The following is a 57,671-nucleotide window of genomic DNA, read 5'->3' as shown; positions in this document are numbered from 1 at the left end:
TTTACAATGATCAGAGTTTAATAGCATTAGATTAATTGTTTTACCTTGGTATTTCTACAGCTTCTATAATCTGCTTTATAATTTGTTTGCTTGTTACACCTTCCATTTCGCGTTCTGGCGTCACAATAACACGATGTTGTAACACTGGTATTGCTGCTTGTTTAATGTCTTCTGGAGTTACAAAATCGCGTCCATTCATTGCAGCAAAAGCTTTACTAGATTTTAGAATAGCTATAGATGCTCTTGGTGATGCGCCTAAATATAAAAATGGATTGTTACGTGTGTTTACTATAATATCTGCGATGTATTTTATTAAATGACTTTCGATAATAATCTGATTGACTAAACCTTGAAATTCTTTAATTTTTTCTTGACTTAAATAAGTCGTGATTTGATTAATTTTTTTATTTCCTTTTAAGTCGTGTTCACGATTTAAGATTTCTATTTCTTCTTCTAAATTAGGGTAATCAATATCTATTTTGAAAAGAAAACGGTCTAATTGTGCTTCTGGTAAACGATACGTCCCTTCTTGCTCTACAGGGTTTTGAGTAGCTAAAACAATAAAAGGTAAACTCATTTGATATTTATTACCGTCTATAGTAATTTGGCGTTCTTCCATTACTTCAAACAAAGCAGCTTGTGTTTTTGCTGGTGCACGGTTAATCTCGTCAATTAAAACCATGTTAGAAAAAATAGGACCTTTTTTAAACTCAAATTCAGATTTTTTCATGTCAAAAACCGAAGTTCCTAAAATATCACTCGGCATTAAATCGGGCGTAAATTGAATACGACTAAAATCAATTGCTAAAGATTTGGCTAATAAACGTGCCGATATTGTTTTAGCAACACCAGGAACACCTTCTATTAAAGCATGACCGTTGGCTAAAATAGCTGCAATTAACATATCAATCATTCCTTTTTGACCAACAATTACTTTACTAATTTCTGACTTTATTTGTGCAACACCTTGTTGCAGTTCGGTTAAGTCAATACGGTTAGTAAAGTTTACATTATCGTCACTTGCTTCTGGTGTAACATTATCTGAAATAACATCATTTGTTGGTGCCGAATTTTCTGTGTTTTCAGCATCTGACGGAATGTGAGTTTTTTTGTCTTCGTTATTAAATTCTTCCATAATTTATGCGGTGTAAAAATCTTCTATTTGCTTATTTAAATGGATTAAATCTGCTTCTGTACATTGTGGTTTTGCTTTTAAATGTACTATAGATTTAACTAACTGTTGTATTTGTTCTTTGTCTTTTCCTGATTTCTGGATCAGTAGCTTAGTAAAACGTTCGTCTAAAACTTGTGTGTCTAAAAAGTAAACACGTCTTAAATATTCTAAAAAGTAAGTTATTTTCTTTTCAACTAAATTATTATGATCTTTAGTTTCGTAATATAAATTACCAATGGTTTTAGTAAATGCTACGGTAGTATTTTCGTGCGGTTTAATTTCTTTAACAATGCGTTGTCTTCGTTTTGCGTTAAAAATTAAGAACAAAAACAAACTAATTAATCCTAAATACCAAGCATAACGTAGAGCATCTTGACTTAATATAAACCTAAGTTTAGAACCGCTAACGTTAGTGTTAGCTTTATTTAATGAGTTGTAATAAATATTGTCTTCTGGCAGATATCCTAAAACAGCTTCGGTATATTTTTTATTGTTTTTCTTTAATAAACTATAATTTGTGAATGCTATAGGTTGTAAATGAAGTAAAAACTGTCCATCATAATGTTTTACTTTTATAAAGTTAGGAAACGCAATACTGTCAAACGTTTGATGTCCTAAAACAGTTGTAAGATCTTTATCAAGTTTTGAAAAATGAAAGTTGTTAATACCTCTATCTATGGTGATGCTATCTGTTTTAAACCTTGGATTGGTTAATGTAAAATAGCTATTACCTTTTAAATCATATTCATTAGTAGTATTAAATCCTAAAGAGTCTTTTAATCGTTTAGGAAAGTAATTGCTAGACATTAAAACTGTATTACCGTAGGATACAAAATCTAGAAGTTCTTGTGCAGAAATGTCGTCCATTTCTGAGTATTGGGCAATGTGTATAAAATTACCTGTAATGGTGTATTCATCTTCTTCCCAATTGTAATACTCGTCAAAAAACTCGTAAGGTGTTTTTCTTACGTCTGTAAATTCTTTATCAGAAAAAACGTTTTCTAATTCTTCATGAAAAATATAAGTTCCAAAAGGTATTTTATGTCTTTCATTATAAGTTGGTTTCCAATTTATAGGTCGTTCTTTAGTAAGCTCAATAAAAGCAATTAAGCCTAAAAAAAGGATTAGTAATCCTACATAAATTTTTATAGTTCTGTTCATGCTTTTACTGAGTTTAAAAAGTTAGTAAAAGCACGTTTTGCTTTGTCAAACTGAGGTTGATCTACGTTAAACTCTCCATACCAAATGTAATTATATAGGTAAGATGTATAGGCAAATTGTTCTGAGATTTCTGGTGTTTTTATTTCGTATTGATAGTCGCTGTTTGTTTTTTCTGGATCGTAGTCTATAATTTCTTTTTCTGATAAGCCTTTTAAAAGCCACAAATAGTAATATCTAATGGCTAGCCTGTAATTGTTATTACTTTCGGCTTCGCTTATTAAAGCTTTAAAATTTGTTTGATGAATATTGTTTTCTAGATCTGCTACAGGAATAATTTTTTTATCTGAAGATTTGCCAAAAACCCATGCACCTTCTTTGTTAACAATAGCTTTAAAGATAAAATAGATAACTAACAAGAAAATAATTACACCTGCAATTTTTAAAGCTATGTCTGTAGCTCTAGAAGCTTGACCAGCGTTTTGAATATTAAATAGACTTTTTAGAAAATCTGAAACCGCTTTTTTAAATCGTGTCCACCAACCAGAACTAGCTTTACTGCGTTGGTAAATAAAATCATCTTCGGTATATTTTTCAGATAAGTTATCAAATTGTTTCGGTAGGACGTTTGCATTATCTGTTGCAACAGAATCTATTGCTTCTAAATACTCATAGTCTTCATAGACTTCTTGCGAGTGTTTTTGAAGCGCATTAGCAGTACCAAAAGCTAATAAAAAAAGGATAATATGTAGTTTAAGTAATTTACTCACCAGATCCTATTTCGTCAATAACACTTTTAGTATTTACGTTTTCGCTGGTTTCTTTTAAACCGTAATACACAATACTTTGGTTAACTTGTATAATGGTTTGTAAAGTTGTACTAATAATAAATGCAATTACAGAAATAACTATAGCTAAAATTAAACTACCAACAGGCATCTCATCTATAGTTACAGGTTCTTGTATAACAGTTATACTTTGTACACCTTGTACAATACCCTGAATTAGACCAACACCCATCTGTACAACGTAAGCCATTAAGTAAAAAATACCAATGCAACCTACAGCATGCCAAAATTTACTTCTAATTAATTGCCATGCATAACCAAAGCTGTCCCAAAAATTACGTTTATTGTCTAATTGCTCTAAAAGTGTCATATGATAAAGACTACTAAAAATACCTATTAAAAACGGTAGCGCAAGTATACCAACAATAGTTATTGCTAGTATAAAACCGACGATACCAAAGATAATAGCCAAAGGTATAGCTAAAATAAAGCCTAAAATTACAAACATGATAAGTTTACCAGCATTGGCTTTGTAGCTATCTTTAATTTCTTTCATACCAAAATTGGGACCATTATGTTTTTCAAAAAGTTTAAAGTAAATAGGAGTGAAGGCATACACAATTATCCAAAATAATATAGATAAAATTACAACACCTATAATGGTAAGCACAAAAACACCAAAGTTTTTGTTAGCAAATTGGTCTATTGACGCAGATGGGTTACCAGAAGTAGAAAAACTATACATAAAAGACTCTGTATAAGTTTTAGTTACATAATAACTTACAATAGCTAATAGAATAATAAGTGCACCACTAACAGTAAAAAAGAAAGTAAAGAAGTGTTTACCGTGTTCTTTTAAAAAAGTAAATGTGTCTTGAAAAAACGAGTTAAAGTCTCTATTTTGATAAAGCTTCATAGTTTAGTTTTGTTTTTCGGTTAACAATAAACGGATATATTAAATAGTAAAATGAAATTATGCTTAGCGTAGTAAGTATGATACCAATAGATAGCCAATTTGGCATTATGTTAGAATATCTAGTAACATAACCTTCTAAAAATCCAGCAGCAATAGTAAAAGGAAATGTGCTTATTAAAATTTTAACTCCAACTTTTACACCTCTTTTAAAAGATGTCATCCTAGAGAAAGTTTTAGGAAATAAAATACTAGCGCCTAAAATAAAACCAGCAGCACCTTCTATAACAATTGCAAAAATCTCCATAGCGCCATGTATCCAGATACCTCTAACGCTTTCCCAAAACACATCTTCTTTTACAAACATATATTGAAAAGAGCCTAGCATAATGCCATTTTCCATTAAAATATAACCTGTGCCTAAACCTCCAAAAATACCAAAGACAAAAGAGGTTATACCAACATAAAGATTGTTTAATGTAATACCAAAAGCGCTTCCCCAATTACTACCACTTTTGTAAATAGCAACAGGATCTCCTTTTTCAATATTTTCTAAGGTTAAATTTACGTAATGATCACCAAGAACAAGTCTAATAAAAGCATCATCAAACTCTGCAGATAGAGCACCAATAGCTACAAAACTTAAAAAAACTAAAAAAGCGTAAGCCACGTAACGTCTGTATTCATACATTATTAATGGGACTTCAGTCTTCCAAAAATATACAAATCTATTAGTGTCTTGTCGTTTAGTTTTATAGATTTTTTGGAACGCTTTTGCTGCTAAATTATTAAGATATAAAACTGTTTTACTTTTTGGGTAATACGTTTGTGCATATGACAAGTCATTAACCAATTGTGTGTAAAGTGAGGCTAATTCGTCTGGGTTTTTTAGTTGTTTTCCAAAAATAGCTTGTTCAAATTCTAGCCATTTTTCTTTGTTGGTTTTGATAAAAGCGACTTCTCTCATAAAGCAACCAAATCTACATATTTTTTATATTAAAACCACTTTTATGCGTTAAAAAAATGCTTACATTTGACCTTAGCTTATGGTCAATATATCAATAAATACCACACAAAACGTAAATATAAATTTTGTCGCAGCTAGTGTTGGCGAACGTTTGCTCGCATATCTTATAGATTGGATTATAAAAATAGCTTATGTTATTGTTGTTTATCAATTAATGTTTAAAGCTTTTAATTTTGAAGATTGGGCTAAAGATATGGACCAATGGTCTGTAGGTGCAGTTGTTGTGTTTTTTTATTTGCCAGCTATATTTTATTCTCTGATTTTTGAATCGCTTTTAGATGGACAAACACCAGGAAAACGTATAATTAAAATAAAAGTGGTTAAAATAGATGGCTATCAAGCTTCTTTTCCAGATTTTATTGTAAGATGGTTTTTTAGAATAGTAGATTTGAATTTGTTTTCTGGTATTATAGGTTTAATAGCAGTAGTTACAAGTAATAAAAACCAAAGAATAGGAGATATGACAGCAGGAACAGGTGTTATAGCTTTAAAAAATAAAGTCAATATTAGTCATACTATTTTAGAAGAACTTAAAGAAGATTACACACCAACTTATCCATCAGTAATAAAGTTGTCAGATAATGATGTACGTATTATTAAAGAAACATATTTGGCTGCTAAAAAATCTAAAGATTACGCTACATTAATTAAGTTAAGAGTTAAAGTAATTGAGGTAATGGAAATTAGACACCAAGTTGAAAGTAATGATATGGAATTTATTTCTACAGTTATAAAAGATTACAACTATTACACACAAAACATGTAAGCAGACAACCACTTTTTTTATAAAAAAAAAGTGTGTGAATCGCTTATACTGAGCGCAGTCGAAGTATCTTTTACTATTAAATTTTAAAAACAATTTCAATCCAATGTTTTACATCATAGATATTTTAGGAACTATTGCTTTTGCAATTTCTGGTGTACTTGTAGCACTTAACAAACGTATGGACGCATTTGGTATTTTAATTATTGCGTTTGTAACAGCAGTTGGTGGCGGAACATTAAGAGATGTTTTGATTGGCGAAACACCTGTAAGTTGGATGAAAGACATGAACTATGCTTACTTTATTTTTGGAGCAACTGTTTTTGCTGTTGTCTTCAGAAATAAAATAGATTACTTACGTAAGTCACTGTTTTTATTCGATACTATCGGTATTGGATTATACACTGTCATTGGAATTGAAAAAGGAATTTCAGCAGATTTACATCCCGTAATTTGTGTTTTTTTAGGAACAATGAGTGCGTGTTTTGGCGGCGTTATTAGAGATATTTTATGTAACGAAATACCCGTAATTTTCAGAAAAGAAGTCTATGCAACAGCTTGTATTTTAGGTGGCGTCACATACTTTGCGGTTAGCCAATTACCAATTGTTACTAATTTTGTGTTTGTAATTTCTGGAGCAGTAGTTATTATTGTAAGGTTAATCGCTGTAAAATTTAAAGTAAGTTTACCAAGTCTTTACAAAGATTAGTATCATTGTTTATTCTAAAACTTCAACAGTTTTAATATATACATTAACAAAAGGCCAATCAGACTCGTCTGTTTTTACAGCGTTTATTTTATCAACAACATCCATTCCTTTAACAACTTTTCCAAAAATAGTGTAATCACCATCTAAATGAAAGGCGTCTTGCTGCGTAATAAAAAACTCATAAGGCGATGCTAATTTATGAGGGTTTTCAATATCACTACTTGGCATAGAAATTACACCTCGATGATGTGTAAAACCACGTTTTGTATCTGTAGGTAATAAGTAATGACCTATTTTATGTCGTTTTCTGGCTACTCTAATATCATCTGTGTTTCCACCTTGAATAATAAAGTTTTTAACCACACGATGAAACTGAGTATTATCAAAAGCTCCAATTTTTGCTAAATAAATAAAGTTAGCACGATGAAACTTGGTTTCATTAAACAATAAAATATCAATATCTCCCATGCTTGTTTTAATGCGTACTTTATTCTCTAAGTTGTCTTTTTCATATTCTAAGAAAAAGTCCATAACATTTTCTTCAGTTAAATAAGGATATTCCTTTTTCTTAATCGAATCTTTTTTAACCGTTTTAGTATCTGTTTTAACAGTGTCTGCAGCTTGTTTGGCGTTGTTATAGTTAGTTTTAGTCTTAGATTGCTTATCTTCACAGTTAAATAAAATAAGACAAAGACTAAAAAAAAGAAATAGGCGCATTTTTTAAATGAATTTTAAGGATTTTACCATAGCATTGTCAAAAATAAAAAATATACCACTACCAGCCGAAACATCTCAGTTTAAAATGGCTCCACCATATCGTGAAGCACTTTTGCAGCAGCAAAAAGATAAGATGAAACATGCTAGGCAAAGTGCAGTAATGGCATTGTTTTATCCAGATTTAGAGTTACAAACTAAACTTATTTTAATTTTAAGAAAAACTTACAAAGGTGTACACTCGGCACAAGTTGGTTTTCCTGGTGGAAAAGTAGAACATTCTGACCAAAATTTGATGCAAACCGCTTTAAGAGAAACTCACGAAGAAGTAGGTGTAAAACCAGATTATATTAAGGTTTACAAAGAAATGACGCAAGTTTATATTCCGCCAAGTAACTTTGTAGTTCAGCCTTATTTAGGAATTGCAGAGCAAACTCCAAAATTTATCAAACAAGAAACAGAAGTAGAAGATTTAATAGAAGTTTACTTAAAAGATTTGTTAAGTGATAGTAATTTAACCCATAAAACAGTAAAAACCAGTTATGGTGTTGATGTTGAGGTGCCTGCCTTTAATTTAAGTAATTATTTGGTTTGGGGCGCAACAGCAATGATGCTTAGCGAAGTTAAAGACTTATTAAAACAGGTTTTATAAGTGCTTTGATTTGTTATATTTGTAGCTCCTTAAAACTTAAACACACTATGGGATTATTTAAAAAAAATCCTTTCGGACATATACTTTTTGTAAAAAAATGGTTAATCAGAATCTTAGGTCTTTTAACACACAGACGCTATAGAGGCTTTAATGAGTTACAAATTGAAGGTTCTGAAATTATAAGACAATTACCAGATACAAACGTTTTATTTATATCTAATCACCAAACGTATTTTGCAGATGTTATTGCTATGTTTCATGTATTTAATGCAGCATTATCAAACCGACAAGATAATATTAAAAATGTAGGTTATTTATGGAATCCTAAGCTAAACATGTATTATGTAGCTGCAAAAGAAACTATGAAATCTGGTTTAATACCAAAGATTTTTGCTTATACAGGATCTATAAGTATAGAGCGTACTTGGCGTAGTCAAGGAAAAGACGTTAATCGTCAAGTAAAAATGAGTGATATTTCTGCAATAAAACGCGCTTTAGATGATGGTTGGGTTGTTACATTTCCGCAAGGAACTACAACACCTTTTAAGCCTATTAGAAAAGGAACAGCTCATATTATAAAACACTACAAACCTGTGGTTGTACCTATTGTAATTGATGGTTTTAGAAGAAGTTTTGACAAAAAAGGACTAAGAATTAAAAAGAAAAACGTCTATCAAACTTTTGAAATTAAAGAACCTTTAAAAATTGATTACGAGAATGAAAGTATTCAAGATATTGTTGAAAAAATAGAATACGCTATAGAGCAACATCCTTCATTTTTAAAAGTAATCCCAGAAAAAGAATTACTTGCACAAGAAGAGCTTAATAAGCAACGAGAATTTTTAAATGAATAATATATATAGTATTTATTATTCAATGTTGATTAAACTTCCATTTTCTTTAGTTCTTTATAATTTCTATTTAATCGTCTAAGGATAATACCATAGATTAGATTATAGATAAACCAAACAACACCAGCAAATAAGAGCGTAAAAAGAAAAATACCTCCAATAAGTTTTAAAATTTGAAAGTTTGTCAAATGTTCTAAATCTATCTCACTAGAGTTTGTTTTGATGGCTTTATACATAAAGTAAGGGACTAAAACAACAATGAAAGTTAGATTATATAAAACATAGTATTTTACTATTTTTCTTGTTCTTAAAATACTTTTCATTAATTTTTTTGTGTCATCAACGACTGTAATAGATTTATAAGATCTAAAGAGTAAAATAACAAAAAGAATTATTACTACGTATGATAGAACTTCAATGCTTTGATTAAGAAGGCTATCATTATATACTTTATTAAAATGCTGTCTGTAACTTTTTGAAAAAACAAAAGGTAATACATTAACACTAATCAAGAAAATTAACTCAGCAATGCTTATGTAAAATAGTTTTTTTACAAGACTTGACGACTTTTTATGTAACATGGCATATAAATCACTACTTGATTTTTTTTCAAAAGTGTTATTGTTTTTTTGCCAATCTTTCTTTAATAATTCTAATTCATCCATGTTTTACGGATTTAAAATGGTTTTTAGCTTTTTTTTCACTCTGTTCATTTTCACTCTGGCATTAACTTCGCTAATTCCCAAGGTCTCACTAATTTCTCGGTAATCTTTATCCTCTAGATATAAAAATACTAGAGCTTTTTCAATGTCATTTAATTGGTGTACAGCTTGATACATTAATTTTAATTGTTCTTCTTCTGTGCTGTCATATTCTTCTGCACTAATTTTAAATTGTATAGCATCAAATTCTTGCGTTTTTATACGACGTTTAGATTTACGATACAATGTAATTGCTGTATTTAAACCAACTCTATACATCCAAGTTGTAAATTTACTATCACCTCTAAACTTCGGGAAGGCTTTCCATAGTTGTATGGTAATCTCCTGAAATAAGTCGTTGTGTGCATCATAATTATTGGTGTAAAGTCTACAGACTTTGTGCACAATATTTTGATGCTTTTCTAGTAATTCTACAAAATTATGTTCTGATGGTTTATCCAATATCTTTTAGTTAGTTGTACTTATTTGTAGCTTAAATAAAGAAGATGTTACACAAAATTAGAATTATTTTTTGCGTAGCTACAATTCGTCATAAAAAAATAACAGTTCGGTATTTCAATTTTTAAAAACCTAAACTCTTAATAGATATTTGCCTTGTAATTAAAACACAAACCATGTTTAAACTCGTATTAATAATTGTAATGGCTGTAACAGGACAAGTAAAAGGTCTAGACAAATCTTTAGTAGCAAAAGCAGATAAAACACCTATTTTTACTACCTTTAATCCATATCAAAACACTAATTTGTATAGCAAAAATAAGTGTTTATTAACTTTAGAAACTAACAAAAAATAGGATGATTAAATTTTTAAAAGAAACCGCTAAAGCCTTTTCAATTGGTGTTCTAGTCTTTTTAATTAGAGGCATATTTATATTGGCTAATGGTAACACATTAGATTTTAACCAAGATTTAGCTTTAGATTTTTTTTATAATCAATTATTTGCAGTGTCATTATACTTAGCCAACGCCTATTTTGTAACGTACATGATGAATAAGTATAAGCAAGACTTATTTAAACTTAATCGTCTTTTAGTTGCTTTAATGTCTTCAGTATTTATATCATTAGCAACCATTTTTATACTTAGATTTTTAATAATAGTTTATGGGTATAACCAAGACGCTACATCGTTTTTACAAAATGAGAAAGTAGTTTTTTATTGGATGTCTTTAACTATATCTGTAGTCATAACAGCTATATTTTATACGGTTTACTATATAAAATCTAAACAAGAAACTAAGGTAAAAGAGCAAAAAGTAATTGCAGGAACAGCTAGTGCTAAGTTTGATGCTTTAAAAAACCAATTAGATCCACATTTTTTATTTAATAGCTTAAATGTATTAACCAGTTTAATTGAAGAGAATCCAGACAAAGCACAGCAATTTACAACTAGTTTATCAAAAGTATATAGATATGTATTAGAGCAGAAAAATAAAGAATTAGTGACAGTAGACGAAGAGCTAAAGTTTGCAAAAACCTACATGTCTTTATTAAAAAACAGATTTGAAGATAGTATAATTTTTGAAATACCAGAACAAGCACAAAATCCAGAAAGTAAAGTTGTACCACTTTCATTACAATTATTATTAGAAAATGCTGTAAAGCATAACGTAGTAACAAGTAGCAAACCGTTACAAATTAAAATATTTGAAAGCAACGGAAATTTAGTTGTAAAAAATAATCTACAACCCAAAAAAATATTAAAAAAGAGTAGTGGTGTTGGATTAGCAAACATTAGACAACGCTACCAATTATTAACAAATAAAAAAGTAATCATCAATCAAGAAGCAAACAGTTTTGCAGTTGCATTACCAATGCTTACAAAACAAGTATCAGTTATGAGACAACAACAATTATCACAATCAAAAATGCTTGACAGTTATGCAAGAGCAAGACAACACGTAGAAGAATTAAAAGGGTTTTATTTTAGCCTAGCAGCTTACTGTATCGTTATACCAAGTTTATATTTTATTTGGTACAAATTTACACCATTTACAATTCAATGGTTTTGGTTTCCTATGATAGGTTGGGGATTTGGACTAACAGCACAAGCCTTTAGAGTATTTGTAAATAATGGCAAATTTGGACGCAGCTGGGAACAAAGAAAAATAGACCAATTTATGAGAGAAGAAGAACAAGAAAAACGTTGGAATTAATAACAAAAAAACATTAAAAATCATGAGAAATACAGATATACAACCTTACGAAGATAATTTTTCTAGAAAAGAATTTTTAAAAGAAGAAGCCTACCAAAGAGCTAAAGAAAAAGTAAAGAAAATAGTAGGATTTTATTGGCATTTAGCGGTATACATCGTAGTAAACATATTTATTATTTTAGCAATTGTATTAAATGGCGGATCCTTATGGCATTTTGGTACGTTATCAACACCATTATTTTGGGGAATAGGTTTATTTTTTCATTTCCTAGGAGTTTTTGGACCTAGAGTATTTTTTGGAAAAGATTGGGAACAAAGAAAAATTAAAGAGTTTATGGATAAAGAAGAGTCTATGTGGGAATAGTTCTTTTTCAGTAAGCAGTAAGCAGTAAGCAGTTTATTACTTCTGTTGCCAATAATCAACCACTCATAAAAAAAATAAAAATGAAAGTTATAATTATAGAAGACGAAAAACCATCAGCAAGACGATTGCAACGTATGCTAACCAACCTAAATGTAGAAGCTACAACGCTTTTACATTCTGTAGAAGAGTCTATTAACTGGTTTAAAAACAATACACATCCAGATTTGATATTCTTAGACATACAATTAAGTGATGGTTTATCGTTTGAAATTTTTGAAACCATAGAGATCAATTCTGCTATAATATTCACAACTGCTTATGATGAGTACGCATTACAAGCCTTCAAGCTTAACAGTATTGACTATTTACTTAAACCAATTGACGCAGAAGATTTAGAACAAGCAGTACAAAAATATAAGTCAAGATTACCACAAAAAACTAATATGTCTTTAGATTTTGAAGACATAAAAAAACTATTAGTCAATCCAATTGACAGAGTATATAAAAAACGTTTTTCTATAAAAGTAGGACAACACATAAAGCTTGTAAATACAGATGAAATAGAATGTTTTTATAGCGAAAATAAAGGCACATACTTGCATACTACAGATAATAGAAACTATTTGCTAGAAAACACTTTAGAAGCTTTAGAAGAAGAGATTGATCCAACACAGTTTTTTAGAGTAAATCGTAAATTTTATGTAAACATAGAAGCTATTAAAGACATTATAAGTTATACCAACTCCAGGTTACAAATTAAGTTAAACTCTTATAATGAAAATGATGTAATTGTAGCTAGAGAACGTGTTAAAGATTTTAAGGAATGGTTAGATTAACTATTCCTTTTTTTCTTCTTCAATACGGTTATCATCAAAAGCACTTGGTAATAATTTAGGTATAAACTTAACCACAATTGGTAGTAATAACGCGCCGCCAGGCAATAAAAAGATAGCAAGACTTGGTATAGATTTAAAAATATCTAATAACTGGTCTTGTACTTTTTTTTGTTCTTCTTTAGAAAGGTCTCTTATAGTAGATTGAGATAATAATAGCAGTAACTCTTTACTCTCTTTAAGTTCTTTAGTTAGACGTTTTCCGTTTCTTTTAATTAATTTTAAAACAAAACTTGTAGAGTTATCGTAAAATGTTTTTACTATGTTTTTTGATCCTAAAAGCGGTACTTCTTCTTTAAATTTTTTATAAAAACTTGCTATGCTACTAGATGCTTGGTGTACATGCAGGTTGCTTAAATTTAACTGTTTACCTAAATCAGATAAAAAAAGTTCTTCATTACTATCAATTTTAGCATCTGTCCAAGTTGCCATAGCTGCCATATCTAAACAATATTTTGCAAAAATTTCGGTTTCTACTTTAGCTATTGCTAGGTCGTAGTCTAATACTTTTTCATGTTCGTATCTTGCAGATTGCTCAAAAAGGTCAATTAAATTTTCATCATAATCAGACTTGTGCTTCTTTGCATTAAGTGTATTAATAACAATACTTTCTATAATAATTTCATGATCTCTTAAAAAATCATCACTAATATTTTTGTCTTGTAAGTAAACTCTAAAAGCAATAATATCTATAAAAAGTAAGGCATTGGTTACAAAGTAGTTAAAGCTTTTATCTATTAGGTTGTCATCAATTTGTATACGCTTATTAATAATCCTTTCAACACTATCCTCTTTATCTTTATTGCCAATAAATATATTTAAAAACGAAGATCTTTTTTTGTTTAAAGCATTGTAAAATGCATCAACATCTGTATAAAAATCATTTTTACTTTCACTATTAATATGAATGATAAGTAACGCAATTACTAAGTTAATTTTGCAAAGTTCTTCACTTTCGTAATCATTATTTTTGATAAGGTTAGCAACAATATCTACGTTGCTTCCATAGATAAATCCGCAATGTCTAAACGCTTCGTAATAGTTTTCAAGACTCGTATTTTTTAAGACTATATTAGGGTTTAAGTCTCTTATTAATTTTTTTATCCAACCTGTAGCCGATGGGTTCATGCCTTAAAATAAATAGATGGTAAAGATATATTTTTAATCTGATTTTATCACTTCAAATTTTCTTTAACAAAATTTTAATAAAACCTTAAGTTAAATAATTGCGTAGGTAGTGTTGAGAACCAAAAATAATAATTAACAAAATCTCAGACATTATGAAAAATTTAAAACTAGTATTAGGAGTTAGCATTTTTGCAATTGCAGGCTACTTCTTTTTATCTGCAGACCATATTGATGCGCCTGCAGTATCAGGTGGTACAAGTGATATCACAGATTTTTATGCCTTTCAGGGAGAAGATACAGACAACTTAGTATTTGCTGCAAATGTGCAAGGGTTACTTAGTCCATCAGCATCAGCAAGCGCTGCTTTTGATGAAAACGTTATGATAGAATTTAATATTGACAATACAGGAGACAATGTTGAAGACTTAGTAATACAAGCAGTACCAAGAGACGGAAAAATGTACTTTTTTGGACCATTTGCACCGTCTTCAACTGGGTTAAACAGTATGATTAATACTTCTGCAGATGTAACAGTTGTAGATATTACTTCTTACGGAAGCAATGCAATTGTCGAAACTAACGGAAACATTAAAGCTTTTGCAGGACCAAGAGACGATCCTTTCTTTATGGATTTTGCGCAATACGGAGAAATTATTGCAGGAAATGCTTCAGGTTTTAACGATCCAGGTACAGATACTTTTGCAGGAACAAATGTAATGTCTGTTGTTATTGAAGTACCAAAATCTTCTATTGGCGGTACAGGAACTATCAATACTTGGGTAGAAACTAAAACTAAACAATAATTAAACTTTTAAATTAAAAATTATGAAATCTATATATAAAATATTTAGCATCGCAGTATTTGCATTAGCTGCTGTTAGTTGTTCTAACGACGATGACTTTACTCAAATACCAACGCAACAAGAACCAGATTTTTCAGGGACGTATGCTCAAAACGATCAAATGGGTAGACCTGCAGTAAATACAGTATTTGTATCATCATCTTCAAAAGATATGTTTAATACAACTATTCCTACAGATCAAAATGCAGCGTTTCAATCTATGTTCGAAACTAACTTAACAGGTTTAAGTCCAGCATATGCGAACCCTGGAGACCAAAATGCATTAGGCTTAGATGCGCCAACATTTACTGGATTATTAGCTACAGATGTACTTAATGTGTCATTAGATGGTACAACTACTTTCTTTGATGGAACTAACGTATTAACAGGTCGTGCATTAGCAGACGATGTTATTTCGGTAGAACTACTACTTATCTTTGGTGGTGAAGATGGTACAGAAAACCCTTCGCTTTCAGATGATCATGTAGATGCAAATGATAAGCCGTTTTTAACGTCTTTTCCTTACTTAGCATCTCCTTGGTAGACTATTTTAATTAAGGAGTATTTCCCCAAAGTACTCCTTAGTTTACCTACTTATTACAACAAACAAACTACAAAAAACAAAAACAATGAAAACCAATATTATATTATTACTATTTGCATTTGTCTTGGCAAGTAGTTGTAAAGAAAAACCCAGTAAGATTACTAAAACAGCAGATTACGAAATCTATATAACTAAACCAGACAATACGATATTAAGTAAAATAGAAGAAGACTATAGTTTCTGGAAAAACAAATATAAAGAGACTCCAAACCAATATCCATATCTAGCTAAATTAGCAGCAGCAGAAAGTAAGTTGTTTATAGCTACAGGAAATATAGACTACTTAAAAAAAGCAGAAGAAAATCTTTTAGAGGTAAATAAAATTACCAAATACAACAATGCAGGCTATTTAAGAAGTTTAGCAAGAAATTACATTTCTCAACACAAATTTAAAGAAGCTTTAGACGTATTAAAAAAAGCTGAAATTAATGGAGAAAACCTTGAAGGAACACAAAAAATGCTTTTTGATGTGCACATGGAACTTGGTAATTATGCTCAAGCAAAAGATAATTTAGCTAAAGTTAAAGACTTAAACGACTTTGGTTATTTAATTAGATTGTCAAAATGGAGTGACTATAAAGGCGACTTGGCTTCAGCAATCAAATATTTAGAAAAAGCACAGACTATTGCAGAATCCTCTCAATTAAACGAAATTAAACAATGGACATATACTAATCTAGCCGATTTTTATGGTCATGATGGTCAAATAGAAAACTCTTATAATAATTATTTAAAAGCATTACAATTAAACCCAGATAATGCTTACGCAAAAAAAGGAATAGCATGGATTGTTTACGCACATGAAAATAATCCAAAAGAAGCTAAAAGAATCTTAGAAAAGATTGAAAAACAGCATCAATCTCCAGATTACTATCTGTTTAAAGCAGAGTTAGCTAAATTTGAAGGTGATACATTACAAAAAGATAAATATTTAAAAATTTATTTAGATAGTGTAAACAATCCTAAATACGGAAATATGTATAACGTGCATACTTCTAAGTTGTTAGCGGATGTTAATAGCGAAAAAGCTGTAGAGTTAGCCAAAATTGAAGTACAAAATAGACCAACACCTATGTCTTACGATTTATTAGCTTGGAGCTATTTTAAAACTGGTAAAAAAGAAAAAGCTTTAGAAATTATTGATACTTTTGTAGCTAATAAAACCTTTGAACCAGAAGCACAATACCACATGGCAGAAATCTACAAAGCTAACGGAAAAACAGACAAAGTAAAAGCTTTAAAAAAAGAACTACTAGCTAGTAGTTACGAACTTGGACCTGTAACCACAAAACAGGTGTCACAACTATAAACTACCAACAACTAAACTTATGAAAAAATTATTATTACTATTTGTAATGATAGGAACAACTATGTCCTTATCAGCACAAATTAAAGGAACAGTTGTAAGCAACAATCAACCTATTGAAGACGCTTACATTTACAATCAAACTTCAAAAAGTCATTCGCATTCAAATCAGTTAGGTCAATTTGAAATTAGTAATACTAACGTTGGTGACGTATTACTAATAGGGCTTTTAGGTTACGAAAAACAAGAAGTAACCTTAACAGATAATTTAATTGCTAATCTAGTTATAGATTTAAAACCAAAAGCGTTTATGTTAGACGAGTTGGTATTATCACAACCAGCAGATGTTTTAAGTAGCATTGTTCAAATAGATTTAGAAACCAATCCGATTAATTCTTCTCAAGAAATTTTAAGAAAAGTGCCAGGATTAATCATAGGTCAACATGCTGGTGGCGGTAAAGCAGAACAATTATTTTTACGTGGTTTTGATATTGATCATGGTACAGATGTAGCATTATCTGTAGATGGTATGCCAGTAAATATGGTGTCTCACGCTCATGGACAAGGTTATAGTGATTTACACTTCTTAATACCAGAAACTATTGAGAAAATTAACTTTGGTAAAGGTCCTTATTACTCAGATCACGGAGATTTTAATACTGCTGGTTTTGTAGATTTTAGAACAAAAAGCAGCTTAGATAACAGTACAATTAGCTTTACAGCTGGACAGTTTAACACTTTACGTACTTTAGGTATGTTTAATCTTTTAGAAAACAAAGCATCTCAAAATGCATATGTAGCATTAGAATATATAGAAACAGATGGACCTTTTGAGTCACCTCAAAATTTTGACAGATTAAACCTTATGGGTAAATATAATGCGTATTTAAACGATAATTCAAAATTAGGATTAACGGTTAGTCATTTTACAAGTAAATGGGACGCATCAGGTCAAATTCCTGTTAGAGAAGTCAACAATGGTAACATTTCTAACTTTGGTGCTATAGATGATACAGAAGGAGGATATACAAGTAGAAGCAATGCTAATGTACAATTTAGTACCATATTAGATAACGATATTGCTATGCAAAGTAATGTGTTTTACTCTAAATATAATTTTGAATTATACTCTAACTTCACCTTCTTTTTAGAAGATCCAGTAAATGGAGACCAAATAAAGCAAAAAGAAAACCGTGATATTTTTGGATTAAACACGCAGTTTAATAAAGAAGTTAATTACAATTCTTTTGATGTAAATTATACAGCTGGTTTAGGATTACGTTTTGACGATATTAAAGACATAGAGTTATCACACACATTAAATAGAAAGACAACTTTAGATTATATCCAATTAGGAGATGTGTATCAACGTAACATGAATGCTTTTGTTAATGCCGAAATTGACTTAGGAAAATTTAGCATCACACCAGGATTAAGGTTAGAATATTTCAACTTTCAATATAATAATAGGTTAAGTGAAACTTACGATTTGCAAACCAATACAGAAGTAGCTGTATTGCCTAAACTTAATTTTCAATTTAATCAAAACGAAAATTTACAATGGTTTTTAAAATCAGGAATAGGATTCCATTCTAACGACGCCAGAATTGTATTAAATAACGAAGTAGATAAAGCGTTACCAAAAGCGTATGGTGTAGATTTTGGAAATATCTGGAAACCAACACAAAAAATTGTACTTAATACAACATTATGGTACTTGTTTTCTGAAGAAGAATTTGTTTATGTAGGTGACGCCGGAATTGTAGAACCAAGTGGAGAATCTGAACGTTACGGATTAGATTTAGGTGTAAGATTTCAGTTAAACGATTATTTCTATTTTAATACAGATGCAACGTTTACAAAAGCGAGAAGTCTAGAAGCTGAAGATGGAGAAGATTATATACCATTAGCGCCAGATTTTACTTTAGTTGGTGGATTATCGGTTAAAGATTTTCATAAGTTTTCTGGAGCAATTAACTATAGATATATTGATGATAGACCTGCAAACGAAGATAACAGTATAGCAGCAGAAGGATATTTTGTAACAGATTTTAACTTAAACTATAGCTTTAATAAACACTGGAAATTAGGTGTTATTATTGAAAATGTATTTGATACAGACTGGAAAGAAACTCAGTTTTTAACCGAGTCTAGATTACAAAATGAAGTTGCACCTGTTGAAGAAATTCACTTTACACCAGGTACGCCATTCAACTTTAGAACAACATTAAGTTATTCTTTTTAAAAAAAGAATAAAAAAATAAAACCTTGCTATTCATAATTACGTAAATATGTTAGCTATCGATTTAAGGGAATTGATATAAAGAACTAACAAATAGGTTAATGCTATGAAAAAGTAAGGTTTGTTTTTTGTTAGTTTGTAGGAAATGTCTAATTAGTTTATACTTTTTAGGCATTTCTTTTTTTGTAACTATGTTGTTTAAGTAGCTATAAATAATTACGTTAACTATGTGTATTTAATATTAGCTTCAAACAATTAAATAAATATTGAAAATAAGTATATGATGAGGTTTTTTTATTCTACACAATATATAAATTGGTAATAAAAAATAGAAAATAAAAAAGCACTTCATTTAAGAAGTGCTTTCTTTTTACATGTATTTAAATATTAGTTAGAGGCTAAGGCACCTAACGTATATAATTGCTCTAATGTAGGCGATTGGCTACCACCAGCAGGCTCTAAAGTAATACCAAAAGCTTGAGATTTGTTGGCATTATCTAGCTTAAATATCTTATTATCATCCTGCATAAAATCGTCTATTGTACCTAAACTTGTTGGTGTAAGCGGATCTAATAATAAAGACCAAACTTGGTATACTTTTCCTTCTGGAGGTTCAGGTAGACCTTGTAAGTCTAAATAAATTTGATCATTATTTTCATCCCAATAAACTGTTGCATAGGCATCAGGATAAGCTGCTTGACCTTCTAAAGGTACCTTAATAATGTTTCTATCTCTTATTACGTTAAGCAGATTTTTAGTTTCGGCTAACTTAGATTTTGAGTCTTCTATTTGAATTTCTAAAAATTCTTTTTCTGTGTTTATTGTAGTTACCTCGGTTTCTAATTGCTGTTTTTGGTTTAATGTCCACAATAAGCCAGCACCAACTATTACTGCAGCTGCCCAACCTGTGTAAGTAAACCAATTTCTGTTTTTCTCTTTTGGTAACTGTACAACTTTATCGTTTCTGTTACTTAAGTGCGCTTTAATAGTGCTATAAGCAACAGGTTGCTCTGGAGCTATGCTATTAGATAATTTTATAAATGCTGCTTCTATTTGTAATACTTCCTGTAAAACTTCTGGATGTTTAAGCATTAAGTCATAAACCTCCTTGTTTTCTTTTTCAGAAAGTTGTCCTGCAACATAAAGTTCTAATATTCCAGATTGTATGTATTCGTTAATATTCATTTTATAATACTGAATCTCTTAGTTCTTGGATACAATTTCTATTTCTTGTTTTTATTGTGCCTATTGGCATATCTAGCTCTTCTGAAGCTTCTTTTTGGGTATAACCTTTAAAGTAAAGTAGCTCTATAATCTTAACACATTTTTCTGCTAGTTTATCTACAAACTTTTTTATACCAATAGCATCAGTCTTACTTCCTAAGTTATCTGATGAGTGTATTATATCTACGAAATAATCGGAGTTAAGGTTTTTGCTAGATTTTTTAAAAGCTTTAGATCTAGTTTTGTCTATTGCAGCGTTGCGAGATATATTTAAAAGCCAAGTAAAAAATCTACCTTTACTAGAGTTGTAACTATCTGCTTTTTCCCACGCTTTTATAAAGACGTCCTGCATGACCTCTTCAGCTATTTCATTGTCTCTAACAATGTTATAAATAACTCCATGCATGCTTTGACTGTACATATTATAGAGTTTTTCAAAAGCTTTCTCGTCTTTCTTTTGAAATTGAGATACTAAGTATTCTAATTGCATATAAGGGTTTGATGTATTTTTTAAATATAAGGATAAATGATAAAATAAAAAATCGCCCGAGAGCGATTTTTATAATTAAGTTTCTATTTGTATTTAAGTTTATTTTTCTCTTAAATAAGTTTCAATTTGAATAGCAACATCTTCCCATGTTTTACTAACTCCATCAGCACCTTTATGTAGGTCAAAACAAACTTTGTTAAGTGCGTTTAAGGCTTCTATAGCATTCCAGTTATTTAAGTCCATAGTTCCTTTTAACGTTACTCGTCTTTCATCTTCTATACCAACTTCTAAAGGTAAATCATGGGTTACACCATTCATTGTTAAGCTTGCTACATATTTAGAATCTTTGTACTTTAATGTTCCAGATATTAAATCTGTATCTATCATTGATCCAAAAAATGAATTCTTAATTTTAGCATCTCTTGTATTTGTAGCATCATTTGTAAAAAGGCTACTTACAGGAATAGAGAAGCTTAAGTTATTTAATGCTTCTTCTGGAGTTGCTCCAGATTTATTATCAAATTTTACTGTAGTAAACTCTCCATTAACTCCAACTTTGTCTGTTGTTTTATAAGCAGTCCATTTAACAGAAGTAGCTTCTGGTTTTACAACAAACTGTTTAGTTGTTTTAACGTCTTCGGTTGTTGTGGTTTCTTTTTTTTCTTCTTTACAACTAACAAAAACACTTAATGTTATAGCTAATAGTAAAATTGAAATTTTTCTCATTTGTTTTTATATTTATTTTGGTTATCTAATTATTCCTCCGCAACTAATTCTTCCTCCAGCTGCTCCTGTTGGTTGTGTTGTAAAATCATCTTCTCCTGAATGAACGATAATAGCTTTTCCTACTACATTTTTGGTGTCATCTTGGCATCCTACACACCACAAATCTGTTTTTAACGTAACAGTTGCTTTTCCGTTTTCATCAGCAGTTAAATTACCAATGTCGCCTTTATGAAAACCGTCTGGGCTACCCCATTTTCCGTGAGAAGTTCCTGTAGGATTCCAATGTCCACCAGTACTTTTTCCGTCGTCAGAAGAGCAATCTGCTTTTTCGTGTATGTGAATGGCATGCGTACCAGGTTCTAAACCGCTTAACATGGCTGTAAACTCTACAACACCATTAGTTTCTGTAAAAACAGCAGATCCAGAAACATTACTACCGCTTTTAGGTTCTAAATTTAGTTTTACTTTTTTAGATGTTTCAGCAATTGTTTTTTCTGTGTCCATTTTCTTTTTATCTTCTTTACATCCAACAAAAACTGCTAAGGTTAATATTAGCGTAATAAGGCTTATCTTTTTCATATTATATTAAATTTTATGGTTAGACATAGAAATTTAACTACTAAAAAGCCTTTTTGCAAATATCTATAGTTAATAATTCTTTAAAATAGTTTAATCTAAATTGAAGTTTTTAATGTTATCTAATGTTTTTGTCATATTAATAGTTTGCATTTTTTGATAATATGGCTTAAAAGTATCTTCAAAAAACAAGTTAGTTGTTTTTAAAGCGGCTTCTAGATCTTTTTTAGCATGATTGATTAATTTTTTTTCTGTTTCTGTAATTCCGGTTTTTCTTGATCCAACATACCATCTAGCTTTACTTAACCTGTCTGTTACACTAACATCTAGCGTCATAGTTATACCTTGTCTTTTATCCTGCTTTCCAAGATAAATATCTAAAACTTCATCTATTTTCTTTATAATATCTTTAGATGTCTTGATGTCTTCTTTGTATTTATCTTTGTCTAAATCGGTAAGTTCTTTTTTATACTTTTCTGCTAATGCTTTGCTTTCTGCAAGCTGTTTTGTAGCGTCTGCAGCAACTTGTTGCATTTGTTCTAATTGCTTTAAAGTATTGTAAACTTCATTTATAGCTTCTTTAGAGACGTCTAATCTAGGATCTGATTTTACGGTGATAGTTGTTTCTGAAGTTTGATCACCGTATTCTAAAACAGCTTTGTAAGTTCCAGGTTTAACATCAACTCCGCTAGGTTCACTTTTTCTTTTTCTTGTTGAACGCGAAGGTCTATCTACACCTTTTTCATCCATATACCACGTCCATTTTTGTAAGCCTTTTTCTTTAGGTGCTTTTTGTTTTAAAGTTCTAATTAGTTTGTCGTTGTCATAGATTTTTAGTGAAATTGAATCCCATTTAATGACTTCTTTATTTTCCGTTTCTTGACTGTCTTTTTCAGAATCTTCTTTGCTTTCATCCTCTTTAGAGCTTTCTTCTTTTTTATCTTTTGGATTAATAAAGTAACTAAAACGTGCTCCGCTACCACGATTTTCGCCATTAAACATAGCGTTTGCGCCAAAACGACTTCCCGTAGGTTGTTGGTATGCCGCTTGATAAGCAGTTGGAGGATTAAATAAAGTTATGGTTTCTGTAAGTGTGTTTTTATTTTTTGCAATTGCTCTTAACGGTCTAATATCATCCAATACCCAAGCAGCTCGCCCAAAAGTACCAATGACTAAATCATGCTCACGAGGATGAATTACTAAGTCTTTAACAGATGTAGTAGGGAAGTTGTTCGTCCATTTGGTCCATTGGTTTCCTGCGTCTATCGAGATGTATAAACCATCATCTGTACCTAAAAACATAAGGTTTGGTTCTTCTAAATCTTCAATTATAGCTAGTGCATAACTTTTTACATCGTTTTGATCTACAATGCGTTGCCAAGTTTTTCCGTAGTTTTTTGTTCTGTAAACATAAGGTGAATAGTTAAAACGTCTGTAGTCGTTTGCTACTAGCAATGCTTCACCTTTATTTTTATTACTAGCTTTTATTTGAGCAATCCAACTTCCTTTTGGTAATCCTGGTAAATTACTAGAGACGTCGTTGTATGTTTCTCCTCCATTTTGGGTGATATGCACTTTACCATCGTCTGTACCAACCCAAAACACATCTTTTTCTACTGGAGATGGTTCTATAACTAGTATAGTACAATGGTTTTCTGCACCTGTTGCATCCATCGTTAACCCACCACTTTCGTGTTGTTTTAACTTTTCAGGATCATTAGTGGTTAGGTCTGGCGAAATTACTTCCCATGTTAAACCTTTGTCAGTAGATTTATGTACAAACTGACTACCAAAATAAATCGTGCTATTATCAAAGGGATCGATATTTATGGCAGCATTCCAATTAAAACGAAGTCTTACATCTTTATCTGGATGTGTAGGTTGCACGGTGTAATTATTACCTGTTTTCCAGTCGTATCGACTTACATACCCTTGTTGACTCATGGTCCATCCATATTGTGAGTTATCTCTATCAGGAATAACATCAAAACCATCTCCAAAACTTATTTCTTGCCAATAACTGTTACGAATACCTTGTGCTTTCCATACATAAGCTGGTCCGCGCCATGATCCATTATCTTGCATTCCGCCATAAACGTTATAAGGAAACTCGTTATCTACATTAATATGATAAAATTGCGCCACAGGTAAGTTGCCAATAAAGCGCCAATTTTTTCCGCCATCTTTAGTAATATTCAATCCTCCATCATTACCATCGATCATAAAATTACCATTATCTGGATGTATCCACCATGCATGATGATCTGGATGTACACCGTTACTAGAACCATATGCTGGCATTAATTGATCAAAGTTTTTACCACCATCTTCACTTACATTTACATAGGTGAAAACAGAGTAAACACGGTTTTCATTTTCTGGATCAACATAAATTTCAGAATAGTAAAAAGGTCTGTTACCAATATCAGATTTATCGTTTATTTTTTTCCATTTAAAACCACCATCTTCGCTTTTATAAAGTGCATTTTTTTTAGCTTCGACTAAAGCATAAATAACGTTAGGTTTATTTTTAGCAATCGCAACACCAATACGACCTAATTCGCCTTTAGGGAAACCGTCTTCATCGGTTATTTTTTTCCAAGTTTCTCCACCATCATGGGTAATGTGTAAGCCAGAACCTTCGCCACCAGATTTAAAGAACCAAGGATCGCGTTTATGTTCCCAAAGTGCAGCAATTAATTTATTAGGATTTGATGGATCCATTACTAAATCTGCAACACCAGTTTTGTTATTTGCGAATAATATTTTGTTCCATGTTTTACCACCATCGGTAGTTTTAAAAACACCACGTTCTGGATGTTCTCCCCATGGACTACCAATAGCAGCTACGTAAACAATATTAGGATTTGTAGGGTCTACAATGACGCGATGGATATGTCTTGTTTTCTCCAATCCCATAAGTTGCCATGTTTTTCCGGCGTCTAAAGATTTATAAATACCATAACCGCCATTTAAACTGTTTCTAGGATTTCCTTCACCAGTTCCAACCCAAATCACGCTAGGATTTGATTGTTGTATAGCTACAGCACCAATAGATGCAGTTGCTTCTTTTTCAAAAATAGGTTCCCAATTTATGCCTCCAGAAGTAGATTTCCAAAGTCCACCAGACGCAGTTCCAACATACATTACATCTGGGTTTTTATGTACAACATCTATAGCAGTTACACGACCAGACATTCCGCCAGGACCAATATTTCTAGGTTTCATATTTTTAAGTAAATCCAAGTTTATTTCTTGAGAAAAACCTGAAAAAGAAATCATTAAGAATAGTAAAAGGGAAAGTTTTTTCATTATTAGTTAATTTAGTTTGCCTAAAGTTAAGCAACAAATTATTAAAAAGGTGTTAATGGATAAATTTTGACTTTAAAAAGTCGTATTTTTATACTGCAATGAAAAACGAAAAAACACATAGAAAAGGCTTTGTATTTAAACCTTACGAAGCACCTTCGCAAACTCCATTTGAAAAACTTTTTGAAATTTTTAAAGAGTTAATTACACATACTTCTGGCGATTTTGATGAAGCTATAGATTGGTTAAAGCAACTTGACGACGAGTATAACTTAACTACTGCAGAGTATACTATAGACGACTTTATTGAAGACCTTAAAAAGAAAGGTTACATAAGAGAAGAAATTAAACCTGACGGAAAAAAGGGTAACGCCATTACCGCTAAAACCGAAAGAGCTATAAGGCAATCTGCTTTAGAGCAAATTTTTGGGAATATTAAAAAGAGCGGTAGCGGTAATCACAAAAGCAAAAGTATTGGAGTAGGAGACGAGCATACTGGCGATTTTAGAGCATACCAATTTGGAGACAATTTGGATAAAGTTTCAATGACTGAAAGCTTAAAAAATGCCCAAATCAATCATGGTATAGGTGATTTTAATCTTACTGAAAACGATTTGGTTGTAGAAGAAACCAATCATAAATCACAAATGAGTACCGTGTTAATGATAGACATTAGTCACAGTATGATTTTGTATGGTGAAGACAGAATTACGCCAGCTAAGAAAGTGGCTATGGCGTTAGCCGAATTAATAACGACTAGATATCCAAAAGACACTTTAGATATTTTGGTATTTGGTAACGATGCTTGGCCAATAAAAATTAAAGATTTACCATATTTAAACGTTGGTCCGTATCACACAAATACAGTTGCTGGTTTGCAATTAGCAATGGATTTATTAAGACGAAAACGAAACACCAATAAGCAAATTTTTATGATTACAGATGGTAAACCAAGTTGCTTGCGCTTACCTGATGGTACATATTATAAAGATAGTAACGGACTAAATCCATACATTACAAACAAGTGTTATGCTATGGCGCAACAAGCCAGAAAATTACATATCCCAATCACTACATTTATGATTGCTCAAGATCGTTATTTAATGCAATTTGTAAGAGAATTTACACAAGCCAATCAAGGAAAAGCATTTTATACAGGCTTAAAAGGTTTGGGAGAAATGATTTTTGAAGATTACGAAACCAACAGAAAAAAAAGAATTAGAAGATAAAAGCTAAAATGAAAATAGAAAACATAACAACTTTAGGAGAATTAAAAAAATCTGGTTATCAATCTAAATCTATAAAAGATGAATTAAGAGATAATCTAATAGAAAAAATAAAAAATAAGGAAACCATTTTTAAAGGTGTTCATGGTTACGAAAACACAGTAATTCCAGAATTACAACGTGCCATTTTATCAAGACATAACATTAATTTGTTAGGATTACGTGGTCAAGCAAAAACACGATTAGCACGATTAATGTTGACTTTGTTAGATGAATACATTCCTGTTGTAGAAGGTAGCGAGATTAATGACGATCCGTTACAACCCATTTCAAGATACGCTATTCAATTAGTTGAAGAAAAAGGTGATGATACACCAATTAGTTGGTTACATAGAAGCGAGCGTTTTGCTGAAAAATTAGCAACGCCAGATGTTACCGTAGCAGATATTATTGGTGATGTAGATCCTATTAAAGTTGCCAATTTAAAATTGAGTTATGCAGATGATCGTGTTATTCACTACGGAATGATTCCACGTGCTAACCGTTGTATTTTCGTGATTAACGAGTTGCCAGATTTACAAGCAAGAATACAAGTGGCATTATTTAATATTTTACAAGAAGGCGATATTCAAATTCGTGGTTTTAAACTAAGATTGCCATTAGATATGCAATTTGTATTTACCGCAAATCCAGAAGATTACACAAATAGAGGTAGTATTGTGACGCCTTTAAAGGATAGAATTGGTTCGCAAATATTAACGCATTATCCAAATGATATAGAAACCGCAAAAACGATTACACAACAAGAAGCAAAATCGGATATAAGACAACAAGATGCTATTTACGTACCAGAATTAGCAAAAGATGTTTTAGAACAAGTAGTTTTTGAAGCGAGACATAGTGATTTTATAGACGAAAAAAGTGGTGTGAGCGCACGTTTAAGTATTACAGCTTATGAAAACTTATTAAGTGCTGCAGAACTAAGAGCATTAAAAAACAATGAAGAGAAAACTGCTGTACGGTTATCTGATTTTCTAGGAATTATTCCTGCAATAACTGGTAAAGTAGAATTGGTTTATGAAGGCGAACAAGAAGGCGCAGCAAATGTGGCTTATAATTTAATTGGCGAAGCGGTAAAAACATTATTTATTCAATATTTCCCTGAAATTGAAAAACTTAAAAAGCAAGATGATGTTGGTCCATATGATGATATTATATCTTGGTTTTTTAACCAATCTGATGGTTTTGAGTTACTTGATGATTTAAGAGATAAAGAATATAAATCGTTACTAGAAGCTGTTTCACCTTTAGATGATTTAATTGCAAAACACCAATCAAATTTAAGCAAAGAAGATAGCTACTTTATGAAAGAGTTTGTGCTTTGGGCTTTAGTAGAATATAAGCAATTAAGTAAATACAGATTTACAAAAGGAATTCAATTTAAAGATCCTTACGGAAGTTTTATTAGTGGTATTTAATTAAGTTACCAATCACTACGAGATTTAATATTAGCATCGCAGAGTTTTATAATCTCTGCGATTCTTTTTTGTCTAGTTTCATCACGTTTAGCTTGGTTTAACCAATATAAATAACTTTTTCTGTAAGAAGGTGCAAAGTTATTATAGTTGTCTAAAGCTTGAGAATTTGTATTAAATGCTATTTGTAAATCTTCAGGAATAATACCGTTTTCTACATCATCTAGTGCTGTCCAACTTCCGTTTTGTTTTGCAGTTTTAATGGTGTCTAATCCACTTTTGTGCATTAAATTTTCTGCTTTCAACTCAACGATATACTTTTTATTTAAAGCACTCCAAACACTTTTTGGATTTCTGGGTGAAAAGCGTTGTCTGCGTTTTCCGTTTCCTAGACTTTTAACGGTACTATCTATCCAACCATAACACAAAGCTACTTTTACAGCTTCTTCCCAACGCATACTTTCGTTTTCATGGTCTACTTTAAAGAAAATCAAATAAACGCCAGAGGACGAATTGTGGTTATCACGTAACCATTCTCTCCAGTCGTGATCTGTTTTAAAATAATGCTCTTCCAAAATTGAAGTTAGATTTTTTCAACATTAAGATAAAAATCTTTCTTTACACTGATTGAAGAATTAGATGAAGGTATTTTAATAGATTTCCATTCATTAGTTGGGTTGATCCATTGTTCTTTTCCATCAATATTAATTAGTAAAGGCATTTTAAAATTGTTTACGGTATTTGAAAATCTGAATTTTACAGTTTTGTTTTCAATTTGATATTCAAACACAGGAATTTTAGTCGTACGTAAATATTGATTGAAGAAACCTGTTAGGTCTAAACCAGTTTCTTCAGCTAAACAATGTTCAATTTGCTGTGTTGTAACAGTTTGATGATAGAATTTTTTATTTAATGTCCTTAAAATCTGACGCCATTTTTCGTCGTCATTTACCATAGTTCTTAACGTATGAAGCATGTTAGCACCTTTGTAATACATGTCTCCAGAACCTTCATTATTTACATTGTATTGTCCAATTAATGGTCTGTCGTTTTGTATGCTTCTTCTGGTTCCAATTACATATTCTGAAGCAGCTTGTTTGCCATAGTAATAATCTAAAAATAAACTTTCAGAATACGCGGTAAAGCTTTCATGAATCCACATATCTGCAATATCTACGTTTGTAATATTGTTAGCAAACCATTCGTGTCCAGCTTCATGAATGATAATAAAATCAAATTTTAATCCCCAACCTGTTCCAGATAAATCGTTACCTAAATAGCCTTTTAAATATTGATTTCCGTAGGTAACAGAGCTTTGATGTTCCATGCCTAAATATGGTACTTCAACTAGCTTAAAACTATCTTCATAAAAAGGATACGGACCAAACCAATGCTCAAATGCTTTCATCATTTTTGGTGCATCTGTAAAGTGAGTTTTTGCTTTGTCTAGATTGTAACTTAGGACGTAGTAATTCATGTCTAAATCGCCTTTTTCACCTTTATAAACTTCAGAAAAATTAGCATAATCACCTATGTTAATATTAACTCCGTAGTTGTTAATTGGGTTATTTACAAACCAGTGATATGTTTTTGTTTGATCATCTTTTTGTTCAACTTTTCTAAGTCTTCCGTTGGAAATATCCATTAATTTTTCTGGAACATTTACACTAATAAGCATACTGTCTACTTCGTCATACATGTGATCTTTATTTGGCCACCAAACACTTGCACCAAGTCCTTGACAAGAAGACGCTATAAAATGATTACCATTTTTATCTTTTTTCCAAGAAATACCGCCATCCCAAGGAGCACGAACAGCTTCACGTGGTTGACCTTCGTAATAGGCTACGACGCTATTTACTTCTCCTATATTTTGGGTGTTTTTAAGTGTGACAAAATGAGCATTTCCATCATGTTTAATATCAAGTTGTTCTCCATTTTGAGTGACTTTAGTTAACTCTAAAGGCGGTTGCAAATCTATTTGCATAACTTGATATGGTTGTAACACTTTGTATTGAATGGTGTTTTTACCCGAAATTGTTTTGGTTTCTGGCTCTACTTTTATATCTAGGTGATAATACGATAAATCCCACCATTCGCGTTCTGGTGTAATGCTTCCGCGAAGTGTATCTTGTCGAGTAAAATCTTTCTTTTTATGAAGTAATTGTGCGTGTGATATTGTAAATGCCAAACAGCAAATAGCAAAGGTGAAAATTGATTTCATTTAATTAATTATTGTTGCGTAAAATTAGCTAATAAATCTCTGACTTTGTCTGTATCTTTTACGTAATATTTTGCTTTTGTTTTTTTAAAGCCAACTTTAACAGAATAGGTGTTTTCTGGTAAATCTTCAAACATAAATTCGTCTGTCCAATCATCACCAATTGCAAACACAAAATCGTAATTAGCTTTTGTTAACCAGCGTGAAGTTGCACGACCTTTGTTAACGCTACTACTTTTAATTTCAATAACTTTATTTCCTTTTAAAACAGATAAATCGTTGTTAGCAATTAAATGAGTTAGAACTGTATTTAATTCTATAGTTCTTATTTGTGCTAATTCTGGATCGGCTTTGCGGTAATGCCAAGCTAACGAGTATTTTTTTTGTTCGATAAATGTTCCTGGAGTACGATCTACAAAGGTTTGAAGTATCGGTTGTATGTTATCCATCCAGTTAGTTTTTAAGATTTCTAACATTTGCCAATCGTCGTTTTTAGCCTTTAACCATACTCCGTGGTCTGTGATTAGGTTATAAGATTTGTCTGCAAACCAGTCTTCAAAAGTTTCGCGATCGCGACCACTAACTATAACCACATCTGTATGTTCTGTTTGATTTAATTGGTCTAAAAGCTGTATTAATTTGTCGTCTGGTTTAGCATCTTGCGGATTATCTTTAAACCCAACCAAAGTACCATCATAATCTAAAAATAAAAGCTTTCTTTTAGCCTTTTTAAAGTCTGAAATCATAGTTGCTTGATGGTTTTCATCCATTTTTTTAGCAACAATTGTCTTGCCTATTTTTTTGGTGTCGTTTAAGGATTTCATAAACTCTTCTGCCCATTTTTCTACGCTGTAACGTTGAAGACGTTTTTGAAGAATTTTTATTCTTTTAGATTGCTCTTCAGCAGGCATTTCAATAGCATGTTTTAAAGTATCAGCTAGTTGTTCGAAGTTATTAGGATTAATAAGTAATGCTTCGTTCATTTCTTTAGATGCGCCAGCCATTTCACTTAAAATCAAAACACCATCTTGGTTAACGCGTGTTGCAACGTATTCTTTAGCAACAAGATTCATTCCATCTCTTACTGGCGTAATTAATGCAATTTGTGATGAGGTATACAAGTCTATTAAATTATCAAAAGGCATAGATCTATAAAAATACCAGATTGGCGTCCAACTAACAGTAGAAAATTCTCCGTTAACACGACCAACAAGTTCGTCTGTTTCTCGTTTCAATTTTTGATATTGAGGCACATCAGAACGTGACGGAACCGCCAACATCACCAACCTTACCTTTTCTTTAAACTGCGGATATTTGTTAAGGAAATATTCAAAAGCGCGAATACGATTTGGAATACCTTTGGTATAATCCATACGGTCTATAGACAAGATTAATTTGGTATCTGGACCAGCCTGAATATGATCGTCTAATCGTTTTTGAAGCTCAGATTTTTCAGTATTTGATTGATTTAAATGAGAAAGCGCTGCGTTATGAAATTTTTTGTAATCTATTCCCATTGGGAATGAATCTACCTTAACAACACGATCTAAATATGAAATTTCGTTAAACTGAACATCTAATCTTAAAATTCGTTTTACCGAACTTAAAAAGTGACGCTCGTAATCATATGTATGAAATCCTAAAAGATCGGCACCAAGCATACCGTGCAGCAATTCTTCACGCCAAGGAAACGTTCTAAAAATTTCATAAGACGGATAAGGAATGTGTAAAAAGAAACCAATGGTCGTATTTGGTTTTTTGTCTTTGATAAGCTTTGGCAGTAACAGCAATTGATAATCATGTACCCAAACTGTGTCACCATCTTCAATATTGTCTAAAACAACATCTGCAAATTTTTGATTAACGGTTTTATAAGCTTCCCATTGGTCGTTGTCAAACTCGGTATATTCCATAAAATAATGAAATAAAGGCCAAAGGGTTTTATTGCTAAATCCGAAGTAAAAATTGTCTACATCATCTTGTGTTAACGGTACAGTAGCGCATTTTGCTTTAGTAACTTCTTTTTTAACTTGATTTGACAAGTCTTTATTTAACTCTTCTTCGGTCAATCCTGACCAACCAATCCAAATACCATTTCCTTCTTCATGAACCGATTTTAAACCGGTAGCTAAACCACCAACACTAGGTTTTATGTTTAAAGCATTATTTTCAATGTTGACTTGTAAAGGAAGACGATTAGAAACAATAATTGTTTTATTCATAAGGGTTTGCTTTGGTTTAAAGTTAAGATTTTCGTTAATTTAATGAAAAATTGATTGAAAACATTATAAAACAAAAGATTTGGGAAATAATTTAGATTACGGAATTATAGGAAATTGTAGAAGTGCAGCATTAATATCAAAAACAGGATCTGTAGATTGGTGTTGCTTGCCAGAATTTGATTCGTCATCTGTTTTTGCTAAACTTTTAGATGAAAAAATTGGAGGTCATTTTTCTATTAATGTAGATGAAAGTTATACAACTAAACAATTTTACATTGATAAAACAAATATCTTGGTTACTAGATTTAGCAATGGTATGGATGTTTTTGAAGTGCATGATTTTATGCCAAGATTCCATAAACAAGATGGAACATATTATTATCCACCAGAATTAGTAAGATATTTTAAATACATTTCAGGTAAACCTACATTTACAGTAGATTATAATCCAAAATTAGAATATGCTAAAGGTAAAACAGAAATTTACGTAAAAGATGATTTTATAGCTAGTCTAACTCATGGAGAAAAGTTTGATACGCTTTTTTTATACACGTCATTTGATAAAAATGTAATTGTAGATAAAAAAGAAATTACGCTAACAGAAGACGGTTACTTTTTAATAGGTTACAACGAAAAGATTTTTAATCCTACAGTAGAAAGTATTTATCTAGATCACCAACGTACCAAAGTATATTGGTTAAATTGGATAGATAAAACACCAAAATATAATATGTATAACACACAAATTTTACGCAGTGCATTAACATTAAAATTATTATCCTACGATAAATCTGGTGCTGTACTAGCAGCAGCAACAACCTCTTTACCAGAAACTATTGGTGAAGTAAGAAACTGGGATTACCGTTTTTGCTGGATTAGAGATGCTTCAATGGTGATAAAAGTAGTATCACAATTAGGTCATAAAAATATGGCTAAACGCTACTTAAATTTTATTATCGATTTGATTCCTGATAAAGATGAAAAACTGCAAATCATGTATGGAATCAATAAGGAGAAAAAGTTAACCGAGTATAGTTTAGATCATTTAAGCGGTTATAAAGATTCTAAACCTGTGCGTGTTGGTAATGCTGCTTATAAGCAAAAACAAAATGATATTTATGGTATTTTAATGGATGTAATCCATCAGCAATTTGTGTCTTTTTCTTTGGACATAGAAAATACCGAAGAACTTTGGACCATTACTAAAGGAATTGTTTGGGTAGTAAACAAACACTGGAAAGAACCAGATAAAGGAATTTGGGAATTTAGAGGCGAGGACAAGCATTTTACGTTTTCTAAAGTGTTATGTTGGGTAGCAATAGATCGTGCTATTAAAGTTGCTGAAATATTAAATAAATACCATAAAGCAAATAAGTGGAAAATTATTAAAGAAGAAATTAAAAATGACATTATGAGTAATGCTTGGAGTGATACAGCTAATGCATTTACTCAAGCTTATGGTGTAGAAGATTTAGATGCGTCTGTATTATTAATGGAACCTTATGGATTTATAGATGCTAAAGACCCAAGATATGTTAGTACAGTTAACGCAATTGAAAGAGAGTTAAGTAACGACGGATTACTTTATAGATATAAAAATAAAGACGATTTTGGTTTACCATCATCATCATTTACAATTTGTACGTTCTGGTTTATAAACAGTTTGTATAAAATAGGCGAGGAGGAAAAAGCTAAAGCAATGTTTGATAAACTATTATCTTACAGTAATCATTTAGGGTTATTTAGTGAGGATATAGACTTTAAAACAAAACGATTGTTAGGTAACTTCCCGCAAGCATATTCGCATTTAGCGTTAATTGAAACAGCGATTAACTTGTCTAATGTGACTTCAGATGAAAAAGTAAAAAGCAGTATTGCTAATTAATAAAAAAAGGACTTCAAATTAGAAGTCCTTTTTTATTATCTAAATACTTTGTTAGAAAAAACAACGGGACTTTCAAAACCGTCTTTTCCTATAGCAGCAATTCCAAAAAAGAAGTTATCTATAACAATACCTTCTAAAGTAAATTCTGATACATCACCTACATATCTGCTATAATCCCAAGTAGGAGAAGTTGTGTCTCTCCAATATATTTTATAACCAACAGCACCTTCAACTTTATCCCATTTAAATTTAGCCGAAGGTTCTACAATACCACCAATAGCAACGTTTTTTGGAGCTGGCGGCGCAGAAGCTAAACTAGCCATGTTTATAGCGTTAACAGCAGTTAGTTTTTTAGCATATTCAAAATTAACATGTTCTATAACATCACCATATTTAATTCCGTTTTCCTCACGTATATCTTGATGTTGTTGGTTGTAGTTTTCATGTGCTTCCATAATTCTAATTCCTGCAAAACCTAAATCGTTAAAAGGTCTGTGATGACCACCACGACCAAAACGGTCTAATCTATAAACCATCATAGGATTCATTTCTGGCATATATGTCTTCACCGTTTTGTGTACATATCTAGCCAATTGTCTTGATATTCCGTCAACTTCACCACCATAAAAGCGTCTAAGTTGTCTTTCTCTTTCTGTTTCGTTTGCAGGAACAGGTTCAGAAAAAATTCTGAAAGTACGATTGTCTATTACTCCATCAACTCCTTTGATATTTCCAATCATATCATTGTTAAGAACACCAATAACATCCCAATTGTTTTCTTTAGCATATTTAGCTAAACCACTGCCACCAAAAAGACCTTGTTCTTCACCAGAAAGACCAACGTAAACAATACTACTTTCAAATTGATAATTTGATAGAACTCTTGCAGCTTCAATGGTTCCAGCCATACCAGACGCATTATCATTTGCTCCAGGCGCATCTGTGGTAAAATCCATAGTATCACTAGCTCTAGAGTCTATGTCTCCACTCATTATAATATATCTATTAGGATATTTTGTTCCTTTTTGGATAGCTACAACATTTACAACCCAAGCATCATGTGGTACACGTCGATTCCCTTCTTTAGTCACAAAGTCTTTTTGATAAAATACATCAAGACAGTTGTTACAGTTTTTAGAAATTGATTCAAATTCAGACTTTATCCAACGTCTTGCAGCACCAATTCCTCTTGTGTTAGAAATGGTATCACTAAAGGTGTTTCTTGTTCCAAAATTTACTAATGTTTGTATATCTTTTTCTATTCGTTTTGCTGAAACAGAATCGATAATATCATATATTTTTTGACTAGTTTGTCCTAATGAAATACAAGTAAAGAGAATTAGAGGTAGAATAATTAGTTTTTTCATTTTTCTATTTTTTTCTAAAATACTAAAATAAAAAAGCTGATTCAAATACTTGAACCAGCTTTTTCGAAATTAAAACTAAAACTCACTTAAATTCTTAGAAACAATATTTGTTTTCTTCTTTTATTTTTTCAGCAATTTCATTGCGTAAGTCTACAATGTCTGGATAGTTTTGGTACTTAGTAAAGCGCTTAAGTCCCATTAACATCATACGTTGCTCATCACCTTCAGCAAAAGAAATAATACTTTCTTTTCCTTTTTTCTCTATAGTTTCTACAGCGTGATATAAGTATAATTTAGACATGGCTATTTGCGCAGATTGAGACTCTTCTCCAAAACGTTTTGCATTTTTCTCTGTACGTAAAATTGCAGATTCTGCCATGTAGATTTCGATTAAAATATCTGCAGCAGCAACTAGTAATTGTTGATGTTGCTCTAAATCTGGTCCAAATTTTTGTACTGCAGCACCAGCAACCATCAAGAAGGTTTTCTTAAGTTTTGCAATCATTTCTTTTTCTTCAGAAAATAGCTCAGAATAATCTGGTGTATCAAAAGAAGGAATACCCATTAATTCTTCTTGAACTTTCATTGCAGGACCTAATAAGTCTACGTGACCTTTCATTGCTTTTTTAACTAACATACCTACAGAAAGCATACGGTTAATTTCGTTTGTTCCTTCATAGATACGAGCAATACGAGCATCTCTCCAAGCAGCTTCCATTGGAGTTTCTTCAGAGAATCCCATACCTCCAAAAATTTGGATCCCTTCATCTGCACAATTTTGTACGTCTTCTGATACGGCTACTTTTAAGATAGAACACTCGATAGCGTATTCTTCTACACCTTTAAGTTCTGCTTCTTGGTGTGAGTTTCCTGCTTCAACACGTAAAGCAATACGGTCTTCGATATTTTTTGAAGCTCTGTAAGTAGCAGATTCACCAACATAAGTGTTAGTTGCCATTTCGGCTAACTTAATTTTTATAGCACCAAAGTCTGCAATTGGTGTTTTAAATTGTTTACGTTCGTTAGCATATTGAACAGCTGTTGTTGTGATACGTCTTTGAGAATCTAAACAAGCAGCAGCTAATTTAATACGACCAACGTTAAGAGCATTCATTGCGATTTTAAATCCTTCGCCACGACCTGCTAGCATATTTTCTGCAGGAACTTCAGTATCATTAAAGAATACTTGACGTGTAGAACTTGCGCGGATTCCTAATTTATGTTCTTCTTCACCTAAAGTGATTCCGTTAGGATTATTTTTATCATATTCTACGATAAATCCTGTAATGTTTTTATCGTCTTCAATTCTAGCAAAAACTATCATTACGTTACAGAAACCAGCGTTAGAAATCCACATTTTCTGTCCGTTGATTTTGTATGTTTTACCATCAGCAGATAGCTCTGCAGTAGTTTTACCAGAATTTGCATCAGATCCTGCACCAGGTTCTGTTAAACAATACGCACCAAACCATTCACCAGAAGCTAATTTTGGTACATACTTTTGTTTTTGTTCTTCAGTTCCATAAAGTGTAATTGGCATAGTACCAATACCTGTATGTGCACCAAATGCAGTACTAAAAGATCCAGTACCTGAAGAAATATAGTCACATGTTAATACTGTAGATACGAAGCCCATTCCCATTCCGCCATAAGCTTCAGGAACAGCGACGCTTAAAAAGCCCATATCACCAGCTTTACGCATAACTTCTTCTGTTAAAGCGAAGTCTTTAGCTTCAAAACGAGGTTTGTTTGGGATAATTTCTCGGTCATTAAATTCGATAACCGAGTCTTTCATCATTTGTTGTTCTTCTGTAAAATCTTCAGGTGTGAAAACATCTTCACAATTTGTTTCTTTTACTAAGAATTGACCGCCACGTAGGATGTCTTTTTCTGTTTCTGCCATATTTTTATAGATTTTAGTTTTTAGTAATGAGTATTGAGGTTTATAGATGTCTCATTACTCAAATCTTATGTCTTAATTCTAATTAGTTTAAAAATTCAAAAATTCCACAAGCACCTTGACCAGTACCAACGCACATTGTTACAGCACCATATTTGCCTTTCATGTCACGTTTACGCATTTCGTCAAATAATTGTACTGAAAGTTTTGCTCCTGTACATCCTAATGGATGACCTAATGCTATTGCACCACCATTAACATTAATAATGTCTGGATTTAAATCTAACTCTCTAATTACAGCTAATGATTGAGATGCAAAAGCTTCGTTAAGTTCTATTAATCCTAAATCAGATTGTTTTAATCCTGCTTGTTCTAATGCTTTTGGAATAGCTTTAACTGGTCCAATTCCCATAATTCTTGGTTCTACACCAGCAGCAGCGTAATTTACTAATCTTGCAACAGGCTCTAGATTTAATTCTTTAACCATATCTTCACTCATAACCATAACAAATGCAGCTCCATCACTCATTTGAGACGAGTTACCAGCGGTCACACTTCCGTTAGCAGCAAATACTGGTCGTAATTTAGCTAAAGCTTCTACATTAGTTCCTTTTCTAGGACCTTCATCTTTTGTTACAGTGTATGTTTTAGTTGCTTTTTTACCGTTTTCATCTAAATAAATTTGCTCTACATCTATAGGAACAATTTGATCTTGAAAACGATCTTCTGCTAAAGCTCTTAAAGCTTTCATATGTGAATTGTAAGCAAATTCATCTTGATCTTGACGAGACACTTTAAATTGGTTAGCAACCGCTTCTGCAGTATTACCCATTCCCCAATAATAATCTTCATGACCATCTTTTACAGTATCGTAATTTAGTTCTGGTTTAAAACCTGTCATTGGTACGCTACTCATACTTTCTGATCCACCAGCAATAATACAATCTGCCATTCCTGCTTGGATTTTTGCAGTTGCAATACCGATAGTTTCTATTCCTGAAGAACAAAAACGGTTAACCGTTACACCAGGAACATCTACACTGTTTAATCCGATTAATGAGATAAAACGTGCCATATTTAAACCTTGTGATCCTTCTGGCATTGCGTTACCAACTATAACATCATCAATACGTTTTACGTCTAGATTTGGTAATTCTTTCATCATGTGCTGAATCACTTCTGCACCTAACTCGTCTGCTCTTTTAAAACGGAACACGCCTCGTGGTGCTTTACCAACTGCTGTTCTGTATGCTTTTACTATATATGCTTGTTTCATTTTTTCTTTTGATTTTTAGAGCCAAGAATCAAGAATCAAGATGTCTTGTTTCTTGCATCTTGTTTCTTTTTTCTAATTTCTAAGTGGTTTTCCAGTCTTCAACATATGCTGAATTCTTTCTAATGTTTTTCTTTCAGTACAAAGCGATAAAAATGCTTCGCGTTCTAGATCTAATAAATATTGCTCACTTACTTTAGTTGGTTCTGATAAATCACCACCAGCCATAACGTAAGCTAATTTGTTAGCTATTTTTTGATCGTGTTCACTAATGTAGTGGCTTGCTTCCATTGAGTCTGTTCCTACTAAGAACATACCTAATGCTTGTTTACCAAGTACTTTTATGTCTTTGCGTTTTACAGGTTGCGTGTAGCCTTGATCTGCCATTAATTTAGCATGTGCTTTAGCTGTAGCAATTTGTCTATCTTTATTAACAACAACAATATCTTTTCCTTTTTGTAATACACCTAAATCAAAAGCTTCGTAAGCTGAAGTTGATACTTTTGCCATACCAATAGTTAAGAAATACTCTTGAAGTGTATTTAACTCGACATCACCTTTTTTGAAAGTATCTTGCGCTCTTAAAGCCATTTCTTTAGATCCGCCACCACCAGGAATTACACCAACTCCAAATTCAACTAATCCCATGTAAGTTTCTGCAGCAGCAACAACTTTATCTGCGTGAAGTGATAACTCACATCCGCCACCAAGCGTCATGCCATGTGGTGCAGAAATAGTAGGAATAGAAGAGTAGCGCATGCGCATCATCGTGTCTTGGAAGTATTTGATCGCCATGTTAAGCTCGTCATACTCTTGTTCTGCAGCCATCATAAAAATCATTCCGATGTTTGCTCCAACAGAGAAGTTTGCTCCTTGGTTACCAACCACTAAACCAGCAAAATCTTTTTCAGCTAAATCTATTGCTTTATTTAAACCAGCTAGTACGTCGCCACCAATAGTGTTCATTTTAGATTGGAATTCAACATTTAAAATTCCGTCACCTAAATCTTCAACTACTACACCAGAGTTTTTAAATACCTCGTTAGATTTTCTGATGTTATCTAATATGATGAAACTATCTTGTCCTGGTACTTTTTCTTGTGCTTTCTTATCAATATCGTAAAAATACGTAGCTCCATCTTTTACTGTGTAAAACGATGTGTTACCAGAAGCAACCATATCATTTACCCAAGCTGCTGGTGTTTTCCCTTCAGCTTTCATGATTTCAAGACCTTTTTCTACACCAATTGCATCCCAAATTTGGAAAGGACCATGTTCCCAACCAAATCCAGCTTTCATAGCATCATCTATCTTATATAATTCGTCTGAAATTTCAGGAATACGATGTGATACGTAAGCAAACATTGCAGCGAAATTTTTGCGATAAAACTCGCCAGCTTTATCTTTTCCTTTTACTAAAATTGGAAAACGGTCAATGACTTTATCTACAGTTTTTGTTAATTCTAGAGTAGGGAAAGAGGCTCTTTTTTTAGAGCGATAATCTAATGTTTCTAGATCTAACGATAAAATTTCACTTTTACCATTATCTCCTTTTACTTTTTTATAAAATCCTTGTCCTGTCTTGCTTCCTAACCACTTGTTTTCCATCATGGTATTGATAAAATCTGGTAATTTGAAAAGCTCATGTGCTTCGTCATCAGGACAGTTGTCGTAAATTCCGTTAGCAACGTGTACTAAAGTGTCTAATCCAACAACATCTACCGTACGGAAAGTTGCCGATTTTGGACGACCAATAACAGGACCCGTTAATTTATCAACTTCTTCTATGGTCAATCCTAATTCTTTTACTTGGTGAAATAACGATTGAATACCAAAAATACCAATACGGTTACCAATAAATGCTGGTGTATCTTTAGCTATTACAGATGTTTTTCCTAAAAATTGTTCCCCATAACCGTTTAAGAAGTCTAAAACGTCTTGAGATGTTTTAGGTCCAGGAATTACTTCGAATAACTTTAAGTAACGCGCTGGATTAAAGAAGTGCGTTCCGCAAAAATGCTTTTGGAAATCTTCGCTACGTCCTTCGCTCATAAACTTAATAGGAATACCAGATGTATTTGATGTAATTAAAGTACCTGGTGTACGGTGTTGTTCTAGTTTTTCAAATACTTGCTTTTTAATGTCAAGTCTTTCTACAACTACTTCCATAATCCAATCTACATCTGCAACTTTTGCTATATCATCTTCAAGATTACCAGTAGTAATTCTGTTAGCAAAATCTTTGTGATAGATTGGTGATGGTTTAGATTTTAATGATGCAGCTAATGCATTGTTTACAATGCGGTTTCTTACAACCTTGTCTTCTAAAGTTAATCCTTTAGCTTTTTCGGCATCGTTTAATTCTCTTGGTACAATGTCTAATAATAAGACTTCTACACCAATATTGGCAAAATGACAAGCGATACCGCTTCCCATAATTCCTGATCCAATAATGGCTACTTTTTTGATTCTACGTTTACTCATTTTTATTAAATGGTTTCTTTAGTATATATTTTTTTATTAGAAATTAACTCGTTTATAGTGTCTGACACTTCATAGAAATGTTTTAGTTTTTCTTCTGAAACGTGTGCTCTTACAGTTTCATTAAAAACTAAAACACGTTCTTTGGCGTCTTTTCTTTTTTCTTTTCCAAACTCAGTAAGATGAATTAAAACACCACGACCGTCGTTTGGGTTAGGTTTACGTTCTATCAAACCTAATTCTTCCATACGTTTTAATATTCTTGAAAGACTAGTTGCTTCCATGCCCATTATTGGTCCTAAAGAGGTAGAAGGTGTACCGTTTTCTTTATCGATACTTAATAATGTAAACCCTGTAGCCATAGTTGTGTCAAACTTTGCAGCTTCTTCGTTATACATTTTATTTACCGCTAACCAAGTGGTTCTTAGCATGTAATCTATCGTTCTTTCTTTTTTGTTTTGCATTAAAATTCTTTTGAAGGTTTTCAAAGATAGTAAAATTTATTATGCGTGCATAATAAATTTTTAAAAAAGATTATGATATTAACAAAAAAAGCCATCTAAATTTTAGATGGCTTCTTATTTTGTATTAAAAAATGATTAATTATAAATTTTATCATAAAGATCTTTATAAATATTTTTAATGACGTCTCGTTTCATTTTCATGGTTGGTGTTAATTGTCCACCATCTACAGACCAAACATCTTGTGTAAGTTCAAAACGTTTTATTTGTTCCCATTTTCCGAAACTTTTATTGCAGTTGTCTATTTCTTTTTGGATACGGTCTATAACTATTTGTGATGTTGCAATTTCTTTATCTGATTTACCTATATGATTATGTTTTCTATCTATCCAATCTCTTAAAAATTCAAAATTAGGTTGAATAATAGCTGCTGGCATTTTTTCGCCTTCACCAACAACCATTGCTTGTTCTATAAATCTAGACTGTTTTAGGTCGTTTTCTAAAAGAGTAGGAATGACATATTTTCCTCCAGAGGTTTTAAACATTTCTTTTTTTCGCCCCGTAATTTTTAAGAAACCATCAGGGTCAATTTCACCTTTATCTCCTGTATGAAAATAGTCTCCTGTCATCACACTAGCCGTTTTTTCTGGATCTTTGTAGTAACCTTTCATTACGTTTGGTCCTTTAATTAGGATTTCGCCATCTTCTGCTATTTTTACATCTACATTTCTTATCGGTTTACCAACGGTACCAACCTTAAAATGATTTTCTCTGTACATGCCTACAGAAATAACAGGAGATGTTTCTGTTAATCCATATCCTTCCATAACCTTCATGCCTGCAGCACAAAATATACGTGTTAATCTTGGTGATAATGCTGCGCTACCAGATACCATAGTAGTTAACTCGCCACCTAAAGCAGCTCGCCATTTACTAAAGATTAATTTATTAGCTATTTTTAGTTTAAACTCGTACCAAGCACCATTTTTACCGTAAGGTTCCCATTGTTCTCCTAATTCTATAGCCCAATGAAAAAGTCTGCTTTTTATACCACTTAATTCTGTACCTTTTGCATAGATTTTGTCATAAACTTTTTCTAGCAGTCTAGGTACAACACTCATTAAATTTGGTTTAATATCCTGAGCGTTTTCTGCAATTTTATCTATTGCTTCTGCAAAATATATACTTGTTCCGGCATATTGATAAATGTAAATTAATACACGTTCAAATACATGACAAATTGGTAAAAAACTTAAAACTTTTGTTTGACCAGTTGAAATTGGTAATCGTGGTATACTGTCTAATACGTTACTAGTAATGTTATTATGACTTAGCATTACACCTTTTGGCTTACCTGTTGTACCAGAAGTGTATATTATTGTAGCTAAATCATCAGGTGTTACGGCATCTTTTCTAGCTTCAACTTCTGCTTGATTACTATTATCTTCTCCTAAATCAAAAAGTTCTGAATAGTGTTTACAGCCTTCAATATGATCAAAAGAGTAAACTTCTTTAAGTTTAGTTTTGTCTTTAACTTTGTTTATTTTTTCTAAAACTTCTTTATCTGAAACAAAGCAATATATAGATTCGCTATGATTTAAAACATACTCGTAATCTTCTGCAGATATAGTTGGATATATAGGAATATTTTGCGCACCAAGTTGTAATACGCCAATATCTACAATATTCCATTCTGTTCTGTTTGTAGAAGAAATTACTGCAATTTTATCGTTTTTATTTACACCTAATCTTAATAAAGCTCTACTTAAAGCATTAGCTTTATCTATATATTCTTTAGTTGAAGTCGCTTCCCATGTACCATTTTTTTTGGTAACTAAAGCAGCTTCTAGGTTATGTTTTTCAAGTTGATAATAAGGAAAATCGAAAAGTCGGGTTACTTCAATCATTATATTTAAATGAATTAAGGGGAATGCAAATTATGAAAAAATGATTTAAGGTTAACAAAAATTATTAAAATTTAAATAAAGCTTTCATTTTTTTGCCAAAAAAGGAGCTGTAATTAAACAGCTCCTTGCTAACTGATTGATAGCTTAAAATGATACTTTTAATATATTTATTTAATAACTAACTATTTTTAAATGAATCCCTTAACTTTCATTTAAATTAAACAAATAGTACCATTTGATAGCTAAAGTATTGAATTTATAATGAAACGGGATGTAAATTATCGTAAAAATTAAATTGTTAAATATTTTCTTATTAAAGAATTATCTCTTTTAACGTATTCTGAAGGTTTTATTTTCATAAATAGCTTAAAGTCACGATTAAAATGAGATAAATCATAATAATTATAAAATTCTAAAGCTTGATTAAAATCAATTTTATTACTCTCGTAAGCTTTCATTAAATGCCAAAACCTATAGAGTTTAATATATTTTAAAGGTGTTAAGCCAACTATTTTTTTAAATTGAATCTCTAGATTTTTTTGTGATATAGTAAGAAATTCTAAAAGTTCATCTACAGTAATTCTACCTTTTTTTTGATGAATCAAATCTACTGCAATATCAACATAATTAACATTCTTATTATCAATTTTGGGCAAGTCATACATTAAACTTTCAAAGTCTAAAGCAATTTCTTTAGCCGTTTTATCAGGATTAAACAACGGATTTATTTGTTCATAAAATTCATTACAAAACTCTGATAATGGAATATGAGAATCTGTTATAGAAGACATTTGTTTCCCTAATACCTTATGTAGCGTGGTAGCGCTAAAATTAGCAACAAAAACTCTAACAGGTTTTTTAGGTATAAACTGATAGGATCGGTAAGATTGACCAGATATAACAAGTCCTTTGTTAAAAAAGGACTTGTTATTAATTTTAATTTCATGTTTTACATCAGAGAAGAAATAGATAATATGACTTTGAGCTGTAGGCAATAAATCTACTACGTAAGGAAAGTCATTTTCTTCAATTTGTACTTCAACAAAAGAGCCAATAAGCTTGTTAGGCCTATGGCAATAAATTCTTTCAAACTTCATTTATAATACTTTACACACTTTTAAGTGAGTGAAATGTAATAAAAAAAGATTGAAATATTATACGGTTTTTAATTTTTTTTGTTTTCTATCCATTTTCTAGCTTTTACAAAAGCTTCTATCCAAGGGGAAACTTCATCTTTTCTGTTTTCTGGATAATTAGCCCAATTCCAAGGGAAAATAGAACGCTCTATATGTGGCATTGTTACTAAATGTCTTCCTGTTTTATCGCATAACATTGCTGTATTGTAATCAGAGCCATTAGGATTTGATGGGTAATCGTTGTAAGCATATTTAGCAACAATATCATAATTGTTCTCATCTTTTGGAAGGTTAAATTTACCTTCACCATGACTTATCCAAACACCTAAAGTACTTCCTGCTAGTGTTGAAAGCATTACTGAATTATTTTTTTGTACAACTACAGAAGTGAAAGAGCTTTCGTGTTTGTGTGAGTCGTTATGCACCATTTTTCCGTGATTTTCATGCTCTGGATTTATCAGTTCTAACTCCATAAATAATTGACAACCATTACAAATACCTACAGAAAGTGTATCTTCTCTTTCAAAGAAGTTTTTAATAGCTTTGTTAGCTTTGTCGTTATATTTAATTGCTCCAGCCCAACCTTTTGCAGAGCCTAAAACATCACTGTTAGAGAAACCTCCAACTGCACCTAAAAACTGAATATCTTCAAGTGTTTCGCGACCAGAAATTAAATCGGTCATATGTACATCTTTTACGTTAAAACCAGCTAAATACATCGCATTAGCCATTTCGCGTTCAGAGTTACTTCCTTTTTCTCTTAAAATAGCAGCTTTTGGTCTATCTGAAGATTGGTTTTTGTTGTAAAAACTTAATTCGCCAGTAAAATGTTTTGGGAAATAATAGTTTAGCGGTTGTTTTGCGTAGTTTTCAAAACGTGTTTTTGCCAATCCGTTAGCAGTTTGTTTTTGATCTAATAAATATGAAGTTTTGTACCACATGTCTCTTAGTCTAGAAACTGTCATTGTATAAACTTCATCATTATTTATGATACTTAATACATCGCTTGTGGTTGGTCTTCCTATGTTGAAAAATTCAATATTAGCATTACTTAAAACTGTTTCAATTGAATTATCAGAAGCTTGGAAAACTATTCCCGAATTTTCAGCAAATAATAACTTTACTGTGTCTTTTTCATTTAAAGCAGAAAGATCAAGTTCAGCTCCTAAATTGATATCTGCAAAGCACATTTCTAGTAAAGTAGTGATTAATCCACCAGAAGCAACATCATGTCCAGCAACAATTTTTTGATCTTTTATTAATTGTTGAATTGTATTAAATACCGTTTTTACATAACCAGCATCCTTAACGTTTGGTGCATCATTTCCTACTTTATTTAAGATTTGAGCAAAACTACTTCCGCCTAATTTAAATTGATCTTTTGATAAGTTGATATAGTATATATCTCCGCCATTTCTTCTTAAAACAGGCTCAATAACATTAGTGATATTATTACAATTTGCTGCAGCAGAAATAATAACTGTACCAGGAGAAATAACCTCTTGGTCAGGATACTTTTGCTTCATTGATAATGAATCTTTTCCTGTTGGAACATTTATGCCTAAGTCTATAGCAAATTCTGAAATTGCTTGAACAGCCTCATATAACCTAGCATCTTCGCCTTCATTTTTACAAGGCCACATCCAGTTTGCAGATAATGAAACCGATTGTAAACCATCTTTTAATGGTGCCCAAACAATGTTAGTTAAAGCTTCGGTAATACTATTGCGACTACCAGCAACTGGATTAATTAATCCTGAAATAGGCGAGTGACCTATTGATGTTGCAATACCTTCTTTGCCTTTAAAGTCTAATGCCATTACACCAACATTATTTAATGGTAATTGTAATGGTCCTGCACATTGTTGTTTAGCAACTTTACCACCAACACAACGGTCTACTTTATTGGTAAGCCAATCTTTACAAGCCACAGCTTCTAACTGTAATACTTGATCTAAATAATCGTAGATTTTGTCTTTATCGTAAGAGATTTCACTGTAATTTGCAGCTACAGTTTTATCTGTCATTATTGTTTTTGGAGAGCTTCCAAACATATCTTCTAAAGCTAAATCCATTGGTTTGTCACCATTAGTTTTAGATTCAAAAGTAAAACGGTTATCGTTTGTTACATCACCAACAGTGTACATTGGAGAGCGTTCTCGTTCTGCAATTTTATTTAAGGTTTCGATGTGTTTTTCGGCAATAACTAATCCCATTCGTTCTTGAGACTCGTTACCAATAATTTCTTTAGCAGAAAGTGTTGGATCACCAACAGGTAAGGCATCTAAGTCAATTTTTCCACCGGTGTCTTCAACTAATTCGCTTAAACAATTTAAATGTCCACCAGCACCATGATCGTGAATAGAAACAATGAAATTTTCATCACTTTCAACCATTCCGCGTACAGCGTTAGCCGCACGTTTTTGCATTTCTGGGTTAGAACGTTGTACAGCGTTAAGCTCTATTCCTGAAGAAAACTCACCTGTATCTGCAGAAGAAACTGCAGCTCCACCCATACCGATACGATAATTTTCTCCACCAAGAATTACAATTTTATCACCATTTTTAGGTGTGTCTTTTAATGCTTGATCTGCTTTACCGTAACCAATTCCGCCAGCTTGCATTATTACTTTATCAAAACCTAAAGCTTTTGCATCTTCTTGATGTTCAAAAGTTAAAACAGATCCGCAGATTAACGGTTGCCCAAATTTGTTACCAAAATCTGAAGCACCATTACTAGCTTTTATTAAAATATCCATTGGTGTTTGGTATAACCATTTACGTTCTGGAAACGCTTTTTCCCAAGGACGATTGTCTTCTAATCTAGAATATGAAGTCATGTAAACCGCTGTTCCGGCTAAAGGTAAAGAACCTTTTCCTCCAGCAAGTCTGTCTCTAATTTCTCCACCAGATCCTGTTGCAGCACCATTAAAAGGCTCGACAGTAGTAGGGAAGTTGTGTGTTTCTGCTTTAAGCGAAATAACAGATTCATAATCTTTAGTTTGATAAAAATCCGGAACATCTGCACGTTTTGGAGCAAATTGTTCAACTACTGGACCTTTTATAAAAGCCACGTTATCTTTGTAAGCAGAAACGATATCGTTTGGATTAGTTTCTGAAGTCTTTTTAATTAATTTGAAAAGAGATGTAGGCTTTTCTTCGCCATCAATAACGAATGTACCATTGAAGATTTTATGACGACAATGCTCGCTATTTACTTGAGAAAAACCAAACACTTCAGAGTCTGTTAATGGTCTTCCTATTTTTTTAGATACGCTTTCTAAATACTCAACTTCTTCATCACTTAAGGCTAAACCTTCTTGAGCGTTGTAAGCAGTTATGTCTTCTATGTTTTTAATGGCTTCTGGTTGAATGTTTATTGTGAAACTATCTTGATTTAAACCATTAAATTTCTCTGAAATCATAGGATCGTAATCCTTAAAATCTTGTGTGCAAGATTCAAATTCTTCAATTCTAATAATGCCATCAATACCCATGTTTTGAGTAATTTCTACAGCATTGGTACTCCATGGAGTAATCATTGCTGCACGCGGTCCAACAAAAAAAGCATCTAAGGATGCTTGTTCTATTTTAGGCTGGTTGCCAAATAACCACGTTAATTTATTGATAGTTTCAGTAGATAATTCTTTTGTTGCTTGAACAGCAAATACTTTACTGTTTTGGTTTCCGAAGAAATGAATCATTATTTCAGGAGTTTTGTGTTGTTTTTAAAACATCAAATTTACATCTTTTAGTTAGATTATTTTATTAAAAAGTGGTCATTTTTTTTTAGTTATTCACGTGGTTATTAACCATAAAAAAAGCGACATCTTGGTGTCGCTTTTTTTATTAACAAGTTAGATAACTTATTCTCTAATTAATTTTTTTGTAACATTACCATTACTAGTTTCTAGTTTAAGGATGTAAATTCCTTTTTTAAGATTGGATACATTAATTTTTTTGTTGGTTGTTGTTACCGTTCCGCTTAAAATTTTCTTACCTAAAATATCATAGATTTGATAGTTGGTTGTTGATTTTACGTCTGCGTTTAAAGTATTCCCTTTAATTGGATTAGGGTAGATTTTGAATGTTGATTTTTCAAAATTTAAAGTTGATAATGTAGGTTGCCCTAAATTATCACAAGTGTCTTCAGGATAACTATCCCATTCTGATAAACTAAAAGCAGTAGTAGGATTAGTAATAGTTGGCTTTCTAACTAAAGTAGTGTTTTGAGCAAAAGTAGAAGAGTTACCTTCTTCACCTATAATATCAATTAAAGTTCCGTTTTTAAACAAGCCAATAGCATCGTTACCGTTAAATCCTGTGATTGTATTATTGGTGTAATCTGCTTCAGATTCGCAACCTAAAGATAGTCCGCTGTTTACAATAACGTATACATCACCAGCAGCAATTGAAGCACCTGAAGGAAAAGAAATATCACTTCCAAAGCTATTACCGTTTGAGCCTAATCTTAAAGTGTAATTTGCTAATTGTATAGTTGAGTTTGTATAATTAGCAATTTCTAAAGCTTTATTAGTGCTGCTTCCTTCCATATATTCAGAAAAGAATAACTCGTTTATACCTGCTGGAACATTTGTTGTCATTTCACAATCTTGATTACTTACAGCAGAAGTATTTCCTGCTGCATCTAAAGCATAAATTGTAAAACAATAATTAGTTTCTGAAGCTAATCCAGTAACTGTAAAGCTAGTTACAGCAGTTGATGTATTTGTATAGAAAGAACCATCTACAAAAATATCATAGCTGGTAACAGCTACATCATCTGTAGAAGCTGTCCAAGTTAAATCTATTGAAGATACAGTAGCATTAGATGCTACTAAATTTGTTGGAGCAGTAGGTGCTGTGGTATCTGTTGAAGGATTCCAAATTAAATTAGCATAAGCTGGATTGTCTACAAATGGGTTACGATTACCTTGTGATAGATAAGCAGCATCATTTCGATCTATCTCAAATTGAGAAGGAGGATATGTATTATGCCAATCTAACATGGTGTTAATAAACCAAGTTTCATAAAATTGATCACTTGTTCCGTTTAATGGATTGTATTGAACTGTATGTGGATCCCAACCTGAGTCGTCCCAATTGTCTTCGTATCTTACTGCAAAATATAACATTGCACGTGCAACATAACCTTTAAATTCGTTTATAGGTTCAAAACACCTTCCTGTGTAACCATAATTATTTCCTGTTCCCCATTTAGAACCATTACTGTAAGATGTATTAGTACTTGTTACTACACCAAATGGGTAATTACTACGTCCATTATTTACAAAACCATCTGTAGGTATTACGTGATGGATATCTGATACCATTGGAAGGTTGTCTGAATTATTAAAAAATCCTTGAGGAAATAAATGCTCTCTATTATAGCATTGTCCTTCTGCGGTGTACGATCCACCACATTGGTCTGAAACAGAATGGTTATAATTATAAGTATCTGATTGTGAAGGTTTTTCTGTGTAAATATCTAATACAGAGCCATCGTTTTCATAATAGTTATCGGTATCTGTTAATGCATATTCTTGATATAGATTATCATAACTATTACTATTCCAGGTATGACCATTTGTTATGATAACTTTTAATTGTGTTTTTAAAGTGTAACCAGTACCTGTTGCTGTACTGTAATATCCTGCAGGAACTTGAGCAAAGCCAAAAGATGTAGTTAATAAGGCTATTAAAATGTAAATTTGTTTCATTTAGTTTTAATTTTGGGAGAATAATTTATTTTCTTTTTAATAAAGCCATGTAAAATCCGTCAAATCCAGACTCATGAGCTAATACTTTTTTGTCTTTAACAAATGTAAATTCTTTTCCTTCTTCTGAAGCTAAGAATTTGTTAACCTGTTCTTGGTTTTCTGATGGTAAAATAGAACATGTAGCATAAACTAATTGTCCGCCAGATTTTACCATTTTAGAATACGAACTTAAAATTTCGGCTTGCGTGTTTTTAATTCGGTCTAAAAATTCTGGTTCTAATTTCCATTTAGCATCAGGATTTCTTCTTAAAACGCCTAAACCAGAACAAGGCGCGTCAATTAAAACACGGTCTGCTTGGTCATGTAATTTTTTAATGACTTTAGTCGAATCTATATGTCTAGGTTCAATATTATGCGCGCCATTACGCTTTGCACGACGCTTTAATTCTTTCAACTTATTTGCATAAATATCTAAAGCAATTATTTGTCCTTTATTTTGCATAATAGAAGCTAGGTGTAATGTTTTACCGCCAGCACCAGCACAAGTATCTACTACACGCATACCTGGTTCTACCTGCAAAAAGTTTGCCACTAATTGAGATGATGCATCTTGAACTTCAAATAATCCATCTTTAAAAGCTTCGGTAGAAAACACATTAGCACGTTCTTTTAAACGTAATGCATCAGGATAATCTTTTAAAGTTTCGGTGTCTATATCTAAGTCAAAAAGAATATTTTGAAGCTTTTCTTTAGTCGTTTTTAAGGTGTTTACTCTTAAAATAACATCTGCTTGCTCGTTAAGGGCTTGGATTTCTTTAGTCCATTTGGCTTCTCCAAGTTCTTTTACAGCAATATTGTCGATCCAATCTGGAATAGATTCTTTAATTTTTCTAATTTTAGAAAGCTCGTCAAAACGTCCTTTAATTTTTCGTGTTGGCGTGTTTTCAAAATATTTCCAATCTGGTAATTTAATACCTTTTAAAGTTGCCCAAACCGCAAACATACGCCAAATATCATCTCTGCTAAAAGGTTCTTTTACGTTAGCAATTTCTGCATATAAACGCTTCCAACGTACGATGTCGTAAGTGGTTTCGGCTACAAAAGCACGATCACGACTTCCCCAACGTTTGTCTCTTTTTAAAAGTTGTTGTACTACTTTGTCTGCGTATTGACCTTCGTTAAATATTTGAAGTAAACCATCTACGGTTGCAAAACATAAGTTTCTGTGTAAGCGCATATTTTAAAATTTAAAAGCAGACAAAGTTAAGGTTTATATGTGGATTTTGAATGACTTTGTTAAATATTTCAATTTGCTTTTCTATTTTTATTAAAAATTATTAACGATGAAATTATTCCTTCAGTTTATTATAGCCTTCATGTCTCTACTAATTGTCTTTAGTTGTAAATCTTTAAAAGATGAAAGTCGTACTGAAAAGGAAGTTAAAAAATTTATTTCAGTTGAAATTGAAACTTTAATTGAAGATTCTACCTTAAATGTTAGAGCTTTGGAATATTTCGATACTAATAAATCCTTTGGTTTTTTGACTTCAACAGGTAATCTTGGAGCAATACTAACAAGAGATAATGAATATGATAATAATGAAATTAATAAAGTAGTGTATCCAACTTTTGTAGATAGTACTAATTCAAAATTAAATTTTAGATCTTTAGCTTTAGTAAATAATTTAGGTTTTGCATTAAGTATTGGTAATCCAGCATTGCTATATCGAATAGATTCTGAAGGAGCAATAGATTTGGTCTACCAAGAAAATCACCCAAAAGCGTTTTACGATTCTATGGAATTTTGGAATGACCAAGAAGGCATTGCAATTGGTGATCCTACTGATGACTGTATGAGTATAATTATTACCAGAGATGGAGGAGACACTTGGACTAAATTGTCTTGTGAAGATTTACCAAAAGCTAATGAAGGTGAAGCAGCATTTGCAGCAAGTGATACAAACATTGCTATAGTAGGCGATAAGACTTGGGTTGCTACAGGAGGAAAATCTAGCAGAATTTTATTTTCGGCAGATAAAGGAAAAACTTGGGATGTTTTTGATACGCCAATTATACAAGGAAAAGAAACTACCGGAATGTATAGTATAGATTTTTATGATGAAAACCATGGTTTTGCAATTGGTGGCGATTATACAGATGCAGATGCTAATCAAAATAATAAAATAGAGACTAATGATGGCGGAAAAACATGGCAAGTTGTTGCAGATGGAAGTGGACCAGGTTACCGTAGTTGTGTGCAATATGTACCAAACAGCAATGCACAACAATTAGTCGCGATAGGTTTTAAAGGTATAGATTACAGTGCAGATGCAGGACAAACCTGGAAGCATCTAAGCGATGAAGGTTTTTATACATTAAGATTTTTAAACGATAGTACTGCTTACGCAGCAGGAAACGGTCGAATTAGTAAATTAAGTTTTAAATAAAAAAAAGCAGCCATTTGGCTGCTTTTTTATGTTTAGTCTTTTCGTGCTTCTCGATGTCTACCTCTATATTCTTCAATCATTTTGCGCTTAAACGAGTGTTCTGCTCTATAAAGAGTTATAATTTTTTTAGCAGGTAAAAACTTTAATAAATCATTAATATACTTGTTTTCAAGATCATTTCTTTTCTTTTCATTTTCAATCATATCAAAAAGCAGTTTTTTAGCCTCATTTTCTGATAGATTTTCGGCTTTTTTTTCTTTTCTTCTTTCAACAGAAAATTTTCTTAAAGCATCTTTCTCTTCTTCATGAGCATTGTAAATTGGCCAAAAGTTTTCGGCTTCTTTTTTTGTTAAATCTAGCTGCTCTGTGATATGAGCTACTTTAAGGGCTTTTAATTTCTCACTTATTTTTTTTGTGTAACCTTTTTCTTTTTCTAATTGGGCAAAGGTGCTTATAGAAATAAATAATAAGATTATAGTAAATATTTTATTTTTCATGTGTTAAGTTTTTATTCGTCTAAAAAATCTTCTAAATCAATATCGTCTAAATAGTTATCTATAGAAATGCCGTTATAGTCAATAAAATCTGTTTGTGATAATTGATCGGTGTTTATTAGGTTTCTAATATCATTAAGTTCAACTTCATTTAAAATGTAAGCTTCGACAGTTTCTGTGTCTAAGTTGTCAAAAGTGACTTGTGTTTTAAAAGGATTTAAATTAAAAAATAAAACAAACATTGCTGCAATACTGGCTACTGTAATTATAGTTTTTTTGTTGAATAGATTAATTACTTTAGGTTGTTTGGCTTTATTTAATAGGTTATCCTCGATGGTTTCAAAATAATTATCGGGTACTTTAAAACCGGAGTTTTTATCTATTTTTTCTGAACTAATTTGAGACATAATTTGGTCTTCAATAGTATTAAAATAGTTATCTGGTGTTTTAAAACCAGTTTGTTTGATGTTATTTAAGTTTTCTTTTTTCATTTCAATATTTAGACACTTTTTTTAAATAAAGGTTTAATCTTGAGTTAAGTAGGTTTCAATTTTTTTTACGGCAATGTGGTATGATGCTTTTAAAGCACCTTCGCTGGTTTCTAAAATTTCAGATATTTCGCTGTATTTTAAATCTTGAAAGTATTTCATATTGAATACTAGTTGTTGTTTTTCTGGTAGCGTGGCTATTGCTTTTTGTAATTGTAATTGAATTTCTTCTCCTTCAAAATATACGTCACTTTCCAGATTGTTAATTGCTAAGCTATTAGCTTCTTCATTATTTAAATTTAGTCTTTTTGCGTTTTTTTTAAGATGTGTTAAGGCTTCATTTGTTGCAATTCTGTATAGCCAAGAATATAATTTACTTTCTCCTTTAAAGTTATCTATGTTTTTAAAAACTTTGATAAACGTGTTTTGTAAGACATCGTCTGCATCGTCATGGGATTTTACTATATGTCTAATATGCCAATATAATCGCTCCTTATAAAGCGAAATAAGCTTTTTAAACGCATGATTTTTTTGATCTTGCGATTGTAATTGAGCTATTAATTGGTTTTCGTCTATTATCATATAATTTGTTAGACTATATTTTATTTACATGGTTTAATTGCTTGACAGAATTTAGATTTTTTTAACTAAAGATTAGTTGTTTTTAGTATGGACTAATCGATATAGCATTTTTTTTAATATTTTAAATGCAATTAGTTTGCCATAATATTTGTGCTATTAGTCGTCCCCAAATTTAATAATGAATAAAAAAAGGATAAACATTTGTTTATCCTTTTTGTTTATTTAGAGTTTTGTTAGTCAAAGCTTTGCATTTCTACTAACCTTTTGTACATACCATTTTTAGCTAACAACTCTTGATGTGTACCTTGTTCTACAATTTCGCCTCTTTGCATAACTACAATGTTATCTGCATTTTGTATAGTAGATAATCTATGTGCTATGACTATAGATGTTCTGTTTTTCATCATGTTTTCTAAAGCTTCTTGTACTAGCTTTTCGCTTTCTGTGTCTAGTGCAGAAGTAGCTTCGTCAAGAATCATAATAGGTGGGTTTTTAAGTACAGCTCTTGCAATACTTAAACGTTGTTTTTGTCCGCCAGAAAGCTTGTTACCAGCATCACCAACATTAGTTTCTATTCCTTCTGGTAGGTCGTTTACAAATTCCCAAGCATTTGCCACTTTTAATGCATCAATTACTTCTGCATCGGTTGCATCTGCCTTACCTAATAGTATATTATTTTTTATAGAATCGTTAAATAATACCGAATCTTGTGTGACTAATCCAATTAGGTGTCTTAAAGCGTCTAATTTAACTTCTTTAATATTGGTGTTATCGATTAAAATTTCTCCTTTATTTATATCATAAAAACGAGTAAGTAAATTTGCTATAGTACTTTTACCACTTCCAGATTGACCAACTAACGCTACTGTTTTTCCTTTTTCTACTTTTAAATTAAAGTTTTTAAGAACGAGATCTTTATTGTTATAAGAAAAGTCAATATTATTAACTTCTATAGCATTGTTTAAATCATTTAAATCTACAGGGTTTTTAGATTTGTAAAAATTATCTTCTTGGTCTATAAGTTCAAAAACTCGATCTGCTGCTGCTAATCCATTTTTTACAGCGTAAGAGGCTTTAGATATTGCTTTTGCAGGCGTTAAAATGTTATAGGCTAATCCCATGTAAGCTAAAAACTCTGATGCTAAAAGTACTGGTTGACCATTAGGTAGTTTTTCTATTAAAACCATTCTACCTCCATACCAAAGTAGAGCGCCAATAGTTAAGATACCTAAAAACTCACTTAAAGGTGAAGCTAAATTGTTTTTGTTACCTATAGAAACTCTTAGCTTAAAAATTCTATTAATAGAATCGAAAAAAGTGGATTTAACCTTTGATTGAGCGTTGTAGCTTTGTATTACTTTAAGTCCACTTAGACTTTCTTCAACTAAAGAAATAAAAAATCCAGATTCCTTCTGAGCTCTTGTGGATTTTGATTTTAAACTTTTACCTATTTTGGATATAATAAATCCAGATATAGGAATAAAAATAAAAACAAATAGTGTTAGCTTAACACTTATTTTAAGCATTATAGCAATTGTAAATATGATGGTTAAAGGTTCTCTTACTATAAGTTCGAAAATGAGGAAAAATGAGTTTTGTAACTCTCCTATATCACCAAGCATTCTAGCCATTACATCTCCTTTTCTTTTTTCTGAATAATAAGAAATAGGTAATGATAGAATTTTATCAAACATTTTTATTCTTAAGTCTTTTAAAACTCCATTTTTAAAATATGTAAGGTTATATGCAGCTAAATAGTTAAATAGGTTTTTTAATAAAAAAGTAATAATAACTATAGATATAACTAGTAGTAATGCAAATTGAGGACCTTTTTGTTCTGTTAATTCAGAAATGTAATAGTACAGCAATTCCTTACCATAACTTGTAATTTCTAAAAACGAAGTATATACAGGTTTTTTGATGTTTGTTTTAGTCTCGTCAAATAAAACTTGCATCATTGGTATTAATGCTACAAATGATAACGAACTAAAGAGAGCAAAAAGAACATTAAATATTACGTTAGATACTATGTTTTTTTTATAAGCTTTTGCGTAGGGAATTATTTTTTTTAGGCTTTTATCCATTTAATTAAGTTGCATATCATTTATGATAGCGTCTATTTTTGCTTCCAATTTTTGTTCCGTTATAGTGAAATCTGACACATTGTCTAAAGTAGTATTTACACTAATGTAAAATTTAATTTTAGGTTCGGTACCACTTGGTCTTAATGCTATTTTACTACCATCTTCTGTGTAATAAATTAGTACGTTAGATTTTGGAATTTCTATCGTTTCTGTAGTGTTGTTAGTTAGGTTTTTAGCTTCAGATAATTGATAGTCTTCAATACGTATAACTTTAGACCCGTTAACTTCTGTTAAAGGATTTTCTCTAGCGTCAATCATCATTTGTTTAATTTGTTGCGCGCCTTCAATTCCTTTTTTGGTCATTGATATAAGTCGTTCTTTATAAAAACCGTGTTCTAGATACAGATTTATAAGTTCTTTGTAAAAACTACTGTTTTTTCCTTTGGCTTGTGCTGCAATTTCAATCGCTAAAAGGGAAGAGGTAACAGCATCTTTATCTCTTACAAAGTCGCCAACCATAAATCCAAAACTTTCTTCGCCACCACCAATAAAGTCTAAGTCCGGAAAGTCCTTAATCATCTTAGCAATCCATTTAAAACCAGTTAGTCCGACTTTGCATTCTACATTATAAGCTTGTCCTAAAACAGACATCATTGGTGTAGATACTATTGTACTACCGATAAATTGATTGCCGTTAATTTTGTTATTGTTTTTCCATTGCTTTAAAAGAAAATCTGTCATTAAGACCATGGTTTGATTTCCGTTTAAAAGCGTCATTTTATTATCAAGATCTCTTACTGCAATACCTAATCTATCACTGTCAGGATCTGTCCCAATAACAATGTCTGCATTAACTTTTTCTGCTAATTCTAAAGCCATTTTTAAAGCTTCAGGTTCTTCTGGGTTAGGCGAAACTACCGTAGGAAAGTCTCCATTTGGTTCGCGTTGTTCTTCTACAATATGTACATTTTT

Annotated in this window: 49 protein-coding genes (2 of these 49 cut by a window edge); 16 read left to right on the top strand and 33 right to left on the bottom strand. The window is 31.6% G+C overall.

Annotated elements, in window-relative coordinates; all coding sequences use genetic code 11:
* The 6 genes in view from INR78_RS00810 to INR78_RS00785 are tightly spaced (at most 13 nt apart) and all read right to left on the bottom strand, a layout consistent with a single transcriptional unit that may run on beyond the window.
* A protein-coding gene (locus tag INR78_RS00810) for a hypothetical protein (RefSeq protein ID WP_223077075.1) crosses the window boundary here: on the bottom strand, positions 1-27 show its 5' end (the start). The gene continues 513 nt to the left of window position 1, outside the view; only the first 27 of its 540 coding nucleotides appear in the window; its start codon is at positions 25-27; the stop codon falls past the left edge of the window.
* Positions 28-40: 13 nt separating this feature from the next.
* Complete coding sequence (locus INR78_RS00805; RefSeq protein WP_223077074.1) at positions 41-1,135, bottom strand: MoxR family ATPase; 1,095 nt, start codon at positions 1,133-1,135, stop codon at positions 41-43.
* Between the two features lie 3 nt (positions 1,136-1,138).
* Positions 1,139-2,335 (bottom strand): DUF4350 domain-containing protein, encoded by a 1,197-nt coding sequence (locus INR78_RS00800; RefSeq protein WP_223077073.1) that lies wholly within the window; start codon positions 2,333-2,335, stop codon positions 1,139-1,141.
* A complete protein-coding gene (locus tag INR78_RS00795) occupies positions 2,332-3,102 on the bottom strand; it encodes a DUF4129 domain-containing protein (RefSeq protein ID WP_223077072.1) in 771 nt (256 codons plus the stop codon). The genes INR78_RS00800 and INR78_RS00795 overlap by 4 nt, the downstream gene beginning before the upstream one ends.
* Positions 3,095-4,036 (bottom strand): hypothetical protein, encoded by a 942-nt coding sequence (locus INR78_RS00790; RefSeq protein WP_223077071.1) that lies wholly within the window; start codon positions 4,034-4,036, stop codon positions 3,095-3,097. The genes INR78_RS00795 and INR78_RS00790 overlap by 8 nt, the downstream gene beginning before the upstream one ends.
* Positions 4,017-5,000, bottom strand: coding sequence for a stage II sporulation protein M (locus INR78_RS00785; protein WP_106676995.1), 984 nt, complete (start codon positions 4,998-5,000; stop codon positions 4,017-4,019). The genes INR78_RS00790 and INR78_RS00785 overlap by 20 nt, the downstream gene beginning before the upstream one ends.
* 79 nt (positions 5,001-5,079) lie before the next feature.
* On the opposite strand from INR78_RS00785, the gene INR78_RS00780 reads away from it, so the two are divergent.
* Together INR78_RS00780 and INR78_RS00775 are read left to right on the top strand one after the other, a co-directional pair.
* Positions 5,080-5,826: an RDD family protein gene (locus INR78_RS00780; RefSeq protein ID WP_027878588.1), complete on the top strand. Its 747-nt coding sequence runs from the start codon at positions 5,080-5,082 to the stop codon at positions 5,824-5,826.
* A 103-nt stretch (positions 5,827-5,929) separates the two neighbouring features.
* Positions 5,930-6,532 carry a trimeric intracellular cation channel family protein gene (locus INR78_RS00775; RefSeq protein WP_223077070.1) on the top strand — a complete coding sequence of 201 codons (603 nt, stop codon included), beginning with the start codon at positions 5,930-5,932 and terminating at the stop codon, positions 6,530-6,532.
* 9 nt (positions 6,533-6,541) lie between these two features.
* Here the strand turns inward: INR78_RS00775 and INR78_RS00770 are convergent, their stop codons facing one another.
* On the bottom strand, positions 6,542-7,249 hold the full coding sequence (locus INR78_RS00770; protein WP_223077069.1) for a peptidylprolyl isomerase: 708 nt from the start codon (positions 7,247-7,249) through the stop codon (positions 6,542-6,544).
* 7 nt (positions 7,250-7,256) lie between these two features.
* Here INR78_RS00770 and INR78_RS00765 point away from each other — a divergent pair, with 7 nt between their 5' ends.
* Together INR78_RS00765 and INR78_RS00760 are read left to right on the top strand one after the other, a co-directional pair.
* Positions 7,257-7,898: a CoA pyrophosphatase gene (locus INR78_RS00765; RefSeq protein ID WP_223077068.1), complete on the top strand. Its 642-nt coding sequence runs from the start codon at positions 7,257-7,259 to the stop codon at positions 7,896-7,898.
* Positions 7,899-7,945: 47 nt separating this feature from the next.
* On the top strand, positions 7,946-8,752 hold the full coding sequence (locus INR78_RS00760) for a 1-acyl-sn-glycerol-3-phosphate acyltransferase (RefSeq protein ID WP_223077067.1): 807 nt from the start codon (positions 7,946-7,948) through the stop codon (positions 8,750-8,752).
* A 29-nt stretch (positions 8,753-8,781) separates the two neighbouring features.
* Here INR78_RS00760 and INR78_RS00755 read toward each other — a convergent pair whose 3' ends face one another.
* Positions 8,782-9,414: a hypothetical protein gene (locus INR78_RS00755; protein ID WP_223077066.1), complete on the bottom strand. Its 633-nt coding sequence runs from the start codon at positions 9,412-9,414 to the stop codon at positions 8,782-8,784.
* Positions 9,415-9,417: 3 nt separating this feature from the next.
* Entirely contained in the window at positions 9,418-9,912 is a 495-nt protein-coding gene (locus INR78_RS00750; protein ID WP_027878594.1) for an RNA polymerase sigma factor, read from the bottom strand.
* 173 nt (positions 9,913-10,085) lie between these two features.
* Here INR78_RS00750 and INR78_RS00745 point away from each other — a divergent pair, with 173 nt between their 5' ends.
* The 4 genes from INR78_RS00745 (at position 10,086) to INR78_RS00730 (ending at position 12,825) form a co-directional block, all read left to right on the top strand.
* The gene (locus INR78_RS00745; RefSeq protein WP_223077065.1) at positions 10,086-10,265 is read left to right on the top strand and encodes a hypothetical protein; all 180 of its coding nucleotides are present in this window, start codon (positions 10,086-10,088) and stop codon (positions 10,263-10,265) included.
* A gap of 1 nt (position 10,266) precedes the next feature.
* Positions 10,267-11,625, top strand: coding sequence for a histidine kinase (locus INR78_RS00740; protein WP_223077064.1), 1,359 nt, complete (start codon positions 10,267-10,269; stop codon positions 11,623-11,625).
* A 22-nt stretch (positions 11,626-11,647) separates the two neighbouring features.
* Positions 11,648-11,989 carry a 2TM domain-containing protein gene (locus INR78_RS00735; protein ID WP_027878597.1) on the top strand — a complete coding sequence of 114 codons (342 nt, stop codon included), beginning with the start codon at positions 11,648-11,650 and terminating at the stop codon, positions 11,987-11,989.
* 80 nt (positions 11,990-12,069) lie between these two features.
* Positions 12,070-12,825, top strand: coding sequence for a LytTR family DNA-binding domain-containing protein (locus INR78_RS00730; protein ID WP_223077063.1), 756 nt, complete (start codon positions 12,070-12,072; stop codon positions 12,823-12,825).
* Here INR78_RS00730 and INR78_RS00725 read toward each other — a convergent pair whose 3' ends face one another.
* Entirely contained in the window at positions 12,826-14,010 is a 1,185-nt protein-coding gene (locus INR78_RS00725) for an LETM1-related biofilm-associated protein (protein WP_223077062.1), read from the bottom strand.
* 152 nt (positions 14,011-14,162) lie between these two features.
* On the opposite strand from INR78_RS00725, the gene INR78_RS00720 reads away from it, so the two are divergent.
* The 4 genes from INR78_RS00720 (at position 14,163) to INR78_RS00705 (ending at position 19,007) form a co-directional block, all read left to right on the top strand.
* Positions 14,163-14,813, top strand: coding sequence for a DUF4331 family protein (locus INR78_RS00720; protein ID WP_027878600.1), 651 nt, complete (start codon positions 14,163-14,165; stop codon positions 14,811-14,813).
* Between the two features lie 22 nt (positions 14,814-14,835).
* Positions 14,836-15,396, top strand: coding sequence for a DUF4331 family protein (locus INR78_RS00715; protein ID WP_027878601.1), 561 nt, complete (start codon positions 14,836-14,838; stop codon positions 15,394-15,396).
* 85 nt (positions 15,397-15,481) lie between these two features.
* Positions 15,482-16,765 (top strand): tetratricopeptide repeat protein, encoded by a 1,284-nt coding sequence (locus INR78_RS00710; protein ID WP_223077061.1) that lies wholly within the window; start codon positions 15,482-15,484, stop codon positions 16,763-16,765.
* 19 nt (positions 16,766-16,784) lie between these two features.
* Positions 16,785-19,007, top strand: coding sequence for a TonB-dependent receptor domain-containing protein (locus INR78_RS00705; protein WP_223077060.1), 2,223 nt, complete (start codon positions 16,785-16,787; stop codon positions 19,005-19,007).
* A 384-nt stretch (positions 19,008-19,391) separates the two neighbouring features.
* On the opposite strand, the gene INR78_RS00700 is transcribed toward INR78_RS00705, so the two are convergent.
* The 5 genes from INR78_RS00700 to INR78_RS00680 form a co-directional block, all read right to left on the bottom strand.
* A complete protein-coding gene (locus INR78_RS00700; RefSeq protein ID WP_223077059.1) occupies positions 19,392-20,189 on the bottom strand; it encodes an anti-sigma factor domain-containing protein in 798 nt (265 codons plus the stop codon).
* 1 nt (position 20,190) lies between these two features.
* A complete protein-coding gene (locus tag INR78_RS00695) occupies positions 20,191-20,718 on the bottom strand; it encodes an RNA polymerase sigma factor (protein ID WP_027878605.1) in 528 nt (175 codons plus the stop codon).
* A 99-nt stretch (positions 20,719-20,817) separates the two neighbouring features.
* A complete protein-coding gene (locus tag INR78_RS00690; RefSeq protein ID WP_027878606.1) occupies positions 20,818-21,444 on the bottom strand; it encodes a YceI family protein in 627 nt (208 codons plus the stop codon).
* Positions 21,445-21,465: 21 nt separating this feature from the next.
* Positions 21,466-22,023, bottom strand: a complete 558-nt coding sequence (locus INR78_RS00685; RefSeq protein WP_223077058.1) for a superoxide dismutase family protein — start codon at positions 22,021-22,023, stop codon at positions 21,466-21,468.
* A 90-nt stretch (positions 22,024-22,113) separates the two neighbouring features.
* A complete protein-coding gene (locus INR78_RS00680; RefSeq protein WP_223077057.1) occupies positions 22,114-25,332 on the bottom strand; it encodes a hypothetical protein in 3,219 nt (1,072 codons plus the stop codon).
* A gap of 98 nt (positions 25,333-25,430) precedes the next feature.
* Between INR78_RS00680 and INR78_RS00675 the strand changes: the two genes are divergently transcribed.
* Positions 25,431-26,558 (top strand): VWA domain-containing protein, encoded by a 1,128-nt coding sequence (locus INR78_RS00675; protein WP_223077056.1) that lies wholly within the window; start codon positions 25,431-25,433, stop codon positions 26,556-26,558.
* Between the two features lie 8 nt (positions 26,559-26,566).
* Positions 26,567-28,033 (top strand): magnesium chelatase, encoded by a 1,467-nt coding sequence (locus INR78_RS00670; RefSeq protein ID WP_223077055.1) that lies wholly within the window; start codon positions 26,567-26,569, stop codon positions 28,031-28,033.
* A gap of 5 nt (positions 28,034-28,038) precedes the next feature.
* On the opposite strand, the gene INR78_RS00665 is transcribed toward INR78_RS00670, so the two are convergent.
* The 3 genes from INR78_RS00665 to INR78_RS00655 are packed head-to-tail and all read right to left on the bottom strand — an operon-like array spanning position 28,039 to position 32,473.
* Positions 28,039-28,605, bottom strand: a complete 567-nt coding sequence (locus INR78_RS00665; protein WP_255593091.1) for a YdeI family protein — start codon at positions 28,603-28,605, stop codon at positions 28,039-28,041.
* 8 nt (positions 28,606-28,613) lie between these two features.
* Positions 28,614-30,254: a M1 family metallopeptidase gene (locus INR78_RS00660; RefSeq protein ID WP_223077054.1), complete on the bottom strand. Its 1,641-nt coding sequence runs from the start codon at positions 30,252-30,254 to the stop codon at positions 28,614-28,616.
* Between the two features lie 8 nt (positions 30,255-30,262).
* Entirely contained in the window at positions 30,263-32,473 is a 2,211-nt protein-coding gene (locus INR78_RS00655; RefSeq protein ID WP_223077053.1) for a bifunctional alpha,alpha-trehalose-phosphate synthase (UDP-forming)/trehalose-phosphatase, read from the bottom strand.
* Positions 32,474-32,552: 79 nt separating this feature from the next.
* Between INR78_RS00655 and INR78_RS00650 the strand changes: the two genes are divergently transcribed.
* Entirely contained in the window at positions 32,553-34,358 is a 1,806-nt protein-coding gene (locus INR78_RS00650) for a glycoside hydrolase family 15 protein (RefSeq protein WP_223077052.1), read from the top strand.
* A gap of 35 nt (positions 34,359-34,393) precedes the next feature.
* Here the strand turns inward: INR78_RS00650 and INR78_RS00645 are convergent, their stop codons facing one another.
* The 10 genes from INR78_RS00645 to INR78_RS00600 form a co-directional block, all read right to left on the bottom strand.
* Positions 34,394-35,725 (bottom strand): M28 family peptidase, encoded by a 1,332-nt coding sequence (locus tag INR78_RS00645; protein ID WP_223077051.1) that lies wholly within the window; start codon positions 35,723-35,725, stop codon positions 34,394-34,396.
* Between the two features lie 94 nt (positions 35,726-35,819).
* Positions 35,820-37,628 carry an acyl-CoA dehydrogenase family protein gene (locus INR78_RS00640; RefSeq protein ID WP_223077050.1) on the bottom strand — a complete coding sequence of 603 codons (1,809 nt, stop codon included), beginning with the start codon at positions 37,626-37,628 and terminating at the stop codon, positions 35,820-35,822.
* An 82-nt stretch (positions 37,629-37,710) separates the two neighbouring features.
* Positions 37,711-38,901, bottom strand: coding sequence for an acetyl-CoA C-acyltransferase (locus tag INR78_RS00635; RefSeq protein ID WP_223077049.1), 1,191 nt, complete (start codon positions 38,899-38,901; stop codon positions 37,711-37,713).
* Between the two features lie 72 nt (positions 38,902-38,973).
* Positions 38,974-41,382: a 3-hydroxyacyl-CoA dehydrogenase/enoyl-CoA hydratase family protein gene (locus INR78_RS00630; protein WP_223077048.1), complete on the bottom strand. Its 2,409-nt coding sequence runs from the start codon at positions 41,380-41,382 to the stop codon at positions 38,974-38,976.
* Positions 41,383-41,387: 5 nt separating this feature from the next.
* Positions 41,388-41,843, bottom strand: a complete 456-nt coding sequence (locus tag INR78_RS00625) for a MarR family winged helix-turn-helix transcriptional regulator (protein ID WP_027878619.1) — start codon at positions 41,841-41,843, stop codon at positions 41,388-41,390.
* A 135-nt stretch (positions 41,844-41,978) separates the two neighbouring features.
* Positions 41,979-43,748, bottom strand: a complete 1,770-nt coding sequence (locus INR78_RS00620) for a long-chain fatty acid--CoA ligase (RefSeq protein ID WP_223077047.1) — start codon at positions 43,746-43,748, stop codon at positions 41,979-41,981.
* Between the two features lie 290 nt (positions 43,749-44,038).
* A complete protein-coding gene (locus INR78_RS00615) occupies positions 44,039-44,845 on the bottom strand; it encodes an AraC family transcriptional regulator (protein ID WP_223077046.1) in 807 nt (268 codons plus the stop codon).
* Positions 44,846-44,913: 68 nt separating this feature from the next.
* The gene (purL, locus tag INR78_RS00610; protein ID WP_223077045.1) at positions 44,914-48,588 is read right to left on the bottom strand and encodes a phosphoribosylformylglycinamidine synthase; all 3,675 of its coding nucleotides are present in this window, start codon (positions 48,586-48,588) and stop codon (positions 44,914-44,916) included.
* A 162-nt stretch (positions 48,589-48,750) separates the two neighbouring features.
* Positions 48,751-50,604: an endonuclease gene (locus INR78_RS00605; protein WP_223077044.1), complete on the bottom strand. Its 1,854-nt coding sequence runs from the start codon at positions 50,602-50,604 to the stop codon at positions 48,751-48,753.
* 25 nt (positions 50,605-50,629) lie between these two features.
* Complete coding sequence (locus INR78_RS00600; RefSeq protein ID WP_223077043.1) at positions 50,630-51,841, bottom strand: RsmB/NOP family class I SAM-dependent RNA methyltransferase; 1,212 nt, start codon at positions 51,839-51,841, stop codon at positions 50,630-50,632.
* A gap of 106 nt (positions 51,842-51,947) precedes the next feature.
* On the opposite strand from INR78_RS00600, the gene INR78_RS00595 reads away from it, so the two are divergent.
* Positions 51,948-53,051, top strand: coding sequence for an oxidoreductase (locus tag INR78_RS00595; RefSeq protein ID WP_223077042.1), 1,104 nt, complete (start codon positions 51,948-51,950; stop codon positions 53,049-53,051).
* A 32-nt stretch (positions 53,052-53,083) separates the two neighbouring features.
* On the opposite strand, the gene INR78_RS00590 is transcribed toward INR78_RS00595, so the two are convergent.
* The 5 genes from INR78_RS00590 to INR78_RS00570 all read right to left on the bottom strand — a co-directional run.
* Complete coding sequence (locus INR78_RS00590; protein WP_223077041.1) at positions 53,084-53,548, bottom strand: hypothetical protein; 465 nt, start codon at positions 53,546-53,548, stop codon at positions 53,084-53,086.
* Between the two features lie 11 nt (positions 53,549-53,559).
* Entirely contained in the window at positions 53,560-54,036 is a 477-nt protein-coding gene (locus INR78_RS00585; RefSeq protein WP_223077040.1) for a hypothetical protein, read from the bottom strand.
* A gap of 33 nt (positions 54,037-54,069) precedes the next feature.
* Positions 54,070-54,615, bottom strand: a complete 546-nt coding sequence (locus INR78_RS00580; protein WP_221184940.1) for an RNA polymerase sigma factor — start codon at positions 54,613-54,615, stop codon at positions 54,070-54,072.
* 233 nt (positions 54,616-54,848) lie between these two features.
* Positions 54,849-56,699: an ABC transporter ATP-binding protein gene (locus tag INR78_RS00575; RefSeq protein ID WP_106676928.1), complete on the bottom strand. Its 1,851-nt coding sequence runs from the start codon at positions 56,697-56,699 to the stop codon at positions 54,849-54,851.
* Positions 56,700-57,671, bottom strand: partial view of a phospho-sugar mutase gene (locus tag INR78_RS00570; protein ID WP_223077039.1) — the 3' portion only. The gene runs 759 nt beyond the window's last position; the window shows 972 of its 1,731 coding nt (coding positions 760-1,731); its start codon lies off the right edge, out of view; its stop codon occupies positions 56,700-56,702.

Source organism: Mesoflavibacter sp. SCSIO 43206 (assembly GCF_019904215.1).
GTDB lineage: Bacteria > Bacteroidota > Bacteroidia > Flavobacteriales > Flavobacteriaceae > Mesoflavibacter > Mesoflavibacter zeaxanthinifaciens.
This window is presented reverse-complemented; position numbering and strand designations above follow the sequence as displayed.

Excerpts from the sequence above, each read along its gene's own strand:
- INR78_RS00805 (WP_223077074.1), bottom strand. The coding sequence starts at position 1,135 with ATGGAAGAATTTAATAACGAAGACAAAAAAACTCACATTCCGTCAGAT.
- INR78_RS00800 (WP_223077073.1), bottom strand. The coding sequence starts at position 2,335 with ATGAACAGAACTATAAAAATTTATGTAGGATTACTAATCCTTTTTTTA.
- INR78_RS00790 (WP_223077071.1), bottom strand. The coding sequence starts at position 4,036 with ATGAAGCTTTATCAAAATAGAGACTTTAACTCGTTTTTTCAAGACACA.
- INR78_RS00785 (WP_106676995.1), bottom strand. The coding sequence starts at position 5,000 with ATGAGAGAAGTCGCTTTTATCAAAACCAACAAAGAAAAATGGCTAGAA.
- INR78_RS00780 (WP_027878588.1), top strand. The coding sequence starts at position 5,080 with ATGGTCAATATATCAATAAATACCACACAAAACGTAAATATAAATTTT.
- INR78_RS00775 (WP_223077070.1), top strand. The coding sequence starts at position 5,930 with ATGTTTTACATCATAGATATTTTAGGAACTATTGCTTTTGCAATTTCT.
- INR78_RS00770 (WP_223077069.1), bottom strand. The coding sequence starts at position 7,249 with ATGCGCCTATTTCTTTTTTTTAGTCTTTGTCTTATTTTATTTAACTGT.
- INR78_RS00765 (WP_223077068.1), top strand. The coding sequence starts at position 7,257 with ATGAATTTTAAGGATTTTACCATAGCATTGTCAAAAATAAAAAATATA.
- INR78_RS00760 (WP_223077067.1), top strand. The coding sequence starts at position 7,946 with ATGGGATTATTTAAAAAAAATCCTTTCGGACATATACTTTTTGTAAAA.
- INR78_RS00755 (WP_223077066.1), bottom strand. The coding sequence starts at position 9,414 with ATGGATGAATTAGAATTATTAAAGAAAGATTGGCAAAAAAACAATAAC.
- INR78_RS00745 (WP_223077065.1), top strand. The coding sequence starts at position 10,086 with ATGTTTAAACTCGTATTAATAATTGTAATGGCTGTAACAGGACAAGTA.
- INR78_RS00740 (WP_223077064.1), top strand. The coding sequence starts at position 10,267 with ATGATTAAATTTTTAAAAGAAACCGCTAAAGCCTTTTCAATTGGTGTT.
- INR78_RS00735 (WP_027878597.1), top strand. The coding sequence starts at position 11,648 with ATGAGAAATACAGATATACAACCTTACGAAGATAATTTTTCTAGAAAA.
- INR78_RS00730 (WP_223077063.1), top strand. The coding sequence starts at position 12,070 with ATGAAAGTTATAATTATAGAAGACGAAAAACCATCAGCAAGACGATTG.
- INR78_RS00725 (WP_223077062.1), bottom strand. The coding sequence starts at position 14,010 with ATGAACCCATCGGCTACAGGTTGGATAAAAAAATTAATAAGAGACTTA.
- INR78_RS00720 (WP_027878600.1), top strand. The coding sequence starts at position 14,163 with ATGAAAAATTTAAAACTAGTATTAGGAGTTAGCATTTTTGCAATTGCA.
- INR78_RS00715 (WP_027878601.1), top strand. The coding sequence starts at position 14,836 with ATGAAATCTATATATAAAATATTTAGCATCGCAGTATTTGCATTAGCT.
- INR78_RS00710 (WP_223077061.1), top strand. The coding sequence starts at position 15,482 with ATGAAAACCAATATTATATTATTACTATTTGCATTTGTCTTGGCAAGT.
- INR78_RS00705 (WP_223077060.1), top strand. The coding sequence starts at position 16,785 with ATGAAAAAATTATTATTACTATTTGTAATGATAGGAACAACTATGTCC.
- INR78_RS00700 (WP_223077059.1), bottom strand. The coding sequence starts at position 20,189 with ATGAATATTAACGAATACATACAATCTGGAATATTAGAACTTTATGTT.
- INR78_RS00695 (WP_027878605.1), bottom strand. The coding sequence starts at position 20,718 with ATGCAATTAGAATACTTAGTATCTCAATTTCAAAAGAAAGACGAGAAA.
- INR78_RS00690 (WP_027878606.1), bottom strand. The coding sequence starts at position 21,444 with ATGAGAAAAATTTCAATTTTACTATTAGCTATAACATTAAGTGTTTTT.
- INR78_RS00685 (WP_223077058.1), bottom strand. The coding sequence starts at position 22,023 with ATGAAAAAGATAAGCCTTATTACGCTAATATTAACCTTAGCAGTTTTT.
- INR78_RS00680 (WP_223077057.1), bottom strand. The coding sequence starts at position 25,332 with ATGAAAAAACTTTCCCTTTTACTATTCTTAATGATTTCTTTTTCAGGT.
- INR78_RS00675 (WP_223077056.1), top strand. The coding sequence starts at position 25,431 with ATGAAAAACGAAAAAACACATAGAAAAGGCTTTGTATTTAAACCTTAC.
- INR78_RS00670 (WP_223077055.1), top strand. The coding sequence starts at position 26,567 with ATGAAAATAGAAAACATAACAACTTTAGGAGAATTAAAAAAATCTGGT.
- INR78_RS00660 (WP_223077054.1), bottom strand. The coding sequence starts at position 30,254 with ATGAAATCAATTTTCACCTTTGCTATTTGCTGTTTGGCATTTACAATA.
- INR78_RS00655 (WP_223077053.1), bottom strand. The coding sequence starts at position 32,473 with ATGAATAAAACAATTATTGTTTCTAATCGTCTTCCTTTACAAGTCAAC.
- INR78_RS00645 (WP_223077051.1), bottom strand. The coding sequence starts at position 35,725 with ATGAAAAAACTAATTATTCTACCTCTAATTCTCTTTACTTGTATTTCA.
- INR78_RS00640 (WP_223077050.1), bottom strand. The coding sequence starts at position 37,628 with ATGGCAGAAACAGAAAAAGACATCCTACGTGGCGGTCAATTCTTAGTA.
- INR78_RS00635 (WP_223077049.1), bottom strand. The coding sequence starts at position 38,901 with ATGAAACAAGCATATATAGTAAAAGCATACAGAACAGCAGTTGGTAAA.
- INR78_RS00630 (WP_223077048.1), bottom strand. The coding sequence starts at position 41,382 with ATGAGTAAACGTAGAATCAAAAAAGTAGCCATTATTGGATCAGGAATT.
- INR78_RS00625 (WP_027878619.1), bottom strand. The coding sequence starts at position 41,843 with ATGCAAAACAAAAAAGAAAGAACGATAGATTACATGCTAAGAACCACT.
- INR78_RS00620 (WP_223077047.1), bottom strand. The coding sequence starts at position 43,748 with ATGATTGAAGTAACCCGACTTTTCGATTTTCCTTATTATCAACTTGAA.
- INR78_RS00615 (WP_223077046.1), bottom strand. The coding sequence starts at position 44,845 with ATGAAGTTTGAAAGAATTTATTGCCATAGGCCTAACAAGCTTATTGGC.
- purL (WP_223077045.1), bottom strand. The coding sequence starts at position 48,588 with ATGATTCATTTCTTCGGAAACCAAAACAGTAAAGTATTTGCTGTTCAA.
- INR78_RS00605 (WP_223077044.1), bottom strand. The coding sequence starts at position 50,604 with ATGAAACAAATTTACATTTTAATAGCCTTATTAACTACATCTTTTGGC.
- INR78_RS00600 (WP_223077043.1), bottom strand. The coding sequence starts at position 51,841 with ATGCGCTTACACAGAAACTTATGTTTTGCAACCGTAGATGGTTTACTT.
- INR78_RS00595 (WP_223077042.1), top strand. The coding sequence starts at position 51,948 with ATGAAATTATTCCTTCAGTTTATTATAGCCTTCATGTCTCTACTAATT.
- INR78_RS00590 (WP_223077041.1), bottom strand. The coding sequence starts at position 53,548 with ATGAAAAATAAAATATTTACTATAATCTTATTATTTATTTCTATAAGC.
- INR78_RS00585 (WP_223077040.1), bottom strand. The coding sequence starts at position 54,036 with ATGAAAAAAGAAAACTTAAATAACATCAAACAAACTGGTTTTAAAACA.
- INR78_RS00580 (WP_221184940.1), bottom strand. The coding sequence starts at position 54,615 with ATGATAATAGACGAAAACCAATTAATAGCTCAATTACAATCGCAAGAT.
- INR78_RS00575 (WP_106676928.1), bottom strand. The coding sequence starts at position 56,699 with ATGGATAAAAGCCTAAAAAAAATAATTCCCTACGCAAAAGCTTATAAA.